Here is a 57671-nt window from a genome sequence, read left to right as displayed (position 1 = left end):
GAACTACACGCATTGTGGACAAAAAAGACACCTCTGTGGCCGTATCCAGTGACCAACCTGAACTTTGTCTAACCACCTGTTATCCCTTTGGGTACATTGGTAACGCACCCAAACGCTATGTTATGTGCGGCCCCCTTATCGAAGTCATAAACCTACCCCCAGAAAAATGGAAACAGCTCACCACCGAAGGATAATCCGTTTACCCGTGCCAGGGGAAAAAACGCGCCAGTGATTGGGGCATACGAAGAAAACGTTGTTGTGAACTTACAAAGGATTCTGGGGGTGACACAACCTGGTAGAAAGAACGCAGTATCTTAGAATCAGCCCCCAGGTATTTTTTATAAATGGGGGTTATGAACAGCCAGTCCCTTTACACTTACGTCTATAAGTAGCCAAACCTTTGTTTATAGACATTGATATTATGTAATTATATTTATATAAATAAAATATAAATATGTTTTATTTATATAAGTACAACAATACAAAATCAGGAAACTTCTCTGGTACAATCTTCAATACAATTTGGAAGTGAATGCTCATTGAAATGCTACGATTCATTTCAGGATTTTTTCTATCTTACTATGTAAAATAATATATACTAGTACATAAGTGTATGAAAACTTTCATAAATAATTTTTTAAAATTTTACATTTTTAGATGGATGACCTTTTCAAGAAATTCTTTGGTAACAACGTCTACCCAGTACCTTTCTTGTGGTGTTCCCCTTCCGAAGAACACAATCGGAACATAGGGTCGTCCTATATGAAGTAATGGGCATGAATGCTTAATTATAAGACGTTAATCATTGTATAAACTATATTTTAGTAAAAATGTATCCCTCTATTGTTAGCCACTCTCATGTAAAAAACATCCTTAGGAACCCTCCCTATCGTGCTTACCATCCAAAATTCCCCTGAAAAAACGTACCGTCCTCCCTATGATGGGTACATAAACGCCGAGTTGACCCATCATAGATCGTCCAGCAACGTACATATTCTATGATAAAAACTTCCCCACCTTACGAACCCAAAGTTTGATCAAGGGACCGCGAATCCCTAGGACGTGGACTACGCTGAAAAAGACCCTCTCTCCAGACGTTTCCCAAGTCCCGATCAGCCATTTCCTCCTCCATTCCCTTTAATGTCTTCTCTTCCATACTTGTCTCCTCCTCTTTTTCCCTCCTCTCACGTATAGACCCAAAAATAAGTGGTTCCCTCTTTATTGACTCCAGAGAAGATCTAGCACGCTCAATCCGGGTACGAAGCTCTCTAGATGAAATATCCCTATAAGGTCCGCTACCACTCCCAAAGGTATCCAGCCCAAGGACTTGCTCAATGGATTGAGTAAGCCAATCGGAAGCACGAGTTAGCCAATCAGGTGGAGAAAACAATTGGGGGAATTTTTCTTTTAAATACCCCCCCAGTTCCGCACCAAACATGGCAGCAGAATCCTCTGCCTGCATACCCTCAGCGGTGTGGAATATTCCCCCCGACACTGTAGCCCCTATCTTGGATCTGAACCCCGTGATAGACTTCTTACTTCCATTGGCTTTATGGATCGGATCGGATTTTCCGCCCCCCCTTTGTGCATCAATCCCACCATCGGTACTACTGATCGGCACTACCCTACTATTCTGTTTCTCTAGCTTCCTGTCCACCCATTGCTCCTTCATCAGTTTGCAACCTAGATCTCTACGCGATCTCCCTCCGGAACCACAAAGTTGATCCCACTGTTGCCCCAGTTCCTGCCGTGTTGGTCCCGATCGCTGCTGTCCTTGCTGTTGTGGCTGCTGATTCTGTTGTTCCCTCTGTTGTTGCCGTTGTTCTCCCTGTTGTTGCCGTTGTTGCCACTGTTGGTACCATGGTTGTTGCCGAAGTTGTTCCTCCTGCTGTTGCTGCAGTTGTTGTGGCTGCTGTATTTGCCTTCGTCGCTGATTCCCATGTTGTATCTCCGACGAAGTTGATTGTTGCCGTTGTTGCCGTTGTTGCCGTTGTTGCCGTTGTTGCCGTTGTTGCCGTTGTTGCCGTTGTTGCCGTTGTTGCCGTTGTTGCCGTTGTTGCCGTTGTTGCCGTTGTTGCCACTGTTGTTGCTGCAGTTGGTGCCACCGTTGGTACCATGGTTGTTGCTGCAGTTGGTGCTGCTGCTGTTGCTGCAGTTGTCGCTGTTGTTGCCGCCGCAGTTGTCCCCGCTGTTGCAATTGTTCCTGTTGTTGCCTCTGTTGTTCCGCCAGTCGTTGCCATGATTGTTCCCCCCGTTCCCTCCATTGTTGCCACTGTCGGTACCATGGTTGTTGCCGAAGTTGTTCCGCCTGCTGTTGTTGCAGTTGTTGTGGCTGCTGTATTTGCCTTCGTCGCTGATTCCCGTGTTGTATCTCCGACGAAGTTGATTGTAGCTGATGTTGCCCTTGTTGCTGCCCCTCACGATAAGCCTTATCCCTGGCAACCTCCTCCCTATGGATGGCCTGGGCCAACTGACCCTGTTCATTGGCAATCCTTTGCCTCTGTTGTATCCCCGACGAAGTTGGCTGTAGCTGATGTTGCCTCTGTTGCTGCCCCTCACGATAAGCCTTATCCCTGGCAACCTCCTCCCTATGGATGGCCTGGGCCAACTGACCCTGTTCATTGGCAATCCCTTGCCTCTGTTGTATCCCCGACGAAGTTGGCTGTAGCTGATGTTGCCTCTGTTGTGCCCCCAACGAAGTAGATGAATTTGGATCCAATTCCATTCGATTGCCATGATCTTCCGAACGTTGCTGTTGTTGTAGCTGTTCCACACCATTATCATCCTGCCGTTCCAATTCCTTCCTAAACGATTGTCGCCTCCCATGTACCTGTTTCAGTTGCTCCCCATATCGTTTCCACTGCATTGGATCCCATTCCACGGGATCACTATGGTCTGCCAAATGTTGCTGTGAGTGCTGCTGTTGTGGTCTCCCATCCCCCCCCTTCGGATCCAATCTCAGCTGATCATCCTGACCCTCGAGCGGTATTTCCCTCGTCTGTTGTTGTGGCTGCTGTGGTCGCCTATTTTTCTTATCTTCGCGTAACCCCTCTACCTTACTCAATCGCCACTCATAATGTTGTTGCTGTCCCGACTGTGAATCATCCCACGGTATTTCTATCCTCGGATCCAATCTCGACCGATCACCCCGACCTTCGAGCGGTATTTCCCTCGTCTGTTGTTGTGGCTGCTGTGGTCGCCTATTTTTCTTATCTTCGTATGACCTTTCTACTTTATTCAATCGCCACCCATGCTGTTGTTGCTGTCCTGACGTTATCTCATCCGAAGCAAAAACAGGGGAGGGAGGTACAAAGAATACTACAGATAAACAAAAAATATACGCAATGGAATAGAAAACGCGATGCCATCGTCGGATCAACAAATCGAAAGAACCGGTCCTTATGATCCATATACTTGATCTAGCACCCAAGAATCCCTTATTCATTCCTACACCAAACATTCTAATGGAAAACCTCCCTCATAGTTATTGATAAAATGTTTTTATTAATATATTTAAATTTTTAAAAATTACAAACATGCAATATTATACATGATCGTGATATATATGTAAACCACAGCTGTTCCTAGCGGGTGTATGAACAACGGCTTTTGGGTGTGAAATTACTACATGAATCGAGCAAGCAGTATTATGTGGGGTAACATAGGGGGAACGGATAGACAAACAGACCGTTTGAGGTCACTAGGCTGCCATATAACCAGTTGATCCATAGATAGGCTTGGGGGTAGATACCCCTCTCTTTTCAACATGGACAGTCGCGGCTAAGTACACGCCAAATGTGGAGGGTATGGGGAAAAGTCACGGGGGGGAAACAACAACGGAACTTGTCCTACACGTTATAGGGCAGCATACACAGTGTACAGGGGGGGATGGGCCCAATTGGGACGGCTCACTGTACAATTTGGTGGATTGTTGTACAAAACCCCCCAGGCCTCCATTGCCCAAAAGTATAAATACGATATCGATACAAACGCAAAAAAGCCTGCCCCCAAAACAGGGACAGACAAAAAAACATTCATTCTAGTATTCAATCCTTGTTACCTCTATCTCCCGCAACCGACAAGCGATTTAGGGACCGCTGCAAGGCAACCTCAGCCCGCGGCAGATCCCCTTCCCCACTAGCCAACCGGGACTCGGCCCTCTCGCGCGCGGCCCGAGAACGCAGAACATCAATTTCTTCTGCCGACTCCGCACTCTCAGCCAACACCAAGACCTGCGTAGGCAAAACCTCCAAAAAACCACCGTGAACAGCATAGGAAGATTCACGTCCCTGCCGATCCCGAACGCGTACCGGAACGCTTGGGGATAACGGACTCAACATAGGTGCATGCCTAGGCAAAATCCCGATGACACCCCCAGCAGCCCGTGTAGATACATACGCCGCCTGGATGGACAAAACTTCCCGCTCGGGTGTTCGAATGATCAACTCCACGAGGACTCTCCCCCCTATGCAGAGGACGACAAACGCTCTGCCTTAGCCAAAACATCAGCAATATTCCCAACCATATAAAAGGCATCCTCAGGAACCTTATCATGCTTACCGTCCAAAATCTCCTTAAAGGCACGTACCGTCTCCTTGATGGGAACGTAAACACCAGGCTGACCTGTAAATTGTTCAGCAACATGCATATTCTGCGATAAAAACTTCTCCACCTTGCGAGCCCGAAGCACCAACTGTTTGTCCTCTTCCGACAATTCATCAAAACCCAGTATGGCAATGATATCTTGCAACTCAGCATAACGTTGCAAAATCTGCTGCACACCCCGAGCCACCTGATAATGCTCTTCACCCACAATCGACGGTGTCAAAATCCTCGAAGTCGAAGCCAGGGGATCTACGGCCGGATAAATACCCTTTTGCGTCAGCCGGCGCTCCAGATTCGTCGTCGCATCCAAATGGGCAAACGCCGTCGCTGGAGCCGGATCCGTATAGTCATCCGCCGGCACATAAATAGCCTGAATCGAGGTAATCGAGCCCGTCTGTGTCGAGGTAATCCTCTCCTGCAATTGACCCATTTCCGTAGCCAATGTAGGCTGGTACCCTACAGCCGAGGGAATTCTCCCCAAGAGGGCCGAAACTTCCGAACCAGCCTGTGTAAAACGAAAGATATTGTCAATGAATAACAAAACATCCTGATTGGCAGCATCCCGAAAATACTCCGCCATCGTCAAACCCGTGAGCGCCACACGCATACGAGCTCCTGGGGGTTCATTCATTTGGCCAAATACCATAGCCGTTTTATCAATTACCCCCGAATCCCTCATTTCATGATACAGGTCATTCCCCTCACGGGTCCGCTCTCCCACACCAGCGAAAACAGATAACCCACCATGCTCCTGTGCCACGTTATGGATCAATTCCTGAATCAGAACCGTCTTACCAACCCCTGCGCCACCAAACAAACCAATCTTGCCACCCTTAGCATAAGGAGCCAGCAAATCAACTACCTTGATCCCCGTTTCCAACATCTCTTGTTCCGTTGATTGTTCAGAAAAGGTGGGTGCCAACCGATGAATGGGCATCCGTTTCTCAGCTTCAACTGAACCCGCCTCATCAATCGGCTCACCCAAAACATTGAACATCCTACCCAACACGGTCTCCCCAACGGGAACAGAAATGGGCGCTCCCATATCCCCAACAGGCGTGGAACGAACCAAACCCTCCGTGGAAGACATGGCTACGGTCCGAACCACCTGATCCCCCAGATGTAGAGCCACTTCCAATGTCAACGTCGTTCCATCCGTCTTTTCCAACACCAAAGCATGATTGATACCAGGAAGGTTCCCCTGCGGAAATGCAACATCCACAACGGGACCTAGTACCTGTACAACTTTCCCTTGTGTGTTACCCATAGACACCCTGCCGCCTTTCCCTCTATAACGCTGCTGCACCGCCCACAATCTCTGCAATTTCCTGCGTAATTGCCGCCTGCCGTGCCCGATTGAGCTGCAACGTAAGCGAGGAAATCATATCCTCGGCGTTATCCGTCGCCTGTGACATTGCGTGCATACGAGCCGCAAACTCACTCGCACGCGCCTCCAACACCGCCTGGTATACCTGTGCTCTCGCCACCCTAACCAATAAATCATCCAAAACACCGGCGACGGAAGGTTCATAATCATACAAAATTGCCTTATCCTCTGTCGTCTCCCCCTCGTCCGCGCTCCGCAATAAATGAGCCAAAGGCAAGAGGGACTCCACTGTTGGATCCTGAACCATAGGGCTGATGAACCGATTGAAAACCAGCAACAACTCATCATAAGTTCCATTTACATAGCCCTCGATCAACCGTTTCGCCAACTCGCGCACCACTAAAAAGGCAGGCATATCGGACATGGGATCCACAACATCATGCAAGGTATATCCACGCTGCGGCAAAATCTCCGCACCCTTTCGCCCAGAAACAATCAGATAATACTGGGATACACCCTGTCCCTGCAATTCCATCTCCAATTTGCGCAACAATCCACTGTTATAACCACCCGCCAAACCACGATCCGAGGTAATGACACAGTAAGCCCGACGCTGTACCTCGCGCGGTGCAATCAAAGGGTGCTCGGCGGAAGAATGGGCCAACAAAACACGCGACAACACACCGCACAACGCCACATTATAGGGACGGACAGCCTCCACCCGATCCTGCGCGTGCCGCAACTTTGAAGCCGCCACCATCTTCATAGCCTTCGTAATCTGTTGGGTATTCCTTACCGAACGAACTCTCCGTTTGAGTTCGCGTGTATTAGCCGGCATATATGTATACCCCTTTGCAAACCCTTATTTTATTAGAAACGTCTTCTTAAACTTAAGAATCACACCCTGCAGTTCTCTCTCAATTTCCTCTGTCCATCTAGCCTCTTGACGGAGCTTCGCTAACAAATCCTGTGCCCCGCTCTGAACCGACAGATGGAACTCTTCCTCGAATCTACGAACTTGATCCACGGGAACATCGTCCAAATAACCCTTCGTAACCAGGTACAGCGACAATACTTGTAATTCTACAGGCAACGGCTTATTTTCTCCCTGCTTAAGGATCTCCATCGTACGCCTACCACGCGACAACTTAGCCTGTGTAGAGGGATCCAAGTCAGAACCAAACTGAGCAAAGGCAGCTAGCTCTTGATACTGCGAAAGGTCCAAACGAAGGGTACCCGCGACCTTACTCATGGCCTTAACCTGTGCCGCACCACCCACACGGGAAACCGAGAAGCCCACATTGACAGCCGGTCGCACACCCGCATGAAAAAGAGACGTCTCTAGGAAAATTTGTCCATCAGTGATAGAAATCACATTAGTAGGAATATAGGCAGAAATATCCCCAGCCTGTGTCTCAATGAAAGGCAATGCTGTCAGGGAACCGCCACCCTTTGCTTCCGACAACTGGGCCGCACGCTCCAACAAACGGGAATGTAAGTAAAAAACATCCCCGGGGTAGGCTTCACGTCCTGGCGGACGACGAAGTAAAAGGGAAAGCTCCCGGTAGGCCGCAGCCTGCTTGGAAAGATCATCGTATACACACAACACATGGCCACCCTGATACATAAAATACTCGCCCATCGCACAACCCGCATAGGGGGCTAAGTACAGAAGGGGAAAGGGATCGGAAGCACTCGCTACCACCACCGTGGTATACTCCATCGCACCCCGTTGTCGTAATTTCTCCACCACCTGCGCCACTGTAGACTGCTTCTGACCAATCGCTACGTAGACACAAAGGACACCCGTATCCTTCTGATTCAGGATCGTATCCACCGCAACCGTCGTTTTCCCCGTCTGACGATCCCCAATGATCAACTCGCGTTGCCCGCGACCAATGGGCACCATCGCATCGATCGCCTTGATCCCTGTCTGCAGGGGCTGATGAACAGATCGGCGATCCACAACACCTGCAGCTGGCATTTCCACAGGACGGAAGTGTTCCGAGGAAATAGGCCCTGCCCCATCTAGGGGCTGTCCGAGGGGGTTGACTACCCGACCCAGCAATGCCTCACCCACCGGTACTTCCATCAACCGACCTGTACGGCGTACAGGGTCCCCCTCATGAATCTCATCACAAGATCCCAGTACCACAACACCGACATTCTCCATCTCCAGGTTCGCAACCATTCCCAGATTACCCTTAGAAAACTCAACGAGCTCGCCAGACATTGCTTCACTCAAACCGTGTATACGTGCAATGCCATCACCCACTTGGATGACGGTACCCACATCAGCCACTTCCATATCCGTGCCATAGTGCTCAATCTGCTTCTTGATAAGTGTACTGATCTCCTCAGCCCGAATGCCCATGCCTGCTATACCCCCTGCCTCTACCGTACATCTGCCTCACCCTTCGGATCGCGCCGCTAAGTGAGCAAACCTTGCCAGCTGCGTACTCAAGCTGCCATCATACACACGATCACCCACACGCACTACGGTACCGCCAAGAAGACTATCATCCACTACCCACTGAACACGCAAACGGAGACCCAACTTCTTCTCAAATACCCCCTGTACACGCGACCGATCCTCCGCTGAGAGTGCAGCTGCCACCATAACAACAGCCTCCATCTCACCTCGCGATGCCAGGACGTATTCATGCAGAGCCTCCGCTACCGACAAAATCTCCTGGAATCGTTTCCGATCCAACAACAACAGGAAGGTATTTCTAACCAATGGATGCACATCGCGCAATGCTGTGAGGAATAAACCACGTTTCTGCGCCAAGGGTACAGCGGAACTACCCAACCAAAACCACAACTTGGGAACACCCCAAAAAGCACGCGCCGCTTTACGCATGTCCTGCTCCACCATGTCCACTACTTTTTGTTCCTCGGCAACTCGGAACAAGGCAAGCGCATACCGTTTGGCTACTAAGCTCACGAGCCCACCTGCCTCAAGTATCGCTCCAGCAACTGCTCGTGCTGGGACCGATCAACCTCTTTATGCAAAATCCGACTCGCCAACTGCACAGCCAAACCGCTTACCTCGACACGGAGCTGACGGACTGCCTCCTCCCGCTCCCGTGCAACCTCCGACTTAGCAGACTCCAACGTTTGCTCGGCTCTCTGCCTCGCCTCCTGTAGGATCGACGCCGCCTCCTGCTCCTTCTGAAAACGCGCAGTGGCAAGCATCCCCTGAGCCTCCTGCCGGGCTTGCTTCAAGGCCTCCCTTTGCTGCTCTACATAGAGAAGGGCCTCCTTCCGCTTCGCTTCTGCCTCCTCCAGAGTAGACTTAATCCTCTCCGTACGTGCCTCCATCATTTTCGACACCGGGCGTACAGCAAAACGACTCACCAAGAAAACAAGAACGAGAAAAGCCACCAACTGGAACAACGCTGTTCCTAACTGAAGATCTAACACTACTACGCCACCCTCCTTTACAAAAGGGTTCTACAGATCCCCACAACCTACTACGATGTCTCATCTAGTCCCCATCCATCAGGTCCACACACACCACAACCCTGAGCAGGTCATCCCTTCAAACCGAAGACACCCATGATCTTCAGAATACCAAAAATCGCGGTAATGATGGGCAAGGCCTCCACCACGCCAACCCCCACAAACATGGCCGTACGCAACTGCGAAGCAGCCTCCGGTTGACGGGTAATCCCCTCCAAATAACGGCCCACTACCCACGCATTCCCGAAACCGCCTGTCAACGCAGCCACTGCCAACATGACTGCACCGGAATAGGTACCACCAACATGGGAAGTCACTTCTGGGAAAACCTCCATAAGCTTCGACGAACCCGACATAATTCATCACTCCTCCTTAGCAGAAACAATATAGAGAAATCAGAAAACCCCATCCTTCATCAAAAACACATCCCAGAAAAAACACCATCAGCACCTTGGGAGAAACACCCCTCTATGGAAAAACCAGCACAGGGGATACTCCATCACATACCGAATCCATACCCCTCAATGAGGATCTCCCAATTGATTCCCAATATAGACCATAGCCAATACGGAGAATACATAGGCCTGAATAACCCCTACAAAAATGGAATACCCTAGCCAAACAATCAGGGGCGCACTCATCATCACCCAGGAACCCGCCTGAAGTAAAACACCAATGACGATCTCACCAGCCATAATATTGGCCCACAAACGCATTCCATGCGTCAAGGGCTGGGTAACCAAGCCGAAAAGCTCGAAGGGATTCTTATATTGACACAAATAGCGCCACCCGTGTCGAGCTATCCCCATCCCATGTGCACCATAGGTAATTGCAACCGCCATGACAAGTGCCACGTTTATATTCGCTGTTGGTGATTTCCACCATACGTAATGATGATGATCCATCACACTGGGCATACTAGTAAGCAGCCCAACCTGATTGGCTACGAGAATATATAGAAAGAGTGACAGAGTGAATCCATAAAAACGGGGCGCAATCCCGGGCTTGATCTGTTCCTTCACCATTCCCTGCACAAACCCCATAACACTCTCCAGCACGTTCTGCGCACCCGTGGGCACAAGGGAAGGACGCCGGGCAGCAAAAAACACCAACAAGAAGACCAACAAACAGGTCACCCCTGTCGTATACACAGCTACGAGATCAAATTTCATTGGCACACCCAAAAAATCGTAGTCCAAAATCCTCGACTCATGCATGGGGGACCCTATTCACCTCCTCAGGTAGGACGAGGGCACAAAGCCCCGTGACAAAACCAAAGGACGGGCCACAACAAATGGGAAAGACCCGCGGGGGCATCTGAATACCGGGGGGCACAAAACACCCAACTGGAAATCACAAGGGGAACCATGGCCACATCAGCGAAATGATTATGGGAAAACGGATTCCCTTATGCATACAAGAAACAATACCCACCACCACAAACCCTGCTACTGTTCCTTGTCCCCTATCGGGCGCACATCAAAGAAATCGGAGACCCCACAGGGGAGAAGAAATCCACACCCACAAAAAACACACCGCAAACGCAACAACAGGATCCACCAGAACACCACCATGATCGGACAAACGGACGAAACCCCATGTGGCCCTTCCCTGACTCCCGTTCGTATGGCACGGTCACTTCTACCCTCCATTGTAGCGATCCCAAAAGGAAAATTCAATCGGGAATCCCATGTCAACGTGGTTTGCTACACAAAAAATTCCGAGGGGAATTACAATTTCCCATCCTCTACCCTACTATCCCTCCTAAAAAATCAATCCTCCAGAAAGGTACCACCGCAAATTTTTTATCGAATGAACACAATACAAAATCACCAGCAAAACGGATGAGTTGAGGATCAGCCCTCCATCACACATTCAGGGGAAACCAAGGAAACCAACCGTCTACAACTATAATTTTCTACAGATTAATCTGGGTCCTCGACATAAACCCATTCCATAATGTGAAACCCACCGTTACACCCAATCCCCAGAAATTTCACAATGAGAATTGGAAGAGGGGACCAGGGACCCTCCAAGCGGACCCCTCACTCCCTTGTTCCTGCTGCCAGAAAAGGCACCTCTTCCGCTTACATCAAAGACTAAGACCATGTCCTATTGCCAGCGTAACAATAACCACCACAAAATACAAAGGGTGTCGGATCAGAAGTCCCTAGTAGGGCTCCCGAATCCGCGGGGTCCTATTCGGATTCCTAATCAGGATATGGTGCTGGTGCTGTTAACAAGGTTCACAATTGTTTCTTGAGGTTCCAATAAAAATGGGAAATGATCCTTTGCGGACTCATAAAAATGGCTCTTGGCCAAACTTCGGACCCGGAATATCCTTGGGCGGTTTTTTCCTAATTATGGATTGCAAGGATGAATTAGATGGGGCCCACTCTTCCCCATAATTAGTTTGTTTATTCAGTTTATTGTACACGAGCCCATGCCGAAGAGCATCTGTCTCTATTAATTTATAAAATAAATAGAAACAAAAGTATGTGCTTTTTTCTATTATGTATCCAAAATTATTGAATGAATTTTTATTTTATTTTATGTTTATTAAACACTATATTAATCTTATGAAACATTCCGGAAATTTACCCCCTGATCGTTTTCCAGGTGGCTATTGCGACATACGATAGCAAGGTTCTCATAGTTCCTCCAAATCCTAACCCCAAAACGTTGGCGAAAGTCAAGCTTGGTGGCACAGTTCTTTCCCTCTATAAGGGCATTGGTAGCCTTGTCTCCTCGATGGTAATTTGCAATGGACTGTTGCCCCCTCTGTAGGCTCTCTGCACCTTTTCTAATGTTCTTGTGGTCGTGCTGTAATCCTACCCCGATGAGAGCGTGCAGATTATTGTAAGCCTCGGTAACGGACACCTGGCCTTAGCCAGGTAGGTGTAAAGGGCTAAGGAAGGGTATACCAAGGCCTCCGTGAACAGAGTCGGATCAACTCATAGTAGTGGAGAAAACCTTGTAATGAGGGTGGGGCGAAGGGGTTGAATGGTCTGCCCGGACCAGCCAACGTACAATCCGAAGCAAAGAGATGATCGTGAGTTAGACCCGATGGGTCTAACTGGACGCACAATCTGAGACAAGGAGATGATCGCAGTTGGACCAGGCAACATCGGATCGAAATCCGGATAGAACACAGCAGAGGGAGGTACGAAGAACGTGACACCAGACTGGGGTTCTGAATGGGCAAAATCCTATGGGACCATAAGAGCCACATAATGCGAGAGTATTACGTGTGGTTCTGTGAGAGGGTTGGCTGAGATGCCAGCCCTACTCGACAGTAAAAATTTTATAAAAATTCATATGAAATAAGATAAATACCCCGCGGATACAAAAACAGGAACAGTGTCATAACAAAATGTTATTATGTTACTCAATTGCTTTACCAAAAGGTGAGACTAAATTCATAGATAGGGTATTCCCCACAAGAAATTGCACGGTCCCGAATGCAACCATGCAAACTGTTTTTATAATAATTAATAATATAATCATTTTATAATAATATAATTCAATTTATAAAATATTCTAAGTGGATCTGATACTTTTTTAAAAAATAGCACCATTCATAAAAAAATATTCAGAGACGAGGTCATCAGACGACGCGGGGAGGACAAAAAGAGACCCACGCAGGGCCCCGAAACCAAATTTGGAATGCAACCGCAGAAGCATCCGAATTCAAATAACCAATAATTAATTTGAAAAAAGAATTCTTTTGAAATAACGATCTCTTTTAAAAATATCCGGATCCGATTAGGGCAGAACTATCAACCTGGGGTGAATCGTAGGAATCATATCTACGATGTATATCAACATCATCCCACACCAATTTAGGCTCAGCAGTAATCAACTTCTCTCTTAACTCCTCGTCCTCAGTGATGAGATTATCTACCCTCCTTTTCTCATCCTCAGACATCCGACCCCCCAAACGCTTTACATCTGCGTACAACCCATGTATTTTCCCCATCATACTATCCAAATCGGCTCTAAGATCCTTATGAATATCAAACCAACTACTATTCCGATATATACGCATCAATTCCGATCGCAACCTACTAAGTTGATGCTCGCTGGACAGGTACCGATCCTGCGACAACCGATCCGCCTGCGACAGTGGTACTTCCCCCTTCATCCATGGGGGTTGAGGTACCAACCGCTCCGATTCCCCTCTCTCATGATCACTAGAAGCACCCTCTCCCTGTTTCCATATCCGTTCCTCATCCCTCTCCACTTCCTTCTCAAAAGAATCAAAATCTTCCTTACCAAGATCCCCACCATTTTTCTGATGCCGAATAATCTCATACCACAAAGACCTATACTCAGTGATTATTTCTTCTAGATTCTTAGAATCCTCTTCCTCCCAGTGCCACCCTGTAATGGGATTGTTGAGGTTTTCCAGAGACTTCTGTACCTCCCCACTCAATTTAGATGCACGATCGAAAAGTTCCTTCACTCTATCAAACTCTGTAAAGGCGGCTCCAACAACATCCTCATTTCCTTTTTCTTTTTCTGTTTTTGTTTCTGCTACTTCCCCCGCGGCCTTACTCTGCAGTTTCCCCGCCCTGCGCATCAGATCTTTCGATCGAAATTCCCATCGAAGGAGACGCTCAAACGCCTCATCATATCGTGCACCACCCTCCCTCATAGACTTCTTATTTTCATTCACGAGTTCAGTCTTCCTCCTAGTGAAATTACTCCAAAAAGGAGCGGAATTTTTATCCCCCGTTATCGAATCTATAATGGAAGAATTTGCATACCCTATCTTGAATCTCATACTATCATCTAGGAGTGCCTCATCTTCCTTCAAAAGATCTCTTTCATAGATCACCCGATGATGGCCCTCTTCAAACTCGCGTATTGCTTCCTCAATTTTTCTCTTCTGGAGATACACTAGGTACTTCCTACTCCTGATCTCTCTGTCAATCCCTGAAAATCTCTCATCAGCATTCACAGTCTTACCCAACTCCGCAACTATCTGTGTCCTCACGTCCACCACTTCTGCGCTCACCATGGTCACTCCAAGACCAAAAAGTGATTTCTTTCGTATGGAGGGGAAAAATTTAGGAACAACTCTCTTCACCCGATTCCGATTCGGAGATGAATCCTCACCTCCACCTATCCCTGATGGAGAGGAACCATCCGTTCCAGAAGACACAATCCCCCCACTCATCCCCACATTCTTTTCTCCCTCTGGGGAATCCAATGGGGATAGGGCTTGTTCCCCACCAGAGTTCAACAGTCCCCTCAAGGAGACAGGCGGTAAGCTTTCACCCTCGACCCCCGATGGAAGACTACCCCGATTCCCTAATTCCTGGGACGATAAGTCCTCATTCCCTGTTCCCCGGGAAAGACCACTCTGATTTTCTTCTCCTGACACGGATTGTTCCTCCCTAGGGTACGCAGCAATCCCCTCATTGGCCCTATCCTTCTCTCTTTCCCCCTCTGGTGTGGATGCGGGTTGTGATGGCTGTGATGGCTGTGATGGCTGTGATGGCTGTATGGGTTGTTCCCCCTCACCATTCACCCCATCATCCTTTCTTCCCACCGGTGGGGGATCCACCGGCAGAGATGAGCCCCCCTGTCCTCCAGAATTTAACGTCTCCCCTAATGAAACACAGGAGAACGAAAACGACGATACCACACATAGGGCACAAGAAAAAAGGGTATAATTGTTGAAAAGGAACGATCGAACCGATCTTTTTTTACCAATCTGATCCACGATATCCTAAATCCCCCTAGAAAGAAAATGATCCCGGTTGTTTACGAACAGTAGTTTAGCCTCCACCCCAGGACTGAATCCCCAGGTCCGGAGTTGGACCAAGATCCAATTGAGGATGCAACCGAAATAGAGATATTTTTTAAAAAAATCCGTACAGAACAGTTGAATCGTCCTTTACATCCGCACACTCACCTCAGGAGGATGAGGAGGTGGTAGTAACCACGAAAGCCACGAAAACAGCGAATTGTTGTCATTATGCACAAATTTAGACTCAGCAGCAATCGACTTTTTCTTCCCAGTGGAGTAGATTGGCCCAAAAATTTGTTCTGATAACGCCTCTGCTCCGGGGGGTGAATGCCTCATTCGTACGCCCCTGTAATCATTCTTCTTACGTTCATGTACATTGCTCAGCTCCAATCTAGGCTCAGCAGCAATCAACTTCTCTCTTAACTCCTCGCCCTCAGTGATGAGATTATCTACCCTCCTTTTCTCATCCTCAGACATCTGACCCCCTAAATTCTTTACATCCCCATACATCTCATACATTTTCCCCATCATGCTATCCAAATCGGCTCTAAGATCCTTAGGGATATCAACCCAACTACTATTATGGTATATACGTATCAATTCCAATCGCCGCTCATTAAGCCGATGCTCGTTGGATAGATACCGATCCTGCAACAATTGATCCTCCTGCGACAGTGGTGCTTTCCTCTTCATCCATGGGAGGGGTTGGGGTACCAACCGCCCCGATTTCCCTCTCTCATAACCACTAGAAGCACCCTCTCCCCGTTCCCATGTCCGTTCCTCATTCCTCTCCACTTTTTTCTCAAAAGAATCAAAATCTTCCGTACCACGACCCCCATCATTTTCCCGATGCTGCATAATTCTGTACCACAAAGGCCTAGCCACGGTAACCAACCTTCTTTCTATACCCTCAAGGCCCTCTTTCTCGAGGTGCCACCCCACGAGGGGATCGCTAATGTTTCTCATCATATCCTTTACATTCGCAACGAATGTGGATGCGTGCTTGGACAACTCCCGCGCTCTCTCCAATTTTTTTTGGGCACAATCCAACCGCCCCTCCGTACATCTTGGATCTAGTGGATCCTCCCCCTCCTCCGCTCTCTTTTCTTCCTCCACGATCCTACTCACCAATTCCTCCGCCCTGTGCTCCCGACCCTTCGCCCAGTGCTCCATCTCCTTCGATCGAAATCCCCATCGAAGGAGATGCTCATACGCCTTGTCATATCGTGCGTTGCCCTCCCTCATAGACTTCTTATTTTCATTCACGAGTTCAGTCTTCCTCCCAGTGAGCACACTCCAAAAGGCAGAACTCTCACTCCCCTTAATCTCCGTTATAAGGGAAGAATCTGGATACTCTATTTTAAATTTAATACTAGAATATAAATCCTTCTCATATTGCTGCAATATACCCCTTTCATGACGCACACTAGGACTGGACACCCCCTCCTTACTTCTCATGTCCTTCAATTTTTTCTTCTGGGTCTCCACTCTGGACTTTCTCATCCTGATCTCTCTGTTAATATTTGAAAATCTCTTATTAATGTCACCGGTATTATTCATCGCCCCAGTTATCTGTCCCCCTATATCCACCGCATCTGAGGTCGTTAGGACCGATCCAACAACAAGTGGAAGGGCTCCTCTCTTCACCCGATTCCGATTCGAGGTCGGGTTTTCATACCCTGATCCGGGCGAAACCACTTTGGTAAACACCCCTTCGACAAACTCCCCACTTCCTTTCTCTGATTCCTGGAACGATAAGTCCTCATTCCCCATCCCCTGGGAAAGACCAATCTGATTTTCTTCTCCTGACAAAGACCGTTCCTTCCTAGAATGCGCAATCCCCTCATTGGCCCTATCCTTCCCTCCTCTCCCCTCTGATGTGGGTGCAGGTTGTGATGGTTGTATCGGGTTTTCATACCCCGATCCGGGCGAAACCACTTTGGTAAATACCCCCTCGACAAACTCCCCACTTCCTTTCCCTGATTTCTGGGACGATAAGTCCTCATTCCCCATCCCCTGGGAAAGACCACTCTGATTTTCTTCTCCTGACAAAGACCGTTCCTTCCTAGAATGCGCAATCCCCTCATTGGCCCCATCCTTCCCTCCCCCCCCCTCTGATGTGGGTGCAGGTTGTGCAAGTTGTGCAGGTTGTGCAGGTTGTGCAGGTTGTGCAGGTTGTGCAGGTTGTGCAGGTTGTGCAGGTTGTGCAGGTTGTGATGGTTGTGATGGTTGTGATGGTTGTGATGGTTGTGATGGTTGTGATGGTTGTCCCCCCTCACCATTCACCCCACCATCCTTCCTTCCCATCAGTGGGGGATCCACCAGCAGAGATGGGTCTCCCTGTCCTCCAGAATTTGACGCCTCCCCTAATGAAACACAGGAGAATGCAAACGACGATACCATACATAGGGCGCAAGAAAAAAGGGTATAATTGTTGAAAAGAAATGATCGAACCGATCTTTTTTTACCAATCTGATCCACGATATTCCAAATCCTCCCCTAGAAAGAAAATGATTCTGTTTGTTTACCTAAATATGTTTTGATAAAATATTGGATAGAGGGTGGGTGTTTCAAGATAGCTAGTCTGCATTACCTATACTTTTGACTCGACACCCGTTGTGTTCCCGATGATGTGGATGGTAGATTCGGATCCCCTTCCCCCCTCTCTTTTTTCGTCCTTCCCCTTGCCATCCGCACCGAATTCCTGAGGGTAGTAAGATTGATGCCCTTTTGTGCAGCAAAATCTTTCTGGCTGATCTTGTTGCCATCTTTGTTGGCAACAAGGTACTCATTTGCAATCTCCAACCTTTTATATTTAACAACCGCTCTTTGAAAGAAGTTATTAAGGAATAAGAATTGATGCCTTTTTGTGCAGCAAAATCTTCTGGGATGATCTTGTCGCCATCTTTATTGGCAGCAAGGTATTCATTTGCAAGTTTTTCTCCCTCTTCCTTTTCTCCTCTTGCACTTGCTCCATCTTCCGCTGCATCTGTTGCATCTTATACTGTACCAATGGAATTATGTCAGTGGGTTTCTCTTCTTCCTGTTGTATCCTCGATGTGGATGATTGATCAGAAGGCTGCTCCATCCACTTGGGCCACTGTATAGTATCCACTGGGTCTGACTGCTGTTGTTGTTGTATCCCCATGGTCTGCTGCTGGTTCTGTGACTGTGAACCATCCCCCTGTAATAGCATCTATAGTATGTATCTATAGTATGTATCTATAGTATGTTTAGTATATTTCTGTCGCTTTTGTTGTATCTCCGCGGTCTGCTGCTGGTTCTGTGACTGTGAACTACCCCCCTGTTGTGGCTTTTGCTCTTTTTGTTTCTGCAACCGCTTACCGGCCATAAGGGCATCTATGTCGTTTTTCCGAGCAAAGTTAGCAAGATCCAAAAGAGAAACTTTCTAAAAAATCTGTTTTATGTTTCTCGCTATATTCTGTATTCAGTATGTGCGTCCTTTTGCTCCCGTGAACTACCCCCCTCCTCAACGGACCCACCACTTATAATGGTATTGGTACTACGACCATTGGTATCATCAAACGCATTTTTCGTATTTGTTGATCCCCCAGCACCTTTCCTTTTCATAGGAGACCTTTTTTCCCTAAGTCTATCACGTTCGAAATCGTTTTCCTTGGTTGTTACCGCAGCTGTTCCCATCGGATCCAGTTCCTGACCACCAGAGTTTGCCGACAGTTGCTGCTGGGGGAGGGTGTTGGGGAAAGTTGTTCCACATTCGTACTATCCCCATGTGGAGGCAACGAATATGGGAATGACAGATTCTGGATATCGAGGGCCCGGCTAGCTTCTCTGGCGGGGAAGCTGCAGATTTATGGTAAGGACCTCATAATGTAGGAGCGATAAAAAATAGAGCGAACGCATATCTCTTATTTATTTTATTCATTCTATTGCCTTCATATTTTAAAATATATTCAAATATAAAATTCCAAATATGAAAGGAAGATAGAGCACTCTGTGTTCCGCAGCGTGTGCCAAGAAGTCGCTCAGGAGATGAAGATTGCTTGGCCCTTCGTAAAGCAGATTACAAACCACCGCCTAGTGCCGCCGGGGTAAAAGTGCCCCGGTTGTGAGCGATCTAGGAAAAGGCAAGGCATGACCCTGTCGGGTGGGAATCGGGGAGATCAGCGAAAGCAAACCGTCCAAATCCTCCAGTATTGATTTATATATCCGCTTGCTAATTATATACTGATTTGAAATCATAAAACAACCTGTTTTATGAAATCCGTTGGGTCTCCGCTCTCTTCAGGGACCGTGCAATTTCTTGTGGGGAATGCCCTATCTATGAATCTAGTCTCACCTTTTCGTAAAGCAATTGAGTAACATAATAACATTTTGTTATGACACTGTTCCTGTTTTGGTATCCACGGGGGATTTATCTTATTTCATATGAATTTTTATAAAATTTTACTAGGTCCTTGCGCGGAAGACGAACATTGTGTTGTAGTAAGATCCATCCTGTTTATGGTACGTACAAAAACAACAAAAAATCCGTAATGTTGTCAACATTACGGATAAGATGGAACAAGGTTCCATTACCATGGACAAAGCGATCTGATCAACAAATAGGGCACGATCTGCAGTGAAAAGGAATGAAGCGTTATTATGTAAAAAGGGGATAACTCATGCCCCCTACCTCTGGTAGAATATTGATCACCAACAAACAATAAACCCAGAGGAGGGAAAACATGAGCATCCACAACCATAATACAACATTATCAGGAAAAATCAATATCCAAAAAGAAGAGTCATGGATAGCTAGAAATTCGATGAAGATAGGCGACCGGTCCATTGACTCCCCGTATTGTGGAAAAACACTGAAAAGTACGTGTCCCTTCTGTCATAGCCATAATGTCTTACTAGATGAGAAACTGATTCTAACCGATAGGACCATAATGGCAATGGCAAACGAGAAGCTGGCCCTAGCCAACGAGACAATGGCAATGGCAAACGAGAAGCTGGCCCTAGCCAACGAGACAATGGCAATGGCAAACGAGAAGCTGGCCCTAGCCAACGAGACAATGGCAATGGCAAACGAGAAGCTGGCCCTAGCCAACAAGGCAACGGCAATGGCAGCAGGAAATAAGGACACAAAATGGTCTGCGGTAGCCAGTGAGATTGGGAAATTACATAGTACGAATCCGTCCCCTGCCCCCCAAGAAACGGAACCCAATCCACTGATCGAGGATTCTCCATCCATAACTTTGCGTGACGGAAAAGATAAAGGTCCGGGGAATGTACGATCCGAAGGGGATGGATATCATCAATTGCACGATCCAAAAACTCGGGATCGATTCTTACGTGCTCAACGTTTTTTCGATGATCTCAAGGAGGGGATTACCTCATGGGGTCCCAAGGAGTGGGAGGAATCTAGGCGTCTGATTGAGGAACTGTTATCACTGTGTTGCCCATCGAATCACAAGGAAAAAACGAAGGATTCCCTTTCCCTGAATGACGTTACTAGCCTTATGTTCCATCACGACGGTGGTAGTATTTTGGTGCGGGCGCTGATTGGATTGTTAAAAAACGTATGGATCCCAGAGATAGACCCTCTAACCGACCCAAAGAATTAGAAACCCATTGTCGAGGACCTATGTAACTTACGCATGCGTGTAGATCGAACCCTCCATTGTCTGGAACATCCCCAGGATGAGGGGAATGGGGTCTATCATCGCGGATATAGCACACTGTTTGGGGAATTAGATCTAGAGGTTCCTAGGACAAGATGGGAATTTTCACCGTACTCGTTACCACGTTATCAGAGTGCAAAGAATACCCTCAAAGATTTCATTTATCGTCTTTATCTTCCGGGCCTCTCCTTGCGAAATAGTAGTAAACTACTGGAGGAAGGATTCAACCTTCGGACGTCCCCGGAAACGCTTTCGCAATGGTTGCAACCTTATTACAACGATGCTATACAATATTTCGAAAGGGATCTGAGCACGACAGTATATACAGCCATAGGTATGGATACCCTCTTTGTTCCCATTCGGGAGGAGGGTCGTTATGTTTCGAAGGCGATCGCAGTCAGCACGGGTATCACGGCGGAGGGGAGGCGGGATATAATAGGGATCACCCCCTCGCCTGATGAGAATGTGGAATCCTATGATCAGCATATAGGGAAACTAAAGGAACGGGGCTTGAATGTCAACGATATACGTATCGTTACCACAGATGGGCATAGGGCTTTTCCCTTAGTTGTACGCAAGCATTTTCCTCACCATACGGTTCACCAACGGTGTTACGTTCACGCGATTCGTAACATCATGAATGCAGCTCCTAAAAGTATGAAGAAGGAAATGGCTAAGGACGCTTCTTACGTCTTACGGTCTGGGGATATGGGACAGGCACTAGAACGGTGGTCTGAGTGTGCAGGGAAGTATCGGTTTGGAAATAAGGCGACGTGCGAAGCATGGGAAAGGCTCAGTCCTAAAAAAATCTCCCTGAGCTTACAAGCGGCATCATCCATTACCCAAAACCCCATACTTCTGCCCTATATACTGTCCACGAACTACACGGAACCGCTGAATGCTTTGTTTCGTGAGAGAACGAATAGCAAAAAAGGTGGATTCGTTGGTCTTGAGGTAGCGATGAAGGAATTGATGCTTACCGCTTTCTATTGGGTGGGGAAACAAAAAGGGAACCCCAATCCATTACCTGCCGAGGAATCTCCTTTCGATCCCTGCTGACTACGAGTCCGAAATTTCGAACGGGGAGAACCTCTCCCCACCACGGCTTATGACTTTCATCCCCTCTTATGCACGGAACAAGGGCAGGGTGGTATGGACGATGTCCACACCCTTGATTTCTAGCTAGCACCTTTCGGGAAAAATCCGTCTAAAGGCGCCACGACGGTTTTTCCCTGGGAAACTCCCTCCATCCGACAAGTTTTCCCACGGAACGGGGATTCTGTATTCCCTCTCAAGAATCCCACTGCCTAGTTCCGAGGTAACCTATGTGGTACGATCCTTCCAGCATCGGACTGGGTATCCGCCCATCCCAAGATCCATTACACCTCTAAAATCACGCGGGGGTAGCGTCCTGTCCAGCCCATTATTTTCTGAATTTACCATAAATTAGTGATCAAAGGAACCTTTATAAATATAAGATAAATCCCCCGGGGATACAAAAACAGGAACAGTGTCATGACAAAATGTTATTATGTTACTCAATTGCTTTACCAAAAGGTGGGATTAGATTCATAGGTAGGGCATTCTTCACAAGAAATTGCACGGTCCCATGGAACTGGAAGGCCATCTGTCCTCTAGTCACCCTAATGTTTTTATATGGATAAGGAGGACTATGTAGCAAGGTCAGATGGCTTTTCCCTTATTTATTACCATGTTTTTTAACCAATAAAAATGTAATTATCATGGGTTAATACATAATAATATAAATAAACTGTTTATTATGAAATATCGTGCTGCTTTAGTTCCTGAGGGGGCATTGAATGAAAGAGCAAGTACTATCAAATGACCTTGCTACATTTACTTAATTTTATTAGTAGGTCGAGGAGAGAACCAAATTTTCAAAACCAATGCCCTGGGCGATAATTGTTGGATCGTTTCTTTCCGCGGTAGAACCATAAGTTTAATATTGTTTTTCTGCGGTAGCACCCCCCGGGATCCCCGACACTAGATTTAGAGGATGCAACCCATAAACCCCAGTCTGTATCGGGTTCAGCAAACAATCGATTCCATAAGAACCACGTAAAAACAACAATGAAAAACAACCCTCATTCACTCTCATAATGATACCGTGAAAGAATAATTACTTATTGCGTACCAAACAATCGATCGCCAGCATCTCCCAAACCTGGCACAATGTATCCCCGCTCATTCAGAAATTCATCCACAGATGCTACGTAAATCGGTGTATGAGGATGGTCCCGCAATACCCTCTCCACACCCTCTGGTGCAGCCACAAGACACATCAGCTGTACACTACGCACCTTCTTTTCATGTAGGATTTGCAACGTAGCTGAGGCAGAGCCCCCGGTAGCCAACATAGGATCCATAACAATGAAATCCCTCTCTTCGATATCCGTCGGCAGTTTTGCATAGTAGTGAACAGGCCGCATGGTATCCGGATCACGATACAAACCCACATGTCCTATCTTAGCGGCCGGTATCATTTGTAAAACACCATCCACCATCCCCAAACCAGCTCGCAAAATAGGCACCAAACCAACCTTTTTTCCTGTAAGAACGCGAGCAACAGTAGACGACACAGGAGTTTCTACCCTCTTATCCGTCATAGGCATGTGACGTGTCAGCTCGTAAGCCATCAAAGAGGATATCTCCTGCAACAATTCCCGAAAATCCTTAGGGCCCGTATTTTTGTCACGAATGTAGGTAAGCTTATGCTGAATCAGAGGATGGTCTAGAATATGTAAGGACGGATGTTCCACCGATGCAACCACCTTCCCAATAATTGATGATTATGGATTGAAAAATAAGTACCTGCCCCACCCATAAAAAATGATCCCTCCGATCCGTGGTATTCATAGTATGAGGAGAATCTAAAGCAATCCATTCGTACTCATGAGCTACAATCAAAGGATCATCCTAAACCCTCGTACAGGGGATGAGAAGCCAACAACTCCCTCCCCCCCATGCGAATCGTGTCTGCCACCTCTCTGGATCCAGGGTTACGAAGACGAGCCGCAATCCACCCCCCAAGCCTCCGCATATCCTCTGCGTCTAAACCACGCGTTGTTAGAGCAGCTGTTCCAAAACGCATACCACTCGTAACCATAGGGGCCTGCGAATCATAGGGTATCATATTTTTGTTTCCGACAATGCCCACCTCCTCCAAAATCGCCTCCGCTTCCCTGCCCGTCAGTTCTACCCCGCGTGTGTCCACCAACACCAGATGATTGTCCGTACCACCTGAAACCAGGGAAATACCCCCCTCCTGCAACGAATCTGCTAAGGATCGCGCGTTGGCAACAACTCGATGGGCATACTCCACGAAATCAGGCTGCAAAGCCTCCTGAAAGGCCACCGCCTTAGCAACAATCCCATGCATAAATGGTCCCCCCTGCACCACGGGAAAAACACCACGATCCAATCGGGACGCCATTTCTTTTCGACAAAAAACCATCCCACCCCGGGGCCCGCGAAGGGTCTTATGAGTAGTCATCGTAACAAAGTCAGCGTGAGGAAAGGGGGAAGGATGACACTGACCTGCAATCAAACCCGCAATATGGGCCACATCAGCCAGTAGGAAAGCATTCACAGATTGGGCGATCGCCGCCATACGCTCAAAATCAATCACACGTGGATAAGCACTAGCCCCTGACACCACCAACTTAGGTCGGTGCTTTTCGGCCAAAAGAAGCACCTGATCATAATCGATTCTATGAGTCTCACTGTCTACACCATAGGGAATAAATTTGTACAATTTCCCTGAGAAATTATAGGGGCTACCATGGGTTAAATGACCACCGTGACCAAGATTCATCCCCATGACCACATCTCCCGGTTCAAGAAGAGAAAAATAGACGGCCATATTAGCCTGGGTCCCACAATGGGGCTGCACATTGACATACTCCGACCCCGGAAAAAGCCTCAAAGCCCTCTGACGGGCTAAATCCTCCATACCATCGACATACTCACAACCCGCATAGTACCGTCTGCCAGGATAACCCTCCGCATATTTGTTTGTGGGTATTGTTCCCACCGCCCTAAGAACATCCTCACTGACAAAGTTTTCGGAGGCAATTAGGTTCAATTGCCCTCTCTGCCGTTCTAATTCACGTGCCAACAAATCCTCGATCTGGGAATCATACATAGTCATCCTCCCTTCAGAACTTACCTTGAGCCCACAACCCCCTACCATTTCGGGGTTCCGATGATCCCCCATTTTCCTTGCCGACGAACCATCATCCCAGAGCATGAAGGACCACCAGACACACCGCGCAGACGTTCGTCATCGACTACCGTGAATGGCCCGGTGGTGTTAGTACCGATCCACATATCCCACTCTCCATATGCTGAATGGATGCTAATCTTTGTCGATGACGATCGCCCTCAGAAAAAGGCGTCCTCAACCATGTTACCGTAATATCCCACGCCAAACCATAACCAAGGATACGTGCTCCAAGAGCTACTATATTAGCATCATTATGTTCCCGACTGAGACGTGCTGTGGAGGAATCACTGACCAGGGCACAACGAATCCCAGGGATTTTATTAGCAGCTATCGAGATCCCTACCCCCGTCCCACAAATCAAGACCCCACAGGATCCTGCACATGCAACCTTTTGCCCCACTATGAGGGCAATATCTGGATAATCGACAGTTTGTCCCTCCTGTGGGCCTATCACCTCCACTCGGTACTTATTGGGAAAATTTTTCTGAATTTGCTGGCCCAGATAGGTCCGTAACCCAATCCCTGCATGATCAGAACCCAGTACAACCTGTTGACTCATCCCTTCTCCCCTCTCCCCGAATCCACGGATGGAAAAACCCCCCGGGGTACAAGTTCCTCCTTTTCCATGAACCACAAAAGGGCCTTCACAATCGATTGCAAACATTGCTCATAAACAGCCTCACTACCACCAAAGGGGTCCACAATACCCTCGGGAGATCCTACCTCCATGGAATCGGATGAAACTCGCAAACCAAGAACATGTATCTTTTCCGCTACCATATCCTCCGCGATAATTTGTTGGCGATGCGCCTCCGTCATAACAAAGATCACATCTGCCCATGCTATCAATTCCTTTCGCAAGGGCGAAGCCCTATGCTCCACATCTGTAATACCGTATTTCCGCAAAACCTTAGATGCTTGAACCGAAATGGAAGCATCCAACACTGCATGGGTACCCGCAGAGCGAACCTCTAAATCTATAGAATACTCGCTGGCCAGTTTCCGTAGGAACGCTGCAGCCATAGGGCTGCGGCAGGTATTCCCTGTACAAACAAAGAGAATATTACGCATGCTGCCCCCTCTCAATGAAAAACGAACAACGGTTCCCATCACCACACGAGACCCCCCACTCTTACTTTACGAAAAAGGTGTGGGAATGGGCAAGCTATTTGTTCCATCAGCTCACAAAGAAAACGGGGTTCTCCCCCCTACCCATTTCATCGATGATCAACGAAAAGAGGGTCGTCCTAGGCATGAATCACCCGTACCCATAGAGTACGGCCATCAAGAAACTATGTCATTCCAATCCATCCTATTCCCCTCAAACTTCCTATGAACGGAGATTGTGCAGAAACAAAACCCCCCTTCTCGGTTCCCGTCTATTTGTCAAGTTATTTTATCTTTTTAAAATTTTATTTATATGGATATTAGGGAGAAAAAATGATGTAGTTGGGGTGGTAACTGCTACCGCCGCCCTCACTTGCACCAACACCCTGAAGGAATCATCTCCCCCCTACCCTTTCTAAGGGAATTCCATACAAATACAAAGTTACGTTTTGGACCACTGTTTTGATTTACCCCCCACCCTTCTCTTCCCCCCTACACTCTTCCCCTTATTACCGCCACGTTTCATGCCTACCTTTCCCCTATAAAGGACATCCCCACAAATCCCAGACAACCCCTTACCAACCCCATCCTCGCAAAGCCCTGCTGAACTGGAACCCCGGGATGTACTAGGCCCCGCTTCCGGGCCACGGAATTGCTGCCTCCTGTCCCGTCCACCGCCCCTGTGTTGGTCGCGTCCCGGTGGAGATGAAGCTGTACGGGACGACGATTGCAATTCTGCTATTCTCGCCTCTATCATAGCATCCGCTTCCTCGATGAGGGAACTAGTGGACGGCCGATCATGTTTTGGTACTGATGTCCCCTGTACTTCCCAAGGTTCCCTTGGTACTGAAAACAACCGATTTTCTGTTATTCCCGTAGTCGACATATCCATTCCCAGTAATGGATAGGTACCCGGGCCCGGTGATGAAGCCAGTGGCTCCTCTTGGTTCTGAAATTGTGCCGATGTAAAAACTCTCCGGAAGCCTGAAGACCGCTTCTGCTCCGGTACCAGGTTCCCTCCCTGTGAAGATCCAGGATCCCTTATCTGCCTTGGCCTCAGATAACGGATCTGCTCGGGACTCAAATGGGGAATCTGCTCGGGGCCCAGATACCGTATCTGTCCCGACCCTAGGTGGGGGATCTGCCCCGGACTCAGGTGCTGTAGTTGCCCCCGCACCAAATGGGGAATCTGCTCAGGACTCAGATGAGGAACCTGCCCAGGATCTAGATATCGCACCTGACCCGAACCCAGGTGGGAAATTTGCTCCGGGCCCAAACGGGGGATATCCTCAGGACCCAAATGGGAAATCTGCCCCGGCAACAATAGTTCATATTGCCCTTGCGCAACGAGTTGCTTTGTCAAGTACTGTAGCTGTTTACGTGTCAGATAGGGAACCTGATCCATCCTCAAGTGCTGCAATTGCCACTGTTCCAAATAGGGGATTTGATTCGGACCCAAGTAGGGGATTTCGGCCGGCCCCAATTGCCGTATTCCCGATGGTGATAACGACAGCCTACGTTGATCCGCCAGGAGTTGAGACCGTAGGGACTCCGGTAAAGGAAGCAACTGAATCTGTCGATACGTCAGGTGCATTGGATTCAATCCCTTGATCTGCCCTGGTGTTAGATACTTCAACTGCCTCGATCTCACATACCGTATCTGCAAGGAATCTAAATGCTGTATTTGCGAATCCTGCAACATCGGTATTTGCCGAGGACCCAAATGCCGTATCTGCTGGGGTGTCAAATATTGCAATTGACGCCCCCCTAGGTACTGCAACTGGTACGGCTGCAGATGAGGAATGGACTCCGGACCCAAACGGGAGATTATTTCTGGCGCCAAACTATGGATTCCCCCCGGTTCCGCGGACCGTGGTTCTGTAGACCGTGTACTCCCCCCTCCTTGTACCCTCCCCTGCTGTAGATGGATCCGGGTCCCTGATGTATCCCCATCCTGTTGGGATGATTTCCCCTGAGTCCAACCGAAAGACAGGTTCCCCTCCCCCGACGGAGGCAACGAGGACGAGGGCAAAAACGACGACGATAAGGGACGACGGAATAACGGCCCCGTGGATGGCATTGGTGATGACGACGGTGAAGACGAAGGGGGTAAGGATCGGGGAGACGAATGGAAAGGGGACGGTAGGGAAAACAACCGCAAAGGGGGCAACAGCAGGGGGGGACGGGGAGGCCAAGAACCCCGGGGCAAAGGGGGTGAAAAAAAACGGGGGGAAGAAGAGGGGGATGGCCCTAATGTCGGGGAAAGCAACGACTCCCCCGACGATTGCGACGGATGATGTACCGAATCGCCCCCGACCACGTCGGGGGGAATCATGATATGGAGTCCTAACAAGAACAGGGGGAGAATCCACTTTCCCTTCATTTCTCTACTCGCACCCCTTAAAAATACAAATAATTTAGAAATAAATAATATACTAACCACCCATTGGGATATGTCATAATTGCATCCAAATATTATAGTGTCACTTCCAACAATAGGTAATTCCGGATCCCCCACACGACCCGCAAGTCCCCCAAGATATACTTTCTGATCGATACCATTATAAAGGTAAAATTCATGAAGGAATACGGTTCCATTATTAATTTTAAAAATTGTTAATATTTTCAAATTACATAGGAGGAGGCCCCCCTTCCGGCATCATCTAGGAAGATCGTGTATATACACAATACATAAAATATTTATAATATAAAATAAAAATACAAAAAGAATGCAAAAATATTCTAATTTGAACGATAACGAATATTTTTTATAAAGATCTTGATCTCTCCATTCCATATTTTCTGTGATGGGGGGATAACGATAGGAAAATGCCCTTTTATTTAAATAAATTTTATATAATATTTTATATCATACTATTTCTAATCATAAATTTATATGTAAAAATGTTGCCTCTTTTGATCCCGGGGTTGACGTAAGGGAATGATAGGAAGAAGCTAAAAGGCTGGGCTGTCCATAATGACGCCCGAAGACTGGAACACCCCCCACGGCAGGGGAAGGGGGGAAATTTATTCCCATTACCGCGGGAGAAGCGTAGGAAAACGTAACCCTCCGAAAAGGGATACCCCGAAAGAGGATTGTACAATAATGATGGACGTATCTTTCATCATTTCTACCATATTTTTTCAACCCATTGTATATAGTTATGATATGTAGGGAACATCATAAAAATATCGATAAATTATCTACATCGCAAATTATCTATAGTTGTAAAAAAATCGTGTCGATACGCTCCTCGGGGGTATTGATGAAAGGGCAAGTACTACCAAATAAATCTACTATTTTAATTAGATCTCATTGCAGATCGAGGAGATAACCAAATTCCAGGAACGAATGTTCCTGGGCGGAAATTACCAGAACGTTTCTTTCCGTATTGGCATCATAAAATATTGCAATGAGTTTGATATTACTTTCCGCATCCTCACCATGAGTATATTCGTCCATCTATAAAAACGTTCCGAAGGTATCGTACGAGGAAATTGGGACCATCCCAGGAAATCAAAATCATAGGATATCCCTCAACCCCCCTTGGCACGAAGGATACCATTCCCCATCTACCCACAGGAATCCTGCCACATCATAGCAATACGGGGCCGTCCCGAGAGATCCCTTTCCACAGTATACCGGGCGGAGGGAAAATTTCCCTGAAAGAGTTCCAGAATAGCCCCATGTTGTTCAGGGCTGATTTCACAAATCATTCTCCAGGGGGGAGAGGGACCACGATCCCTCCATTCCTGGAGGAGAACCCGATAGGATTGCAAACCATCTAGTCCCCCGTCCAGAGCATGGACAGGTTCGTATGCGGCCACAGAAGGGGGTAAACAGGGCAACAGGGATGTGGAAATGTAGGGCAAATTTGCCACTAAGAGGCGTATGGTTGTATGGGTGGGAAGGGCTTGCAGATAATGACCTCGACACACCCTCACCCTTCCCTGTAACCCCCTAGCACAAACGTTTCGCTTAGCCACCCGTACAGCTAGGGAGGAGGAATCAATAGCCCAGAGGGACCAAGAGGGTCTTTGTTGAGCAAGACAAGTTGCAATAATCCCACTCCCTGTACCCACATCTACAGCCTGAAGCGGTGTATCCGCCCAGTTTTTCGTAACCTCCAGAGTTTGTTGCACAACCTCCTCAGTCTCCGGGCGGGGGATCAATACCCCTGGACGAGTGTACCATATTTGCCCGGCAAACCAAGCTCTGCGTAAAATATAGGGAAGGGGCTCTCCTTGAAGTAAGCGACCCTTTATAGTGCAAAGTTTATCCCACAAATCAGGGGGAAACTGCATGGGCAAAGATTGCCAAAACTCTGTCCGTCGCACCCTCAAAAGGGTACAGAGAATCCACTCAGCATCCCCCTCTGCCTGCGGAAGATTCAGGTTGTGTAGGAAGGAGACGAGGGAACGATACACCTTACTCCAGGAACCACCCGCTGACTTCCCCTCACACGAGATGACTTCCCTCATGAAACCACAATCCACAATCCACGTAACGATCCACTACGATGGAGCAGGTGGGGGCTCCAAGGCAATTCCTTGACTACCCCGAAAATAAACGTGAAATGGCAGCATCGTGGGTTCATGATTCCCTCCCCCCTCCATTTGCATCCCCCTTTTCCTGAAACAAAAGCAATTTTTCCTGTTCAAACAAAAGTAAAGCCTGAATGAATTCGTCCAAATTACCATCCAGAACGGCATCCAGGCGATGGGAGGTAAGATGAATACGGTGATCAGTGACGCGCCCCTGCGGATAGTTGTAGGTGCGGATGCGTTCACTCCTGTCTCCTGTTCCCACAATCGACCGTCGCTCATGGGAACGCCTAACTTCCTCCTCTTGGTGTTTCCGATCTAGCAAACGTGCCCGTAATACCCGAAGGGCCTGGGCCTTGTTCATGTTTTGTGATTTCCCATCCTGGCAAGATACCACTAATCCCGTAGGAATATGGGTAACCCGCACGGCTGATTTGGTGGTATTGACACTCTGCCCACCCGGACCACTGGAACAGAAGGTATCGATACGCAAATCCTTTTCATCAATGACAACCTCGATCTCTTCCGCCTCGGGTAGTACCATGACGGTAGCTGTTGAGGTATGAATCCGACCGCCGGATTCCGTGGTGGGCACCCTCTGAACACGATGAGCACCGCTCTCGTGCTTGAGGTGTTGGTAAGCCCCCCTACCCTGAATGGATACGAGAACGTCCTTGAATCCGCCCAGTTCGGTGAAGTTTTTTTCCAATAGTTCCGCCTTCCAACCCTTTTCCTCCGCGTATCGCATATACATGCGATACAATGTACTGGCAAAAAGAGCTGCCTCCTCCCCACCCGCGGCCCCCCGGATCTCCAGAATGATATTTTTATCGGCATGCGGATCCTTAGGCAGTAACAGGGTACGCAACCGTTTTTGAACCTCCTGAAGTTTACCCTCTAACGTTCGCAACTCCCCCTCCAACCAGGTACGTGTTGTGTGATCATCAGTCTCCCTCAACCATACCTCCGCCTCCTGCATTTGCTGCTGAAGGTTCAGTTGTTCTGTATAGATCTGACAAATGGGTTCCAGCTCGGCCCGTTCCTTTGCATACGCCTTCAGCAACTGCTGATCACGCAGTACGTCTGGATCACACAATTTTTTTTCCAGGGTTTGGTACCTTTCCTGCAAAGACGCAAGTCTCTTTTCCATGGGCTCCCTGCATCCTTTCCTTAAGCATGGCGATCTTTTTCCCTAGCCATCATCGTACCACGGTTGTCATAGAACCGAAAAGACTCCCCCACCAGGCAGGGGGGAGAAAGGAAAGGAAAAACAGATTGCGATCCTGAACGCAACATGTCCACCTCATCATTCCCAAGGATGATTCCATTCGCACCCACGCAGACCAAATGAGACCCTATCTTACCCCTAAAACACGGAAAGGAGGCGAACCCCTTTGACCCCCACTCCCCGTTGGACACCCTCCCGTAGTCATTCCACTGTTGCAGACTATGCCAAGGACAACGCTGTTCAAATGGCCGCTCAATATCTACAGGAAGGGGGAATCGTAGCCTTTCCCACGGAAACCGTCTACGGTTTAGGGGCACTAGCCACCCACACCCGTGCCCTTCAACGCGTTTTTGCTGCTAAAAATAGACCCCATGACAATCCCCTGATTCTCCATTTTGCCAGTGTACAACGTATCCTCGACTCCCTTCCTGAACTCCCCTATCGATTACAAGACCTCCTGGAGACTACCATGCCAGGACCTATCACCTGGGTATTGAAGGGTACGATACCCAACGTATCCCCCTTAGCAACCGCCTCCCTCCCTACCATTGCCGTCCGCGTACCCCATCATCCTATCGCCCAAGCACTCCTACAGAAGATTCCCAGCCCTGTGGCCGCTCCCAGCGCCAATCTATCAGGCCGACCTAGCCCCACCCATCCCGATCATGTTCTAACCGATATGCAAGAAAAGATTGAGGGCATTCTAGAAGCCGGATCTACCCATTGGGGTTTGGAATCCACCGTGATAGACGGGAGTGAAGTTCCCCCTCGCGTCCTACGTCTTGGCTCCTTCCCAATCGATGATCTACGAAAAATCATTCCCGACATCGTAGTGAACACCCCCAAAAATCCGCAGGATAGGATTATCCGCTCACCGGGTTTAAAATACCGACATTATGCCCCTCGTACCCCCCTACACCTTCTGAAGGGTTCCGAGAAATCGGTCCATTCCTATATGTGCAAATATGCAAAAATAGAAGAAAATAATGGTAAACGTATAGCATTCCTCACCCATGCCAAGCTACTGCCTATGCCTATCAGGATCCATGACCATGTTTACCTTGCCTACCCTGGGGATCCCATACGAGCGGGACGGGTTCTCTATGCAACGCTCCGCCATTGTGATACCTACCCAGTAACCCGGATCCTAGTACAAGCCCCCCCGGACAAACCAGACTTCGCCACTGTGCATGATCGACTCACACGAGCCGCAGAAAACGTTCTCTCTCTTGACAAACCCTAGAGGGGAAAGCACATGAAAAAAATAGGGGGATTATGGACCCCATCGAAATCACTCCCCGACAATCGAAAGGCTCCCTTCCACCCCTTGTGAGGGAAAATCCCCCGCTGTACGACCATTCCTCATAGAGGAGCAGCATCCGAACGGGTGTGTGTATTTTCCGTGGGATTTTTGGTCCCATCTTTCTGATCCCCTCGGGTGACCTTTTCCTGCATTTTTTAAATCATAATTATTTTATTAATTTATATAGATAGAAAATTCGTTCCTGTCCTCCGGCCTCCTCTCATCCATTTTTATTATGAATCCTATAGGGATTGGGAAAAAAGGCGATTCCTACTTTACAGAATTTTCGATCTAAATCGCGAAATATACATGATCCCATACTATTTCTGCTTTCTTCCCAATCCCTATAGTTCATGCTGTCTTCTGGTCCGTTCTTTCTTGCTGTTTTTGGTGATAACGGGGACAGAAGAGAGTGGATATCCGATAAGGGGTCTCCGTACTTTAATGGTTATGGAACCAGGAAGACCTAGGATGGTCCTATTTTTTTATGATTCATAATAAAAAAGACAACAGAAAGAATTGAATCAACATACCCATACTGCAATGTTTCGCTCAGTATAAATGAATTTAAAATTGAATATGTTCCATTCAGAATATGGACCTGGAGTTTTTATTGTACTTTTCGTTAAAAATGAATAGTGTATAGGCACAACGTTGAAATTTGTATGGGAATACCCTATTATGAATATGCTAGATATTTCTGTAGAAGGGACACTCATGATAACCAAATAAAGATAAGGGGATTGATCCTAATGTACCATGCCCCCCTATCATTCAAAATATAAGGGATTACGCCCTCCATCCCCCCTTACAACAAGCCTTAGGTAACAGGAAATTCACAGCGGCTATAGACCGGCTATTCAGAGATGTGGTGGAGGACGATTATAAAGAACGTCTTACCTACGAGAATAAGCTAGTACTTTTACAAATACTGGGACACAGCGAGGAACTGATGGAACAGTATCGTAAGATTATCGTTGTGCGATCCTCGTACAAAGAAGGGGATTCTTGGGAATTACATAGAAGAAAGCTTTGGAATTTATACAATGATCTCATCCTAATTAACACAAAACTTTTATGGGATAAGCACCATCTATCAAAAATAAAGAAATCAGTGAGATCCTCCTTATCCGTTGTTCGGTACAGAGAAGGGTTGGATGAACAAAAAAGAGCTTTTCTCGAGGGAATTTTGAAGAGCATAGCTCACTGGTCCCACCTTGGGAAGACTTACGAGTATGTGGAAAAAATTGGGAGATAGTACAATCAACCCTTTCCCCGATGTTCAAACGTCTCGTGATGCCCTCCATGAATTCATAGAGGAGGGACTGAGATCCAAAATACAAGGAGATTCAGAACGCAGCAAAAAGCCTGTCTTGGAATGAAAGTGAGGAGTATATCTAACTATCACCTTCATAAAATCGACAACGGTTTTGTAGAAGGGAAAAATTGTGCAATCAAGCCCATATCACGCCAAATCTATGGCATCAAGAACCATCAAAATTATGTAAACCTCTTGCTTGTACGATGCAATCGTCATCTTTGTAAACGAGGTAGGAAGAAGCGTAAGGTTTCATAAAATAATGAACGAATGCCACCACAGGTAGTCCTAGATTAATTTCCTTTTCTTCTTAATTCTATTATTTATAAAATAAATGTAAACTTTACATAGTTATTACAATTTGAAATCCATAAACATATGGGATTACCTGTGATGTAACAACAATAAAAATATTTTTACTAAATAAATTTTTTCATAAACTCCCCATCGAGGTAAATCTAGTATTTTAACCGGGCCCCTTACAGAACTGAATCCTCTCGCGTCCTACGACTCTCCCCACCCCACATAGTTTTGATCTTTCTAGAACCAATCCGATGAGCTGGCCCCCTTTATCCCCCCCATTATCTCCTAAGTTTTTACGACCTGAAGACGATCAGCCCTCCCATAGCTCAGCTCGGCGTATGTTTATATCATACATAAAAATTATTTTATTAATATATTTGTAAAATAAGTGTAATTAGTACCATGTTTTTGTAGAGGATTTGCTTGGAATATCACATCCTATTTAGAATAAATATAGTTAAAAATGAAATACAGAATGTATTTCACAAATGGATAAGGCAAACGTTAGGCCATATGATATATACGTATCAAATAAAAAAATTACATAAAAAATATTCAAAAATTAGGCCCTTTCCGCCCCTTACCCATTGAAATCCGGAGACCCTTTCCGGAGGATGGGGAACCCAAGAAAAACAACCAGGGGGAGATTACAACCGAAAAAGGGATATCACCCAGAATTCCCGACCACACAGCGTGATGTTATATTTTTATAAAAATAATGTATATTATATAAAATAATTAAACAAAATAAACCACAGGAATAAACCGAATATAAAGCACAAGAATCCGAAGAAACACAATATATCTATAATATTATTTTTCCTTGGTGAACCAGGCCAGTTAGAGGTATTATTTCCAAAATCACCATAAAAATCAAGCAATGTCCAAAATCTAAAATTTAGATCTGGAGTAGTGCGTTGCCCCAAATAAATATGCAACCACGCGGGGAAAATAGAATTAGAACATTGAGATATCAACAAAATGAGGATAGATGCTTGGAAGTAAGGTGGTAAATAACTACCAAAAATACTAAAAAGATGAATAGGAACTAGATATAATATTAAAAAATGAAATATTCTTATGTTTATAAAATTATCATCCACACGACCTGCTCCCGAACACCATTTACGCTCCTGCATCACTTGCAACTTCAGGAATATGCACCACCCAAGAATTCCCGCGGTCAGCAACCAATTTGATTCCCATACTGGCTCTAAATAATAGTAAAGCAATAACGACGTCAAAAACCACGCAGGACCTAAATTCCATATAAAATACCACCTAAAACTAGAAAAGCCCCTATTTTTATATATAAAAAAGCATTTTTTTCTGTAAGAACCTACCATAAAAAGTTGGTTGCGTATGTAATACCAACGACCTTTTTCTTCCCAAAGAGTGCGAGAAGATCCTCCTGCTTGCAAAAGAGAAAATAAAAATAAAATAGAGAACCCCAGGGTATATATCAAAAGATAAACAAAGTCACTCTTCCCCCAAATTACTGACCAAGCATGCACAAGCATCATCATATGAAAAAATATCCCTAAAAACACAAAAACAAAAACAGAAGACCAAACCCTGTGGGGAGGGTATTTTAAGTTTTCATTGAACTTATCCACGTACCCTATCCTTTCACCCATTGCAATGCATTTTTACAGAAACATTTCCCACTTCCTTACTTAGTTATAAAATAAAGCAGCCCCGTTATCTCACACGAACCCATATCCCTTCTCCAACAAATTCCCATTCCCTTTATCTGTCCATCTATTTTTCAGATTCCTGACTGATAAGCAGAATAAAACTCACATATCCCATTTCGGATCATATCACAAACCTACTTAGGCTTGAATGTGTAGGTCGGAAAATCGAAGGATAGCGTATCATGCTGCTACCCTCTTCAATGACGGAGCCATATCTTCACACGAAATATCCCTCAATCTTTCCCGAATACAGTCTCATTCCTGTATCGATATTGGAGCCATTCTCTACCTTATTTACCTCAATGAAAACCACGATTAATCCTTATTTATTTTTCATAGTGGTAGATGCAGGTACCCACCATACCCTCCTTCTTACAAAATATAAACCTACAGGGTATCATAAGCGAAGGTACCTCGGTTTAGTATTGGAGTAATCTAGAAGTTATCATAAACAAAGCTCCTAATCCCCTACCGGACGCATACTAAACCCACTAAAATCAGGTATATTTCTGAATGGAAGGGAGAAAAAGAAATGGACGATATACTAAACTATACAGCAGTTCACAGAAAAAGCAACCCTCTGAACCAGAAGAATCACATGGCAGCATTCGAACGGGTGTGTGCATTTTCCGGGGGGATTTTTGGTCCTACCTTTTTGACCCCGAATGGGGGGATTCTCCCCCAAACCCCTGTTCAGAAGTTCACACCCCCAACGGAATGCTGCCCCCGAAGATACAAAACAGGAATGGTGTCATAATAAAATGTTATTATGTTATCAATTGCTTTACCAAAGGGTGAGACTAGATTCATAGACGGAGCATTCCCCACAGGAATTGCACGGTACTGGACGGGGGGACAGAAACGAATTTTCTATATATAAAAATTAATAAAATAATTATACTTAAAAAATGCAGGAAAAAGACACCCGAATGGGTCGAAAGGGTAGGACTAAAAATTCCCCCGGAAAATGCACACACCCGTTCGGATGCTGCCCAACGTTCCCTACAAAAGGAGAGCCCCCTGGGAGGCCCTTTGGTTATTATTAAGAATACCCTAAATAAAAAATTCGGATTATATTCCAATGAACCCCGAGGATCCTACTATCCCCATCTATTTTAGACAAAATATTCAGTTAAAATAGGGAAAAAAGACCTTCGAACCCACGCAAGAATAAACCCGAATCAAACAAAATAAGAAAAAACACATTATGTATAAAAGATAATACCTCAAACCTCGTGGTAAGAAATTCACCTCAATTCTTCATCCATACAGAAAGACACGTTCTGGGAGTGCAACCCTATTCCCATCAAGGCACAATCCCCTGTTCACACCACAAAATAAAAAACTAACCTTCCCCTACCATTATAGGGGCCACGCCTTAGGAACATGAGTAGCAAACCCTCTCCATTAAAAATCAATTAAACCCAGGCTTATTTGTAGTGATTCGCTTACTCTACCCATCATTTCATCATCAAGATGGGTAATTTTATCCGTCAACCGCTGCTTATCAATCGTTCGGATTTGTTCCAGCAAGATGACGGAATCACGGTCCAAACCACAAGACTCCACCTTAATCTCCACATGGGTTGGTAACTTGGCTTTCTGGATCTGTGCCGTAATAGCAGCGACGACGACGGTGGGACTAAAGCGGTTCCCGATATCATTTTGAATCACCAACACGGGCCGCACGCCACCTTGCTCGGATCCTACCACCGGGGATAGATCTGCAAAATATACATCGCCACGCTTCACAATCAAGACCTCTACACCCCACTAACCAGTCGATCCAACGTACCTTCCGCCTCTTCTTCGGCTAAAAAGGCCTCAGCAGAAATGCTCAAATTGATTCTCGCCATCTCCATATAACCTCTCTGCATCATTTCACGTATACAACGTTTCTTGCAATCTTGCAGATACATTCTAGTAGCCCGCCGTATGAAATCATTCCTGTTCGATTTATTATTCTGAACCATACAATCCACCTCTTGCAAAAGGTTCCTGGGCAAGCTAATCACAATCTTTTCTGTGCCGGACAACGAACGCACCCCCAGCTCAAGCATCATCGATGGCCATCCCCATCCTCAATATTACCATTGTGGAGAAATATCTGCAAAAACATACATCACTACCCACCACATATCGAGGATCCAAAAACCAAACCAAACCCACCTCACCTATGCGTGCTGTTTTCCCCCTACCACTTCCAGGTCTGAACCCCTTTTCCTACCCCCTAAGTAACCCGCCCAACACACACAAGCCCCGTTCCATTCGCTTGCAGAAATGAACCTACCCCATGACTATGCGAATACAGGTCAAAACGTGGTACTTGATCTATAAGAATAACAAATTCATCAAAAACAGGGATCCCCGCAATCCCCATCCCCTAGGGATGAAAGGAAATTGGCCCGCGCAACTACCTTGCCAGCCTGCAAATACTGACGGGGCACCCGGCGCCCCACCGCGCACAGAAGCTCATACGAAATCGTTCCCAGTCGCCGAGCCACATCCTCCACCCGTATCTCAGCATCACCCTGACGACCATATACCACTACTTCCTCACCAGGGGAAACGGGCAAGAGATCCACTACGTTTACCGTCAACTGATCCATGGAAACCACTCCTAGAATGGGTGCCGGTCTCCCCTTGATCAGCACATACCCACCGTTCTGCCCCACATCCCGACGAATTCCATCCGCATATCCAATAGGAACCGTCGCCACCCATTCATCACCACGTGCTACATACGCACGGCCGTACCCTACACTACTACCCAAACGTAATTTTCGCACAGTGGTCACCTTGGAACGAAGTGTGAGGGCTGGCCTCCACTCCCATCCCTCCTTCTGCAAAAAGGGTGCTGGACAAATACCGTACATACCAATCCCTAAACGCACCATCTGCCGGAACGGAACCCACTCCCTCCGTAGTACCCCGGCGGTATTCGATGCATACACCCAAGGAACGTGAACCCCAACAGATTCCAATCCCTCTATCACACGTGAAAATAACTCCACCTGCCCTTTTAGGTAAGCAGGATCCTCCTCATCCGCCGTGGCAAAATGCGTCATAATACCCTGTAAACGCAACCAACGACTCCCCTCACAAAATCTCACGGCGGCCAAAACCTCATCCGGATCGAGACCCAACCGGCCTACGCCCGTATCCACCTTAAGGTGAACCTCAAGGGACTTTTTCTCGGCATCAGAAATCTCCCGCATGGCCCGTAAATGCAACATGGACGTAACCGTCAACACCAAACGGGCCCGGATTGCATAGGGCAAGCTACGTGATGGGACCACCCCAAGCACATGGATAGGAGCCGACACCCCTGCCCCCCGCAACTCACGAGCCTCATCTACCATCGCTACCGCCAAACGCCGTGCACCAGCGGCCAGGGCAACGCGGGCCACGGGAATTGCACCATGACCATACGCATCCGCCTTGACAACAGCCATCAACTGACCCGCCATCGGTAGAGAATCGCGTACCTGTGAAACATTGTGGGCAATAGCATCCAAATCAATATCTGCCACGGTATCCCGACCGTAGTCATCGATCCGCATTATATCCCCTAATCTCAAAATATGAATAAATACCCTCCCAATCGATGAATACAATGATTCATGAATCCGAAAACCCATGGAACCATCCACCGACATAAACGGAAGTAGCTCCTCATTTCCACAATCAGGGGGAAACGAACACAAACCCCCAGACAATTATAACTCAAAAGAGGGGATTATACAGCACCTATCCCCTCAACAAACAACAAAAAGACTGCGTTAGGAACCCCGGGGGGGGAAAACTACCACGTTCAGAATACCCCCCCACTGCCCCACAAATCGTACCATGAGAAACGTACCCCCGCCCATAGTACCTACTCCACCACACAACAAAAAAACAGCACCCTGGGGCGTTAGTAAAACGACCCAGGGATCACTGTTTTCCCATGAAAATGAACATCCCTTACGATCTCCTGCAGCCCCTGCCAGGATGATGAACTGACCATATCATATACGAACCTACCCTCCGTCCATGTGAGTCGGTGATAGGGACCCTGCCTCGAACTCACGGCCAATTGTCCTCCAACCCACACAGGCAGACCCCCCTGCAAATAAAATTCATGCACGGGCATATCCCGGTATTGCGTAAGCGTAAGGAATACCCCCTCCCCCTTCCTTCCATATCGAGTCACATAAGCTCTTCCCCACAGGGTATCCAGATCAGCGGAAGAAAGGGGTTGTACCCGCATACCACCCCCGTACACCGTAAGGGGCCCAAGCGGAACAAAATCCCCTAGCCAGGTTTCCTTAGCCACCCCCGCCATATTCCATTCCTTGTCAAAAGCATTTTTATCAAAGGATACGTCCTCCTCAAAACTGCGGAAACTAACCTGTAAGCGTACCATCTGACTCTCGTCACGGATTTCTATCTTACGGGGTTTCAGTTCCTTATCCAACCAAATTTTTTGACGCGTAAGTTGGGGAAAAACAGAATAATTTGCAACCACATCAAATTCATATCCTTTGTCCTTCGACTGATATATGCGTTGCTCATCCTGGATGATACTCTGTATGATGGTCTCATAAAGATACACTTGCCCAGGACTACGCGGCCAATCATTCCGAAAACGGAAACTCTGTCGAAGCTGCGGTGTAAGTACGAAAACCCCTGTCTGATTCCGCAAAATAATTTGCGAAATCCCCCGCTGCACATTTTGCAAATGAACACGGTAAAAGTAAGGCTTTTGATACCAAACCTCGATATCATAGGTTAGGGGATCCTCCCCCATCTGTAACGTCATGGTCCCCTGACTACGATAGGAGGGAAGATCCTTTCTACGTTCTTGTAGCAACTCAGCGACTTCCCGCTCGTTTTTCGTCCCACACCCTATCCCGAAAAAGCTCCAGAGGATCAACATAAAACAAAACGCGAAAAGGTAACAGAATCCCCTCCGATTGGATCCTACCCGCCATTGTAGAACTCCCTTCCCCCGGCTGAACATCCATTCTGCCCCCCAATCCGAGGGCCCTCTGTATTCACATGTCTGCGAACCTTACGCTCTCGTCCCTTGAGGCTACGCGAAGGGGGACACGATTATGAAAATGAACCAACCTACGTTTCCCCATCCGTTGCCCCCTCCTGCCATATCACGGCTGCGGCTAACGCATGTTGACGGGTATGTGTAATCGATAAATGAATAGTGATAGGCATTACTGCAAATAGTGATTTTTGGGAGGATACACTCAAAACAACTCGGGGAGCACCCGAGGTGGGGAGAACCTCCATGTCATGAAAACGCAAACAAGCTGAAATTCCTGTCCCGATCGCCTTAGCAATAGCCTCCTTGGCGGCAAAACGCCCCGCTACATATTCCAACAACCTCAGGGACGAGCCGACAGGAAGGTAGAATTGCTCCCGCTCCGTCAAAAGACGAGGAACCAGCCTCTTCACGCCTACCCTAGCAACATGTTCTATCTCTACCAAATCCACACCTAGTCCCCTGAACAATGACCTTCCCCCCTCGTAGACCGGCGGAGGGTGGTTCCCTCCCGTGGTCAACAGGATATGGTAACACGTTTCCTTGTTCTTCTCCCCCGCAGAGTGTAAAATGATCCCAGGATCTAACAGGAGGTGCGAGAATACATTATGGGGACCTACCATTCCTACCATTCCTGGTTTTTATTCCTACATGTACTATTGGCTGCTACTTGGATGGGTGGGGCGATCATGTTGATTATGCTTCTACGGGAAGCCAGCAGGGAACCAGAAAACCAGAGGGGTGTCCTAACTCTCCAACGCATTCATCGGTGGAACTCCACCATGTATGTGCCCTCTGCGTCCTTAGTCCTTATCAGTGGATTCATTATGATGTGGTTTCGATGGCTAGGGAAGGAAAAGCCCGTTTGGTTGCTCATTAAGGAGCGCTTCGGTGTACCTATCATTCTACTTATCATTTTCCTGACCATTTTTGGAGGTAAATCCTGGGTGCAGAAGGCTTTGGCGAAACCCACACAGTCTCGTCCCTTCATCAACAGGTATCGTGGCCTTCTCTACGTTGCCGTGTTCGCTATGGTTGTACTCACCTATGCCGGAATTAGAAAGCCCATGTAGTGCCTCGCATGAGTGCATTCCTGTCCTTCCCCGTTGACGGGAAGGCGTCCGATAGCGCTAGTGCAAGACCATCCCGCACCTACCTTAACATACTTAATAAACTGTTTTATTTTTAAAATTTTAAAATAGATACTAGAAGATGAAGAATAACGTGGTCGGGGTGGTTACTGTTACCATCACCATTGTTTGCATCCACACCTTATACCCTCACACACTGCTTGATAGGACCATCGTCAAAAATCCTACCCTATCCCCCTTGGCCGCAGGGATAGGGAGAAATTCCTTTTGATGACTTTCTCCCACTTTATTCTTCTTGCTCGATCATGAGGAGATGATAAGCGCACTATGGAAAGGAAAGCGGAAAGGAAATCACACCCCCCATCGGAAAATGCCGCCAAGGAACTCATCGGTTATATGCAAAAAAAGCCAAAGCGTACCCCTGTCAAAATTACCCTAAAGGGATCCCTACAAGGCATTGACTTTGGAAGTAGCAAAATCTTCCAGAGTGGGCCCATTGCCATCGTTTTCGGTGACTGGAAGGAATTACAACCGATCCTACAAAAACACCGTAATGACATTGATGATTTTGAAATAGAACAGGATCGACGCCTTTCTGCCGTACCCCTACTGGATCTCCTACCTGTACAGGCAAGAGTGGAACCAGGGGCTATCATCCGAGAACGGGTCACTCTGGAACAACGGGCCATCATCATGATGGGTGCCGTCATCAATATCGGTGCCGTTATTGGGGAGGAAACTATGATTGATATGAATGCCGTCATCGGTGGACGAGCAGAGGTTGGTAAACGCTGCCATGTGGGGGCGGGTGCTGTCATCGCCGGGGTTATCGAACCCCCCTCCGCCATGGCTACCACCATTGAGGACAACGTAATCATAGGAGCTAATGCTGTAATCCTCGAGGGGGTACGTGTTGGTAAAGATGCCGTAGTCGCCGCTGGGGCGGTCGTTACCCGTGACGTCCCACCCTACACCGTTGTGGGCGGTGTACCGGCACGCTTCCTCAAAAAAAAGGACGAAAAAACCTCCTCCAAGACGGAAATTGTCCACGCCCTACGGAGTCTGGAATGAATCCCCAACCCCCCACCCCACCCAACAACAAAACATGGTCGGACTACGATAAAACCTACATCATGAATACCTTTAGTCGATTCCCACTGGCCATTGTCAAAGGAGAAGGAAATCATCTATTGGATGTGGAGGGGAAACGCTATCTTGATCTGGCAAGCGGTATAGGGGTCAATCTTACCGGCTATGGTCATCCCTATCTGCAGCAAGTATTACAATCCCAATCTGTAAATTATCTACACATATCCAATATGTTCTCCAATCCCCCTGCAATTCGTTTAGCCAAAAAACTGGTGACGGCCACGTTTTCCACTCAGGGTGGCAAGGTTTTCTTCACCAACTCAGGAACAGAAGCCACGGAAGCCGCCCTGAAAATCATTCATCGATTCCATCATGATAAAAGTCCTACACAGCCTGTGCAGCAGCACCTATTGGTACTTGAAGGATCTTTTCATGGCCGAACAGCAGGGTCCTACTCCTTAAGTCCTCATCCTGCGCACGCCCCCTATCCGCGTCTACCTTTCCATGTTCATGCCCTACCACGCGAAGATTTAGGAAGGGCAAGGGAAGTGTTCTCCAAGGTTCAACCCAGCGCAATCTTCCTTGAACCCATTTTAGGGAACGCAGGCGTTTTATCCCTCTCCAAAGCCTATCTGCATGGCCTGGTCCGGTTGGCTCAAGAGTACAAAACAACCCTTGTCGTGGATGAAATACAGACCGGAATGGGACGCACAGGCTACTTGTTCGCCTATCAGTATGCCGGGATTATGCCCGACCTGATACTGTTCGCTAAGGGGATAGGGGGTGGCCTTCCCCTAGGTGGTGTAGTCGCTAGGGGCGAGTACGGAGAGGCATTACAGCCAGGGGACCACGGCTCTACCTTTGCCCCTTCGCCCCTCGCCGCCGCCATGGGGGACGCTCTCCTCGATCTCCTCCTGACACAGGGCCTTCTCCAACAGGCACGGGGCCGCTCCCTTACATTTGCAAAACAGTTGCGCTCCATGCTCCGTCCCTATTATCGAAAATTGGGACTGATTTTGCGGGGAAGGGCCTGGATGTTAGCTATGGACGGACCCGGATTGCAAGGAAAAGCTCGTTGGTTACAGCAAACCTTATTGCAAGACGGTTTTGTCACGAATGTAACCGCTGGTCACGTTTTGCGCCTTCTCCCTCCACTTACCCTGACATCCTCGGAATGGGAAGGCTTCCTAACCGCACTGGAACCACGTTTGGTGGAAATGGCAGGATAATAGACTTACTATTCAGTTATATATACCCTTACCGAAAAAAGATACAAACCCGAAACATAAATTTCCCCCAAGGAGGGGAGAAAACATGCACCCATGCATTGTGCTGCGCCGGAAATTACACCAGATCCCCGAAATTAGTTTTCAGGAACACGATACACAAAAAGCCATTCTCTCCTTCCTATCGGATTTACCACAACAAAGACTAACCATCCATCATTGGCGTACAGGTTTGTTTGTCCACCTGCAGGGAACCGAGGGACAACGGCGTTGGGGTTACCGGGCTGATATAGATGGCTTACCCATTCAGGAGAAGACCAACCTCCCCTTCTCTTCCCAGAGAGATGGCTATATGCATGCCTGTGGGCACGACTTCCATATTGCCATTGCCTGTGGACTCATCGCTGCCTTCGTGGAAAAACCCATAAGGGATCATCTTCTCGTTCTATTCCAACCCGCGGAAGAGGAGGGCGCCGGGGCCCTTCAAATGAGAGAGAGTGAGTTTCTCTCCTCCCTCCCCCCCGAGGCTATATTTGCACTACATATAGCGCCCCAATACCCTGTGGGTACCATAGCAACAAGACCCGGAACCCTCTTTGCTGCTACCCAACCCTTTGCCATCCAATTACGAGGAAACAGTAGCCACGCTTCTGAACCCCATCGCGGCAATGACATGGTAGTAGCCGCCGCCTCCCTCATCCTACAATTGCAAACCATCCTCTCCCGTAATATCCCCCCCGGGGATACTGCGACACTGTGCCTGGGGCAACTGCGAGCTGGACAATCCAGAAATGTCATTGCTGAAACAGCCTCCCTACTAGGGACGATCCGTAGCCTTTCCCCTTCCACGATGGAGCATATTCAGCAGCGTATTCAGCACCTTGTCGGGGGCATAAAGCATGGATTTTCCTGTCATGCCCACCTGGATTGGGGAACACCCTATGCCTCGGTAAACAATGATCCCACCTGGTACACCGCATTCAAACAATTTGTACAAGACAAAACCCCTTATTCTTTCCTACCCTGTGGTCCTACCCTAGCGGGGGAGGATTTCGGCTTTCTCCTACAAAAAAAACGGGGCCTCATGTTTTGGTTGGGTGTAGATAGCCCCTATCCCCTCCATCATCCCGCATTGAACCCAAAAGAGGAAGCTATTCCGTTGGGAATTGCGTTGCTCAAGGACTTTTTTTGCTGGTTAGGGGACACATCCGGGAATGGGGAGAACAGGAAAATCGTTCCCCCTACTATACCCACATAACGCAGAATTTCCACGCTCAACCCCCCTCATGGGGAAATGAACCATTGTAGGCATGAATTCCTGAACGGGGTTTTCGGGGGGGACTTCCCCCCATCTTTGCAACTTCCTGCACGTATTATGAAATATTTTTATTACATTAAAAGAGAAAAGGTGTGGGGAGGACCTGATCCCGTTCTAATTTATCAAAAGTAGTAAAAAATCCCTGTTCTTTTCCGCTCATCCTTCCGTTGTACTATTCCATAAAAATTAAAAAATTTATGGATATAGAGAGAGGACCTGTGCAAAGGCAAATGGAGGATCTTTGGCACAAGGATTCCCCCCTTTCCCGACGTCCTATACTCCGAATTTATGTTCTCAATGGGATGGCCGCCCCAAACGCGCAGAATCTTTGCCCCCAAGGGCATTCCATACCCCACCATTTGGGCCAATGCCACCTACCTGAAGATTCGCCAGCGACCGTCGACGACCAAGGAAAAAAGGAACCATTTTCATAGCGATAAAACGCAGATCGGGACAAGAGGGGGATGAAGGAACAGGAACGAATTTTCTATCTTTACAAATTGATGAGAAAATTATTATCTAAAAAACGCGAAGGTACATTCCCCCAAAGGATAACAAAAATTTTATAGTTAGAAACTCCCCCGGAGGGATGTACACACCCAATTGCGTGCTGCCCTCCCAGGGAAGCAGCACCTCCAGAAGGATTCACCCTAATCCATTTACCCCTTTCCTTTATAAAGTAAACCAAAGGTATCCATGAAATGTATCGGAACCCATTGGTTCACGTCGAATAGGGCTGGCATCTCAGCCAACCCTCTCACAAAACCACACGTACTACTCTCGCATTATGGTGGCTCTTAGGGTCCCATGGGATTTTGCCCATTCAGAACACCAGTCTGGTATCATATTCTTCGTACTTTCCTCTAAGGATAGGACCCTTGTTTCGACATCGACTGTGTTTTTCGATGCTTTCCTCCAATGGTTCGCTTTGCTAATCCCCCCGACTCACACCTGACAGAATTCTTTCATCCTGCCTTTTCCCAGAACGCTCACCACCATTGCTCTTTACAACAGCAGCACTGGTGGTTTGAAACCCGCACGCCACCTGCCAATTTCGGGGGGCCCCTCCCCCACCTCTCATAGAGCACGACACGGATCCGGTCCATAAACCCCCACTGCGATCCCCTCCCATGGATTCCGTACATTCGCATATCCCCCCAGTCGATTGGGTCACTGTCAAGGAGAATTCCCCGAGTTTTCAACCTCGGTTCTGGGGTAACGAAATAGCAGGGGGAGAATGGGGAACGTAGAACCTGGAGCCTCCTACAAATCTCCCCCCCTGGGAGATTAGGTAATTTTTTATGTTTTCAGCACCACGAATATGATCATTTAAGAGCCCAAGTTCCCGGATATAGTCCTTCTTCCTCTTCTCAAGCTGAACTATACCCTTCTTTATACCCTTCCCCATTCTGGAAGTACTGCTAGACGTGCTTTCTTTCGTATGTTTATTCATCTCATCTATCTTCGTTTCAATTTCTTTTATAAGTTTAAACTTCCCCTTCGCTTCCCCCTTCACAGTGGATATCGTATTCTTTACTATACCCACATACATTTGTGCTTTTCCATATCCATTCTCCTTATAAAGGGATCCATCCCGGCGGATGTCATGCAGTACCCTATCAAACATATTCAATGCACTTGCCATCCTAGACTTCCCAGAAATGGTAGGATTATCGAAATTATTCATTTTTCTCAGGGTATAACCCAGGGCAAGATTTTCTTTTGAAATGGAATCAATATATTCTAAAGTGGAATTAGACCCTAAGCCCTTCTTAGATCCTATCCCTCCTGAGGTGTTCTTTACATTATTCCCCACCCTACCTACTGCAGGGGGAGAATGGGGAACGTAGAACCTGGAGTTTCCCGCGGATTCCCCTGCCTGAGAAATTAGATAATTTTCTATGTTTTCAATACCACGAATATAATCATTTAGGAGCTCAAATTCCCGGATATAGCCCTGCTTCCTCTTCCCCAACAGAACTATATCCTTCTCTATACCCTTTCTCATTCTGGAAGTACTGCTAGACATGCTTTCTCTCGTATGTTTATTCATTTCGTCTATCTCTGTTCCAATTTTCTCTATAAGTCCAAACTTCCCCTCCGCTTCCTCCTTCATAATAGATTTCGTATTCCTTACGCGGTCCGCATACTTTTGTGCTCTTCCGGGTCCATCCCCCCTATGAAAGGATCCATCCCGGCGGATGTCATGCAATACCTTATCAAACTTCCCTAGTTCACCTATCTTCTCCCCTAAAAAAGTGGGATTCCCGAAATTATTCATTCTTCTCAGGGCATAATTTTCATTTAAAATTGAATCAATATGTTCTGAAAATGTATTGGGACCTGGCTGTTTACGAAACCGAGTAGCAGTCTCCTCAACTACACTGGGACTGACGTTGTGGGAAACAGACGATCTTGGAATGGAAGTTTTCTCTACCTTCCCTACACCATTCCCCACCTGTTTCGCGACCCCGTTTCCCTCTGCTGCAGCATGTACCCCCAAAGACCGGTTCCTAGCGGGGGCTCCTACCCTACTGGTAGAATTGTTCTGTAAAAATCTATCAACCTCCCCTAGGCGTGCAGTACTGATGGGTGGTTCGTTCTGTAAATGTCTATCAATCCTAGCTAGGCGTTCAGCAAGGACGGAAGGGGACACAGCACGGGGATCAGCCCCTAAGACCTTCTTAGATCCTATCCCTCTACTCCTCACCTTACCTATGGAATTCACTGATACCCCTGATTTGAAAGAAACCCCCTTCATAAGACCACTAACCGCAGCATACGCGAGGGCTGTATCGGCCGTATCCTGTACAACAGCCTCTGAGACCAATTGTGCCAACTTGTCCCCTTCTGCCTTGGGGACTCCGAACAGGTAGGATCTACCTTCCATCCCCAACTCCACTAACCTTCGGATAGCACCAACGAGCTCGCCGACAAATATATCCCCGATGTTAAGAAAACGTATGAATACCTTCCCCCCCAGGGTGTGTCCATGCATTGCATTAGTTGCTTCATTCCATTTGTTCTCTGCTCTCCGGAATGTATCCCAAAAATTTTGGGCAAAAACTCTATCTGAATGGAATTTCTCTGGTATCATTGCTATTTCTTCTGTCTTCTTCTCCTCTTTCCCCCCCAATATCCACTTTTGAATTTGCTTATCAGCATTGAGTAAGAACCTAACAGACCCATAGAGGAATACCTGGGGAATTGCACCCGCAGCTTTCATTACCATAGAGTATCCCCTGTAACCATTTTTCTCCGCGTGTAAATAGGATCCCTTAGGAGCCCCCTCCGTCACCGTGGTAGTATCCCGTAGCAAACCCTGGATTTCCCTCCGTTTTCCATCGGCAAAATCATTGATTTCGTCCTGGGAACTATACCAAATCTCTTGGAGACCATTCCAAATCCCTTTGTACCAGGGTATTTCCCCCCCATCCCCACGGCTCTCAGACCCAACATGTCCTTCCAAAGTTGTTCCTTCATCCTTTTGAACTTCCCTCTTGATGATAGGGGAGGATAACAAATCAGAATCCCCCTCAACTTCATCCCCTTCCCCACTCACATGATCGTTTAGCCCCTTCCTTTCCCTGTTCTTCCTGGGGGGAACTTCTTCTAGCAACGCATCCGGTTTTGTTATGGGTATAGGCAAACCATACTCGTCCCGTGATTGATTTTGTAGTAGGCCCCCCCCAGTAGATTCGGAATCCCGCTTGTTCCTATTTCCTACACCCTGTAAGAGAGGATCTATACCCTTTCTATCAGAATGTACCCTTGCTCCCCCCCTACTACCAACAGAGGCCCCTCCTACGGGTTCAAAATCATCCTCCTTCCTATCCTCTATATTTTGTTGGGAATAACGATCCCCATCACTACCTTTCCACTTCTTTCCCCCATCCTTCCCAGAATCGGGAGGGGCCCCAATCGTTCTATCTTCGTCCATAACTTGTCCCACTGCCCCTTGGGAATGATCTCGGGAAACATGGTGGTGGGCCCCACTTTGATCACCCCATTCGCTGGGTGTGATCGAGTCCTTTGTTTCCCCCATTTTCCCCGATCCCGAATCTTGGTGGGATTGGGAATTAGGGGGAAGACCCCCATCAACGGGGGGAGGGGACATACCCCCTGATACCCCTTGTCCCCCGGAACTATGAGGGGATCCAGATGAATCCTGTACGGTTGTTTCAGATTCCCCCGATCCCGAACCTCGGTGGGATTGGGAATTAGGGGGAAGACCCTCACCAACGGGGGGGGAAGACATACCCCCTGATACCCCTTGTCCCCCGGAACTATGAGGGGATCCAGATGAATCCTGTACGGTTGTTTCAGCCCCCATCACAGGATTTGCCGTAAGGAGAAGAACTGCTGGTACCTGTATCGATACGAATAAAAAGAACAATCTCCCACGAAGATGAGATAAACCCCGATTTTCTTCTCTATCGTGTCGGTGAACGAATTCCCTTCGACTGTATTTTCCCATGTCCATAGTTCTCCCCCCCTGTCGATAGTGGATATACTTTCATTAATCAACAAATACTACCATGATATAATACAACATGGTATATTATATCATTTTGTATATGCAGAAAAAAGTATCAAACTTATTATAATATTTTTTTAAAATAAATTATTTAGAAAATGTTTATATTATTAATGAGTATAAAAAATTCTGTATAAATATTTCCGGCGTAGGTGCTTTGCGGTTGAAAAGTATTCCTTTTTGAAAGAGTACAACTGAAAATTTAGTACTATCGGTTTTTTGTTGAATCCCCGAAATATCCGAGGAATTATAGTAACTGGTTCCTATCTTGTCCCTTTTGCACACACCAAAAAATCGACATAAAGTCGATTTTTATTTTATATTTAATTCTATATAGTTATTGGTGATCCTATCTTCCTCTTCCTGATCTTCTTTTGAAGGTAACGAACGACATGGGATCCATGGTCGAGTAGACACTGTTTATTATGAAATATCGTGCTGATCTATTTCCTGGGGGCATGAGATAGAGGAAAAGTACTACCAAATAACCTTACTGTATTTATTTCATTTTATTATGGACCAGGGCGGAAACCAAACTCTGGGAACACATGTTCTGAACAGGAATAATCCGACTATGATCGTAAACAAAAGGGGGCTTCGCGCACCCCTCCTCCAGGATATAGGAACCTTACCACGGGAACCCTGGCTATGTAGAAATGGTGTAAAAATCTATTCCTTTTGATCCCTCTCGAATAGGTACTCCGCCCGAAAGTACTCGATGACCTTTTCCATCATTACCTTTCTCGTGAGAATTCCTAAAAACTGGGTTCGTACATCAATAATGGGCACATAAGACCGATGAATCAACGACTCAAAGGCAAAAGAAAAAATAGAGTTAGGAAGGATACCGAAGTGATTGACGTTCATAGCCTCCTCCACTGTCAGCTTTTCCAGACTCGCAAAATCAAGATTCCCATTGCTGGGTAAAATGCAATCCAGGATATCTGTTTTGCTAATCAAACCCTCTACCTGCCCCAAAGTATTGATAACGGGTACAGAATTGGTACCGCGGCGCGTTAAAACAAGCAATGCACGCTGTAGGGACCAAGCAGGTTCCATTACCACGACCTTTTCCTTCGGGATGATCAATGGGGCAATTTCACGTGAAAAAAGGGATGCAGCTTTCGCCCTTCTGTCTTCAAGCATATTCCCCTTCCCCTCCTCCAACAGGAATCTTGCGATCAGAAAGTGAGAGACCGAAAAATCCCTACCTTTTCGTTGACGACCACAATTCTATCACGTGCAATGGGGATTAGGATAGGTACGTGAGGGGATCGACACAAATCCCCCATTGCACTACCGTTTTTGCCAATGATACAATCAAAACGCTTTGGATCAACGAATCGGGATCCAGTATTCTCGTTCCCATTCCACCACAACGCACGCCATGGGGAGGCGAACATCATCCATCCAACAATCCAGCGCAAAGTCCGTATCCTGGCCCTGATTGCCTTGTATGGGGGACTTCTTGCCTCGTGCATTCACGGTACGCTTTGTTATTTCGGTACCGCGTCCTCTGCATCCATACGCCCCTGGATAACAGGTGAAATTGCCTTGATGATTCTCGGATTGACAACACACAGTGTTTTAGGTATGTATCGTGCCCCGAAGTTGGACATTTGTCGCATCGCAGCACTCCTTTTCCTCTTACTGGGTTTTGGAGTGGGGGCCCTCGCCTTTATATTTCCAGGGGGTATAGTATTTTTCTCCATCATATCCATCCTTATGGTCTCCGTTAGCCTATTTTTATACAGTTTCATAGGTGTAATTTCCATGCAGGCTCCGAAGGTAACATGTCCCGTCTGCAACCACATTACCAAATTACTAGGGATGCGTGATCGTTGCAGGGGATGTGCTGTCATCCTTTCCCTAGACCCGTCCGATCAACAGCCCATCCGGGAAGAGAACCACATTCATCAACCTTAAATAGCCCTTGTTTGTAGGAACGCACTTGTGATTTTATTGTAAATGTTTCTATTTTTTATTCGTATATAATTAAGGGACCAAAAAGTACAGGGTACTATAGTACATGGTGCTACTGTGGTAGATTGGAATAGGAAACGTTGCCAGGAATATGCCTGAGGGGTCAATCTTGATATCCGGGAATTCTTTGACGATATACCGCATGACTTGCTCATCAGGACACTGGAGCATTGCGGCGTAGACAAAGAAACTATAAGAGCACATCACAAGAGGGTACCCTAAAAGACCCCTACAGGCCCATTGGTTCCTGCACTATGCCCTAGACCGAGGGAATATTCGTCCGAATAGTGTCGAAGATATGGGGAGAACGCCCTTCTTCATTGTGGGGATCAAGCCCGAGCTGAATATCCTATGGAAAAATCGCAACGAAAAATGGCTCAGTATGGCCAGGAACCGCACCTGAGGAAAACCAAAATCTCCTACTGTAGGGCCGGAAACGGCCGTAGGACGGAAAAGTTACAGGGGTTGGACTCCCTGGGGCTTACCTTCTATCCACGTCAGACCGTAACCCAAATAGGGGGAGAAGGTTTCCAGGTTGCAATCCAGCCATCAGTCGGAACTCGAGGAAGGGGATAGATAAGCAGGGAAAGGAAATAAGGAAACATATAGGGCCAGATGTGGAGCCGCATGGGGAGGCCCGAGTCCACTACTATGACGCCTTTGATCCCTCACATCTGAGGAAAGCTCTACGGGCTTCGATCCCAATGTTTTGGCCTAGTAGACCAAAATGGTTCTGTGAGAGGGTTGGCTGAAATAGAGCGAGGGAAAATTGATCTTTCCTCGCGAGGCATGCCGAATTCACAACCATTTCTGGTAGGTTATATATAACAGGATCATAGGAGTATACGACGAGAAACTACTATTGTCTCTTAAACCCAATGAGACAGCAGTACTAGGATTGAAACAAAGGGCAACCTTGAATCCATTACCACAGGATTTGGGGGCTGCGGAGGCCGCAATACTGGGTCTGAACAAACAACCTGTACCCGCAGATCCCCCACGGGAATATTCTGTAGATGGTAGAATGCCAGGGATGTATGTACTGGGGGGGGACGGTCAGATCTTTCTGTACGGAACCTCTGTACGTCAAAAACCCTGCTCCAGCAAGGAGCAGGGTTTTATTTGTTTAAAAATGTTAATTGGAAATCCAACCCGAATCCTGTATCTATCTATTCAGGACCTGTTTATAGTAATTTTATATCTATATTAAACGATGATATTGTTTGTTTGTTGTAAAAGTTCAGAATTTTTTTGTATAAATAACATCGAATTACTAAAACCATAATATTCAACCCTTGTCAAGGTAGATCTTTGCAATTATCCGTGAGGCGGGACCGTGCAATTTCTTGTGGGGAATGCCCTATCTATGAATCTAGTCTCACCTTTTCGTAAAGCAATTGAGTAACATAATAACATTTTGTTATGACACTGTTCCTGTTTTGATATCCACGGCGGATTTATCTTATATTTATAAGGTGTTTCCTTTAATCACTAATTTATTGTAAATTCAGAAAATAATGGGCTGGACAGACCGTTGCGAGATTTAGGGGTATAATGGATATTGAGATGGGCGGCGGATACCCAGTCTGATGCTGGAAGGATTGTACCACATAGGTTACCCCCAGAACTAGGCGGTGGGATTCTTGAGAAGGAATATGGTACCTCCGTTCCGTGGAAGAACTCGTCGTATGGAGGGAGTTTCCCGGGGAAAAACCGTCGTGGCGCCTTAGACGGATTTTCCCCGAAAGGTGCTAGCTAGAAATCAAGGGTATGGACATCGTCCATACAACCCTGCCCTTGTTCCGTGCATAAGAGGGGATGAAAGTCATAAGCCGTGGTGGGAAGAGGTTCTCCGTTCGAAATTTCGGACTCGTAGTCAGCAGGGATCGAAAGAAGATCCTCGACAGGCAATGGGTTGGGGTTTTCTTTTTGTTTCCCCACCCAATAGAAAGCGGTAAGCATCAATTCCTTCATCGCTACCTCAAGACTAACGAATCCACCTTTTTTGCTATTCGTTCTCTCACGAAACAGAGCATTCAGCGATTCCGTGTAGTTCGTGGATAGTATATAGGGCAAAAGTATGGGGTTTTGGGTTATGGATGCCGCTTGCAAACTCAAGGAGATTTTTTTAGGACTGAGCCTTTCCCATGCTTCGCATGTCGCCTTATTTCCAAACCGATACTTCCCTGCACACTCGGACCACCGTTCTAGTGCCTGTCCCATATCCCCAGACCGTAAGACGTAAGAAGCGTCCTTAGCCATTTCCTTCTTCATACTTTTAGGAGCTGCATTCATGATGTTACGAATCGCGTGAACGTAACATCGTTGGTGAACCGTATGGTGAGGAAAATGCTTGCGTACAACTAAGGGAAAAGCCCTATGCCCATCTGTGGTAACGATACGTATATCGTTGACATTCAGGCCCCGTTCCTTTAGTTTCCCTATATGCTGATCATAGGATTCCACATTCTCATCAGGCGAGGGGGTGATCCCTATTATATCCCGCCTCCCCTCCGCCGTGATACCCGTGCTGACTGCGATCGCCTTCGAAACATAACGACCCTCCTCCCGAATGGGAACAAAGAGGGTATCCATACCTATGGCTGTATATACTGTCGTGCTCAGATCCCTTTCGAAATATTGTATAGCATCGTTGTAATAAGGTTGCAACCACTGCGAAAGCGTTTCCGGGGGCGTCCGAAGGTTGAATCCTTCCTCCAATAGTTTACTAATTTTTCGCAAGGAGAGGCCCGGAAGATAAAGACGATAAACGAAATCTTTGAGGGTATTCTTTGCACTCTGATAACGTGGTAACGAGTACGGTGAAAATTCCCATCTTGTCCTAGGAACCTCTAGATCTAGTTCCCCAAACAGTGTGCTATATCCGCGATGATAGACCCCATTCCCCTCATCCTGGGGATATTTCAGACAATGGAGGGTTCGATCTACACGCATGCGTAAGTTACATAGGTCCTCGACAACGGGTTTCCAATTCTTTGGGTCGGTTAGAGGGTCTATCTCTGGGATCCATGCGTTTTTTAACAATCCAATCAGCGCCCGCACCAAAATACTACCACCGTCGTGATGGAACATGAGGCTAGTAATATCGTCCAGGGGAAGGGAATCCTTCGTCTTTTCCTTGTGGTTCGATGGATAACACAATAATAGCAGTTTCTCAATCAGATGCCTAGATTCCTCCCACTCCTTGGGACCCCATGAGGTAATTCCCTCCTTGAGATCATCGAAAAAACGTTGAGCACGTAAGAATCGATCCCGAGTTTTTGGATCGTGCAATTGATGATATCCATCCCCTTCGGATCGTGCATTCCCCGGACCTTTATCTTTTCCGTCACGCAAAGTTATGGATGGAGAATCCTCGATCAGTGGGTTGGGTTCCGTTTCTTGGGGGGCAGGGGACGGATTCATACTATGTAATTTCCCAATCTCACCGGCTACCGCAGACCATTTTGTGTCCTTATTCCCTGCTGCCATTGCCGTTGCCTTGTTGGCTAGGGCCAGCTTCTCGTTTGCCATTGCCATTGTCTCGTTGGCTAGGGCCAGCTTCTCGTTTGCCATTGCCATTGTCTCGTTGGCTAGGGCCAGCTTCTCGTTTGCCATTGCCATTGTCTCGTTGGCTAGGGCCAGCTTTTCGTTTGCTATTGCCATTATGGTCCTATCGGTTAGAATCAGTTTCTCATCTATTAAGACATTATGGCTATGACAGAAGGGACACGTACTTTTCAGTGTTTTTCCACAATACGGGGAGTCCATGGACCGGTCGCCTATCTTCATCGAATTTCTAGCTATCCATGACTCTTCTTTTTGGATATTGATTTTTCCTGATAATGTTGTATTATGGGTGTGGATGCTCATGTTTTCCCTCCTCTGAGTTTATTGTTTGTTGATGATCAATATTCTATCAGAGGTAGGGGGCATGAGTCATCCCCTTTTTACATAATAACGCTTCATTCTTTTTCACTGCAGATCGTGCGATCGTGCCCTATTTGTTGATCAGATCGCTTTGTCCATGGTAATGGAACCTTGTTCCATCTTATCCGTAATGTTGTCAACATTACGGATTTTTTGTTGTTTTTGTACGTACCATAAACAGGATGGATCTTACTACAATACAATGTTCGTCTTCCGCGCAAGGACCTAGTAAAAATTTTATAAAAATTCATATGAAATAAGATAAATCCGCCGTGGATATCAAAACAGGAACAGTGTCATAACAAAATGTTATTATGTTACTCAATTGCTTTACGAAAAGGTGAGACTAGATTCATAGATAGGGCATTCCCCACAAGAAATTGCACGGTCCCGTGAGGCCAAATTCATATAGAAATACGTCTTGCAAAATATAATCTTACAGTGTATATTGTAGCAAATGTTCGCTGTTATTACCGAAATGATGGTAAAGGGAATGGGAAAAAACATGGTTCGCAAGAAATCGGTGATATCCCTTTTTCGGTTGTAATCTCCCCCTGGTTGATTTTCTTGGGTTCCCCATCCTTCAGAAATCATATCATCGTAGTGAATTACAACTATTGACATACATAATAAAAGTTAAAATTACACAATAATTTAAAAATTATAATAAAACATAAAAAATTACTGTAAATGGCAATTATGTAAAAAAATGGAAGCCATACCCATACTCAGGGTAGGTTGGTTTTCCTGAAAATAAATGTAAGAATATTCTTTTTTTAGTGTGAAGATAGGGGATACATGGCAGGGATAGCGAATTCTCCCAGTCCCCATGCGGACACAGAGTGATTATCCATCCCACTAAGTTTCTTTGCCTGCTCTAAGTTGAAATTTTTATACACGGAA

At 47.0% G+C, this 57671-nt stretch carries 51 protein-coding genes (2 of these 51 only partly in view); 15 read left to right on the top strand and 36 right to left on the bottom strand.

Annotated features, from left to right (window positions below):
• A protein-coding gene (locus PPRES148_RS02500; protein ID WP_149453085.1) for a sortase crosses the window boundary here: on the top strand, window positions 1-194 show its final stretch. 508 nt of this gene lie to the left of the window's left edge; the window shows 194 of its 702 coding nt (coding positions 509-702); its start codon lies beyond the left edge, outside the window; its stop codon occupies window positions 192-194.
• Between the two features lie 824 nt (window positions 195-1018).
• Here PPRES148_RS02500 and PPRES148_RS10600 read toward each other — a convergent pair.
• From PPRES148_RS10600 to atpB, 9 genes are all read right to left on the bottom strand, one after another.
• Window positions 1019-3460 (bottom strand): hypothetical protein, encoded by a 2442-nt coding sequence (locus PPRES148_RS10600; RefSeq protein ID WP_187820426.1) that lies wholly within the window; start codon window positions 3458-3460, stop codon window positions 1019-1021.
• 586 nt (window positions 3461-4046) lie between these two features.
• A complete protein-coding gene (gene atpC, locus PPRES148_RS02490) occupies window positions 4047-4451 on the bottom strand; it encodes an ATP synthase F1 subunit epsilon (RefSeq protein ID WP_246142878.1) in 405 nt (134 codons plus the stop codon).
• Window positions 4452-4465: 14 nt separating this feature from the next.
• Window positions 4466-5872: a F0F1 ATP synthase subunit beta gene (gene atpD / locus PPRES148_RS02485; RefSeq protein WP_149454199.1), complete on the bottom strand. Its 1407-nt coding sequence runs from the start codon at window positions 5870-5872 to the stop codon at window positions 4466-4468.
• A gap of 22 nt (window positions 5873-5894) precedes the next feature.
• Window positions 5895-6770, bottom strand: coding sequence for an ATP synthase F1 subunit gamma (atpG, locus tag PPRES148_RS02480; RefSeq protein WP_149453083.1), 876 nt, complete (start codon window positions 6768-6770; stop codon window positions 5895-5897).
• 24 nt (window positions 6771-6794) lie between these two features.
• A complete protein-coding gene (gene atpA / locus PPRES148_RS02475; protein ID WP_149453082.1) occupies window positions 6795-8306 on the bottom strand; it encodes a F0F1 ATP synthase subunit alpha in 1512 nt (503 codons plus the stop codon).
• A 36-nt stretch (window positions 8307-8342) separates the two neighbouring features.
• Window positions 8343-8879 (bottom strand): ATP synthase F1 subunit delta, encoded by a 537-nt coding sequence (gene atpH, locus PPRES148_RS02470; RefSeq protein WP_187820425.1) that lies wholly within the window; start codon window positions 8877-8879, stop codon window positions 8343-8345.
• Entirely contained in the window at window positions 8876-9358 is a 483-nt protein-coding gene (atpF, locus tag PPRES148_RS02465) for a F0F1 ATP synthase subunit B (protein ID WP_149453080.1), read from the bottom strand. The genes atpH and atpF overlap by 4 nt, the downstream gene beginning before the upstream one ends.
• Before the next feature lie 110 nt (window positions 9359-9468).
• Window positions 9469-9753 (bottom strand): ATP synthase F0 subunit C, encoded by a 285-nt coding sequence (gene atpE / locus PPRES148_RS02460; protein ID WP_425468236.1) that lies wholly within the window; start codon window positions 9751-9753, stop codon window positions 9469-9471.
• 165 nt (window positions 9754-9918) lie between these two features.
• Entirely contained in the window at window positions 9919-10614 is a 696-nt protein-coding gene (atpB, locus tag PPRES148_RS02455) for a F0F1 ATP synthase subunit A (RefSeq protein ID WP_149453079.1), read from the bottom strand.
• Between the two features lie 193 nt (window positions 10615-10807).
• On the opposite strand from atpB, the gene PPRES148_RS12195 reads away from it, so the two are divergent.
• Window positions 10808-11245: a hypothetical protein gene (locus tag PPRES148_RS12195; RefSeq protein ID WP_223127923.1), complete on the top strand. Its 438-nt coding sequence runs from the start codon at window positions 10808-10810 to the stop codon at window positions 11243-11245.
• 729 nt (window positions 11246-11974) lie between these two features.
• On the opposite strand, the gene PPRES148_RS02445 is transcribed toward PPRES148_RS12195, so the two are convergent.
• The 3 genes from PPRES148_RS02445 to PPRES148_RS02435 all read right to left on the bottom strand — a co-directional run bounded on the left by PPRES148_RS02445 (window position 11975) and on the right by PPRES148_RS02435 (window position 17207).
• Window positions 11975-12277 (bottom strand): transposase, encoded by a 303-nt coding sequence (locus PPRES148_RS02445; protein WP_149453077.1) that lies wholly within the window; start codon window positions 12275-12277, stop codon window positions 11975-11977.
• Between the two features lie 865 nt (window positions 12278-13142).
• On the bottom strand, window positions 13143-15128 hold the full coding sequence (locus PPRES148_RS02440; protein ID WP_149453076.1) for a hypothetical protein: 1986 nt from the start codon (window positions 15126-15128) through the stop codon (window positions 13143-13145).
• A 174-nt stretch (window positions 15129-15302) separates the two neighbouring features.
• On the bottom strand, window positions 15303-17207 hold the full coding sequence (locus PPRES148_RS02435) for a hypothetical protein (protein ID WP_187820421.1): 1905 nt from the start codon (window positions 17205-17207) through the stop codon (window positions 15303-15305).
• Window positions 17208-17287: 80 nt separating this feature from the next.
• Between PPRES148_RS02435 and PPRES148_RS10590 the strand changes: the two genes are divergently transcribed.
• Entirely contained in the window at window positions 17288-17593 is a 306-nt protein-coding gene (locus PPRES148_RS10590) for a hypothetical protein (protein ID WP_187820420.1), read from the top strand.
• Between the two features lie 151 nt (window positions 17594-17744).
• Here PPRES148_RS10590 and PPRES148_RS02430 read toward each other — a convergent pair whose 3' ends face one another.
• From PPRES148_RS02430 to PPRES148_RS10585, 4 genes are read right to left on the bottom strand one after another with little or no spacing between them, the layout of a single operon-like run.
• Window positions 17745-17960, bottom strand: a complete 216-nt coding sequence (locus tag PPRES148_RS02430) for a hypothetical protein (RefSeq protein WP_149453074.1) — start codon at window positions 17958-17960, stop codon at window positions 17745-17747.
• Between the two features lie 37 nt (window positions 17961-17997).
• Window positions 17998-18351, bottom strand: a complete 354-nt coding sequence (locus PPRES148_RS02425) for a hypothetical protein (protein ID WP_149453073.1) — start codon at window positions 18349-18351, stop codon at window positions 17998-18000.
• On the bottom strand, window positions 18352-18552 hold the full coding sequence (locus PPRES148_RS02420; protein WP_149453072.1) for a hypothetical protein: 201 nt from the start codon (window positions 18550-18552) through the stop codon (window positions 18352-18354). It abuts the gene before it with no gap.
• A gap of 38 nt (window positions 18553-18590) precedes the next feature.
• Window positions 18591-18746: a hypothetical protein gene (locus PPRES148_RS10585; RefSeq protein WP_187820419.1), complete on the bottom strand. Its 156-nt coding sequence runs from the start codon at window positions 18744-18746 to the stop codon at window positions 18591-18593.
• Between the two features lie 1118 nt (window positions 18747-19864).
• Here PPRES148_RS10585 and PPRES148_RS02415 point away from each other — a divergent pair.
• Both PPRES148_RS02415 and PPRES148_RS02410 read left to right on the top strand, forming a co-directional pair.
• Entirely contained in the window at window positions 19865-20749 is an 885-nt protein-coding gene (locus tag PPRES148_RS02415; protein WP_149453071.1) for a hypothetical protein, read from the top strand.
• Between the two features lie 33 nt (window positions 20750-20782).
• Window positions 20783-21865, top strand: coding sequence for an IS256 family transposase (locus tag PPRES148_RS02410; RefSeq protein WP_149453070.1), 1083 nt, complete (start codon window positions 20783-20785; stop codon window positions 21863-21865).
• 1085 nt (window positions 21866-22950) lie between these two features.
• On the opposite strand, the gene upp is transcribed toward PPRES148_RS02410, so the two are convergent.
• From upp to PPRES148_RS02385, 5 genes are all read right to left on the bottom strand, one after another.
• Window positions 22951-23586, bottom strand: a complete 636-nt coding sequence (upp, locus tag PPRES148_RS02405; protein WP_149454197.1) for a uracil phosphoribosyltransferase — start codon at window positions 23584-23586, stop codon at window positions 22951-22953.
• Window positions 23587-23738: 152 nt separating this feature from the next.
• Entirely contained in the window at window positions 23739-24977 is a 1239-nt protein-coding gene (locus PPRES148_RS02400) for a serine hydroxymethyltransferase (protein ID WP_149454196.1), read from the bottom strand.
• A gap of 139 nt (window positions 24978-25116) precedes the next feature.
• On the bottom strand, window positions 25117-25611 hold the full coding sequence (locus tag PPRES148_RS02395; protein WP_149453069.1) for an RpiB/LacA/LacB family sugar-phosphate isomerase: 495 nt from the start codon (window positions 25609-25611) through the stop codon (window positions 25117-25119).
• The gene (locus PPRES148_RS02390) at window positions 25608-26162 is read right to left on the bottom strand and encodes a low molecular weight protein arginine phosphatase (RefSeq protein ID WP_246142946.1); all 555 of its coding nucleotides are present in this window, start codon (window positions 26160-26162) and stop codon (window positions 25608-25610) included. The genes PPRES148_RS02395 and PPRES148_RS02390 overlap by 4 nt, the downstream gene beginning before the upstream one ends.
• Before the next feature lie 439 nt (window positions 26163-26601).
• Entirely contained in the window at window positions 26602-28002 is a 1401-nt protein-coding gene (locus PPRES148_RS02385; protein WP_149453067.1) for a hypothetical protein, read from the bottom strand.
• 98 nt (window positions 28003-28100) lie between these two features.
• On the opposite strand from PPRES148_RS02385, the gene PPRES148_RS02380 reads away from it, so the two are divergent.
• Window positions 28101-28496, top strand: a complete 396-nt coding sequence (locus PPRES148_RS02380; protein WP_223127922.1) for a hypothetical protein — start codon at window positions 28101-28103, stop codon at window positions 28494-28496.
• Window positions 28497-29732: 1236 nt separating this feature from the next.
• On the opposite strand, the gene PPRES148_RS02375 is transcribed toward PPRES148_RS02380, so the two are convergent.
• The 3 genes from PPRES148_RS02375 to PPRES148_RS10580 all read right to left on the bottom strand — a co-directional run bounded on the left by PPRES148_RS02375 (window position 29733) and on the right by PPRES148_RS10580 (window position 32051).
• The gene (locus tag PPRES148_RS02375; protein WP_149453065.1) at window positions 29733-30641 is read right to left on the bottom strand and encodes a N5-glutamine methyltransferase family protein; all 909 of its coding nucleotides are present in this window, start codon (window positions 30639-30641) and stop codon (window positions 29733-29735) included.
• A gap of 112 nt (window positions 30642-30753) precedes the next feature.
• Window positions 30754-31854 carry a peptide chain release factor 1 gene (gene prfA / locus PPRES148_RS02370; protein ID WP_149453064.1) on the bottom strand — a complete coding sequence of 367 codons (1101 nt, stop codon included), beginning with the start codon at window positions 31852-31854 and terminating at the stop codon, window positions 30754-30756.
• A 20-nt stretch (window positions 31855-31874) separates the two neighbouring features.
• On the bottom strand, window positions 31875-32051 hold the full coding sequence (locus PPRES148_RS10580; protein WP_223127921.1) for a hypothetical protein: 177 nt from the start codon (window positions 32049-32051) through the stop codon (window positions 31875-31877).
• Window positions 32052-32098: 47 nt separating this feature from the next.
• Between PPRES148_RS10580 and PPRES148_RS02365 the strand changes: the two genes are divergently transcribed.
• From PPRES148_RS02365 to PPRES148_RS13250, 3 genes are all read left to right on the top strand, one after another.
• Complete coding sequence (locus PPRES148_RS02365; RefSeq protein ID WP_149453063.1) at window positions 32099-33175, top strand: L-threonylcarbamoyladenylate synthase; 1077 nt, start codon at window positions 32099-32101, stop codon at window positions 33173-33175.
• A gap of 931 nt (window positions 33176-34106) precedes the next feature.
• Window positions 34107-34493 (top strand): hypothetical protein, encoded by a 387-nt coding sequence (locus PPRES148_RS02360; RefSeq protein WP_149453062.1) that lies wholly within the window; start codon window positions 34107-34109, stop codon window positions 34491-34493.
• Between the two features lie 120 nt (window positions 34494-34613).
• Window positions 34614-34811, top strand: a complete 198-nt coding sequence (locus PPRES148_RS13250; protein WP_149453061.1) for a transposase — start codon at window positions 34614-34616, stop codon at window positions 34809-34811.
• A 770-nt stretch (window positions 34812-35581) separates the two neighbouring features.
• Here the strand turns inward: PPRES148_RS13250 and PPRES148_RS02350 are convergent.
• From PPRES148_RS02350 to acpS, 6 genes are all read right to left on the bottom strand, one after another.
• Window positions 35582-36472: a hypothetical protein gene (locus tag PPRES148_RS02350; protein WP_149453060.1), complete on the bottom strand. Its 891-nt coding sequence runs from the start codon at window positions 36470-36472 to the stop codon at window positions 35582-35584.
• Window positions 36473-37960: 1488 nt separating this feature from the next.
• Window positions 37961-38311, bottom strand: a complete 351-nt coding sequence (locus PPRES148_RS02345) for a type II toxin-antitoxin system PemK/MazF family toxin (protein WP_149453059.1) — start codon at window positions 38309-38311, stop codon at window positions 37961-37963.
• Window positions 38312-38316: 5 nt separating this feature from the next.
• On the bottom strand, window positions 38317-38616 hold the full coding sequence (locus PPRES148_RS02340) for a CopG family ribbon-helix-helix protein (protein ID WP_425468235.1): 300 nt from the start codon (window positions 38614-38616) through the stop codon (window positions 38317-38319).
• A 288-nt stretch (window positions 38617-38904) separates the two neighbouring features.
• A complete protein-coding gene (gene alr / locus PPRES148_RS02335) occupies window positions 38905-40134 on the bottom strand; it encodes an alanine racemase (protein ID WP_223127920.1) in 1230 nt (409 codons plus the stop codon).
• 335 nt (window positions 40135-40469) lie between these two features.
• Window positions 40470-41558, bottom strand: a complete 1089-nt coding sequence (locus PPRES148_RS02330; protein WP_149453057.1) for a LolA family protein — start codon at window positions 41556-41558, stop codon at window positions 40470-40472.
• Window positions 41559-41668: 110 nt separating this feature from the next.
• Complete coding sequence (gene acpS, locus PPRES148_RS02325) at window positions 41669-42064, bottom strand: holo-ACP synthase (protein WP_187820413.1); 396 nt, start codon at window positions 42062-42064, stop codon at window positions 41669-41671.
• A gap of 138 nt (window positions 42065-42202) precedes the next feature.
• Here acpS and PPRES148_RS02320 point away from each other — a divergent pair, with 138 nt between their 5' ends.
• The 4 genes from PPRES148_RS02320 (at window position 42203) to PPRES148_RS02305 (ending at window position 46258) form a co-directional block, all read left to right on the top strand.
• Window positions 42203-42667, top strand: coding sequence for a hypothetical protein (locus PPRES148_RS02320; RefSeq protein ID WP_149453055.1), 465 nt, complete (start codon window positions 42203-42205; stop codon window positions 42665-42667).
• Between the two features lie 345 nt (window positions 42668-43012).
• Window positions 43013-43756, top strand: a complete 744-nt coding sequence (gene dapD / locus PPRES148_RS02315) for a 2,3,4,5-tetrahydropyridine-2,6-dicarboxylate N-acetyltransferase (protein ID WP_149453054.1) — start codon at window positions 43013-43015, stop codon at window positions 43754-43756.
• The gene (locus tag PPRES148_RS02310) at window positions 43753-45003 is read left to right on the top strand and encodes an aspartate aminotransferase family protein (RefSeq protein ID WP_149453053.1); all 1251 of its coding nucleotides are present in this window, start codon (window positions 43753-43755) and stop codon (window positions 45001-45003) included. Before dapD ends, PPRES148_RS02310 begins: the two co-directional genes overlap by 4 nt.
• 85 nt (window positions 45004-45088) lie before the next feature.
• Complete coding sequence (locus PPRES148_RS02305; protein WP_149453052.1) at window positions 45089-46258, top strand: amidohydrolase; 1170 nt, start codon at window positions 45089-45091, stop codon at window positions 46256-46258.
• Window positions 46259-47307: 1049 nt separating this feature from the next.
• On the opposite strand, the gene PPRES148_RS12190 is transcribed toward PPRES148_RS02305, so the two are convergent.
• The 4 genes from PPRES148_RS12190 to PPRES148_RS10570 all read right to left on the bottom strand — a co-directional run bounded on the left by PPRES148_RS12190 (window position 47308) and on the right by PPRES148_RS10570 (window position 52282).
• The gene (locus PPRES148_RS12190; protein WP_223127919.1) at window positions 47308-47463 is read right to left on the bottom strand and encodes a hypothetical protein; all 156 of its coding nucleotides are present in this window, start codon (window positions 47461-47463) and stop codon (window positions 47308-47310) included.
• Window positions 47464-47516: 53 nt separating this feature from the next.
• Window positions 47517-50801 carry a hypothetical protein gene (locus PPRES148_RS02300; RefSeq protein WP_149453051.1) on the bottom strand — a complete coding sequence of 1095 codons (3285 nt, stop codon included), beginning with the start codon at window positions 50799-50801 and terminating at the stop codon, window positions 47517-47519.
• A gap of 723 nt (window positions 50802-51524) precedes the next feature.
• Window positions 51525-52001 carry a CBS domain-containing protein gene (locus PPRES148_RS02295; RefSeq protein ID WP_149453050.1) on the bottom strand — a complete coding sequence of 159 codons (477 nt, stop codon included), beginning with the start codon at window positions 51999-52001 and terminating at the stop codon, window positions 51525-51527.
• Window positions 52002-52036: 35 nt separating this feature from the next.
• The gene (locus PPRES148_RS10570; RefSeq protein WP_223127918.1) at window positions 52037-52282 is read right to left on the bottom strand and encodes a hypothetical protein; all 246 of its coding nucleotides are present in this window, start codon (window positions 52280-52282) and stop codon (window positions 52037-52039) included.
• On the opposite strand from PPRES148_RS10570, the gene PPRES148_RS13245 reads away from it, so the two are divergent.
• Window positions 52167-52781, top strand: coding sequence for a DUF2614 family zinc ribbon-containing protein (locus PPRES148_RS13245; protein ID WP_149453049.1), 615 nt, complete (start codon window positions 52167-52169; stop codon window positions 52779-52781). The two genes, PPRES148_RS10570 and PPRES148_RS13245, sit on opposite strands and share 116 nt — an antisense overlap.
• Window positions 52782-54399: 1618 nt before the next feature.
• On the top strand, window positions 54400-54597 hold the full coding sequence (locus PPRES148_RS02285; RefSeq protein WP_149453048.1) for a hypothetical protein: 198 nt from the start codon (window positions 54400-54402) through the stop codon (window positions 54595-54597).
• On the opposite strand, the gene PPRES148_RS02280 is transcribed toward PPRES148_RS02285, so the two are convergent.
• Window positions 54594-56711: an IS256 family transposase gene (locus tag PPRES148_RS02280; protein WP_149453047.1), complete on the bottom strand. Its 2118-nt coding sequence runs from the start codon at window positions 56709-56711 to the stop codon at window positions 54594-54596. The two genes, PPRES148_RS02285 and PPRES148_RS02280, sit on opposite strands and share 4 nt — an antisense overlap.
• Before the next feature lie 833 nt (window positions 56712-57544).
• Window positions 57545-57671, bottom strand: the 3' portion of a protein-coding gene (locus PPRES148_RS02275) for an IS256 family transposase (RefSeq protein WP_149453046.1). 1211 nt of this gene lie beyond the right edge of the window; 127 of the gene's 1338 nt are visible here — the last part of the coding sequence; its start codon lies beyond the right edge, outside the window — the gene reads right to left on this strand; it ends in the stop codon at window positions 57545-57547.

The organism is Pasteuria penetrans, assembly GCF_900538055.1.
Classification (GTDB): domain Bacteria; phylum Bacillota; class Bacilli; order Thermoactinomycetales; family Thermoactinomycetaceae; genus Pasteuria; species Pasteuria penetrans.
The sequence above is the reverse complement of the archived record's forward strand: the minus strand, read 5'-3'. Positions and strand labels throughout refer to the sequence as shown.

Bases quoted from the DNA above. Each gene is read 5' to 3' on its own strand.
- PPRES148_RS10600 (WP_187820426.1), bottom strand. From the start codon at position 3,460: ATGTTTGGTGTAGGAATGAATAAGGGATTCTTGGGTGCTAGATCAAGT.
- atpD (WP_149454199.1), bottom strand. From the start codon at position 5,872: ATGGGTAACACACAAGGGAAAGTTGTACAGGTACTAGGTCCCGTTGTG.
- atpG (WP_149453083.1), bottom strand. From the start codon at position 6,770: ATGCCGGCTAATACACGCGAACTCAAACGGAGAGTTCGTTCGGTAAGG.
- atpA (WP_149453082.1), bottom strand. From the start codon at position 8,306: ATGGGCATTCGGGCTGAGGAGATCAGTACACTTATCAAGAAGCAGATT.
- atpE (WP_425468236.1), bottom strand. From the start codon at position 9,753: ATGTCGGGTTCGTCGAAGCTTATGGAGGTTTTCCCAGAAGTGACTTCC.
- atpB (WP_149453079.1), bottom strand. From the start codon at position 10,614: ATGCATGAGTCGAGGATTTTGGACTACGATTTTTTGGGTGTGCCAATG.
- PPRES148_RS12195 (WP_223127923.1), top strand. From the start codon at position 10,808: ATGCATACAAGAAACAATACCCACCACCACAAACCCTGCTACTGTTCC.
- PPRES148_RS02425 (WP_149453073.1), bottom strand. From the start codon at position 18,351: ATGCTATTACAGGGGGATGGTTCACAGTCACAGAACCAGCAGCAGACC.
- PPRES148_RS10585 (WP_187820419.1), bottom strand. From the start codon at position 18,746: ATGAAAAGGAAAGGTGCTGGGGGATCAACAAATACGAAAAATGCGTTT.
- PPRES148_RS02415 (WP_149453071.1), top strand. From the start codon at position 19,865: ATGAGCATCCACAACCATAATACAACATTATCAGGAAAAATCAATATC.
- PPRES148_RS02410 (WP_149453070.1), top strand. From the start codon at position 20,783: ATGCGTGTAGATCGAACCCTCCATTGTCTGGAACATCCCCAGGATGAG.
- PPRES148_RS02400 (WP_149454196.1), bottom strand. From the start codon at position 24,977: ATGACTATGTATGATTCCCAGATCGAGGATTTGTTGGCACGTGAATTA.
- PPRES148_RS02395 (WP_149453069.1), bottom strand. From the start codon at position 25,611: ATGAGTCAACAGGTTGTACTGGGTTCTGATCATGCAGGGATTGGGTTA.
- PPRES148_RS02390 (WP_246142946.1), bottom strand. From the start codon at position 26,162: ATGGGAACCGTTGTTCGTTTTTCATTGAGAGGGGGCAGCATGCGTAAT.
- PPRES148_RS02380 (WP_223127922.1), top strand. From the start codon at position 28,101: ATGTATCCCCATCCTGTTGGGATGATTTCCCCTGAGTCCAACCGAAAG.
- PPRES148_RS02375 (WP_149453065.1), bottom strand. From the start codon at position 30,641: ATGAGGGAAGTCATCTCGTGTGAGGGGAAGTCAGCGGGTGGTTCCTGG.
- prfA (WP_149453064.1), bottom strand. From the start codon at position 31,854: ATGGAAAAGAGACTTGCGTCTTTGCAGGAAAGGTACCAAACCCTGGAA.
- PPRES148_RS13250 (WP_149453061.1), top strand. From the start codon at position 34,614: ATGAAAGTGAGGAGTATATCTAACTATCACCTTCATAAAATCGACAAC.
- PPRES148_RS02340 (WP_425468235.1), bottom strand. From the start codon at position 38,616: ATGATGCTTGAGCTGGGGGTGCGTTCGTTGTCCGGCACAGAAAAGATT.
- PPRES148_RS02330 (WP_149453057.1), bottom strand. From the start codon at position 41,558: ATGTTCAGCCGGGGGAAGGGAGTTCTACAATGGCGGGTAGGATCCAAT.
- PPRES148_RS02320 (WP_149453055.1), top strand. From the start codon at position 42,203: ATGGGGACCTACCATTCCTACCATTCCTGGTTTTTATTCCTACATGTA.
- dapD (WP_149453054.1), top strand. From the start codon at position 43,013: ATGGAAAGGAAAGCGGAAAGGAAATCACACCCCCCATCGGAAAATGCC.
- PPRES148_RS02310 (WP_149453053.1), top strand. From the start codon at position 43,753: ATGAATCCCCAACCCCCCACCCCACCCAACAACAAAACATGGTCGGAC.
- PPRES148_RS02305 (WP_149453052.1), top strand. From the start codon at position 45,089: ATGCACCCATGCATTGTGCTGCGCCGGAAATTACACCAGATCCCCGAA.
- PPRES148_RS12190 (WP_223127919.1), bottom strand. From the start codon at position 47,463: ATGTACGGAATCCATGGGAGGGGATCGCAGTGGGGGTTTATGGACCGG.
- PPRES148_RS02300 (WP_149453051.1), bottom strand. From the start codon at position 50,801: ATGGACATGGGAAAATACAGTCGAAGGGAATTCGTTCACCGACACGAT.
- PPRES148_RS02295 (WP_149453050.1), bottom strand. From the start codon at position 52,001: ATGCTTGAAGACAGAAGGGCGAAAGCTGCATCCCTTTTTTCACGTGAA.
- PPRES148_RS13245 (WP_149453049.1), top strand. From the start codon at position 52,167: ATGATACAATCAAAACGCTTTGGATCAACGAATCGGGATCCAGTATTC.
- PPRES148_RS02280 (WP_149453047.1), bottom strand. From the start codon at position 56,711: ATGAGCATCCACACCCATAATACAACATTATCAGGAAAAATCAATATC.